We start from the raw sequence: 57671 nt of genomic DNA, 5'->3' as shown, positions 1-57671 counted from the left end.
GACGCCATTGGTCGAGTGCCATCTGGTCCTGGACGTACAAACCGGTCTGGTAGGTCTTCTGGTTGTAGTCGTAAAACGCCGCCGAACGCGGCGGACGAACGATGGGTTGGCCATAGATCGGGTTGTTGACGTTGGTGGTCAGACCGTCGCCGAAGATCGAGGTGTAGTGGGTGTTGGTGCGCTGGTGATCGAGGCCGATCAACAGGGTGTGACGGATGTCGCCGGTCGCGAAGTCGCCCTGGAAATTGTTGTCCACGGCGAACTGGCTGATGTCCTCGTCGACACTGGTGCTCGAGCGGCCAACGTTGCCTTCGGCATCGACCTGGGTGAACGGGTAGGCGCCGGGGGTGAGGGCCTGGAAGGACAGGTCCGATTTGGTGTAGCGCAGGTTCTGCTTGAACTGCCAGACATCGTTCAAGCGATGTTCAAAGGCGTAGCCCAGTGCGTAGTAGGTGCGGTCGTAGAATTCCCAGTCCGGGTCGCCCAGGTTTTTGTGATGGGAAATCTTGCCGAGCGGTGAATGGATCTTGGTGCCCTGCACCGGCAGGAACTGGCTGGTGATGCCGGTATCGTCACGAGTGAACTGGGTGAGCAAGGTGAACTTGGTGTCTTCGTCGATGTTCCAGGTCAGGCTCGGCGCGATGTTGTAGCGCTTGTTGTCGACGTGGTCGATCTGCGTGCCGCTGTCGCGTACCACACCGCTCAAACCGTAGAGGAACTGGCCTTCGTCATCGATCTTGCCGGTGCTGGCGAAGTTGATCTGGCGATGGTTATCACTGCTGTATTGCACCTGGATTTCATTGCTCGACTCGGCGCTGGGGCGACGGCTGACCATGTCCAGCAAGCCGCCTGGCGGGGTCTGGCCGTAAACCGACGAGGCCGGGCCGCGCAGCAGGGCGAGGCGGTCGAGGTTCCAGGTTTCCTGTTTCGGGTTGGCGTACACGCCTTTTGGCAGTGGCAGGCCATCGAGGAATTGCGTCGGTTCGAAACCGCGCACACGCAACCAATCGGCTCGGGTGTCGCTGCCATAGCTGCTGGCGACGATGCCGGGCATGTAGCGCACCGCGTCATCGAGGCTATGCACATTGCGGTCGTCCATTTGCTCGCGGGTGGCGATCGAAATCGAGCGCGGTGCTTCGACCAGTGCGGTATCGGTCTTGGTGCCGGCGGCGGTGCGGGTCGCCAGGTAACCTTGCACTGGTCCCCAGGCACTTTCGGTGTTTTCCACGCCAATGACGGCGGTTTCCGGCAGGGCCATTACGCCTTCGGGCACGGCCACCAGGCTATAAGTGCCAGCGCTGCTTTGTTCCAGTTGCAAACCGGTGCCGCGCAAGGCTTCGCGCAGGGCGCCGGCTGCGTCGAACTGGCCTTTGACCGGCGCCGAGGTCTTGCCCGCCGCCAGTGACGGATTCAACGACAGCGCCAAGCCGGCCTGGCTGGCGATCTGGTTCAGGGTGCTGGCCAATGGCGCGGCCGGCAGGTTGTAGGCGCGAACGCTGGATGCCTGTTCAGCGGCGATCAGCTGACTGCTGGCCAGAGGGGCACAAAGGGCAATGGCAATCGCCAGCAAACTGGGGCGCAAAACGGTGTCTAGCGAACGGGACATACAGCGGCTCCTGAATGGAAATATTTCTCAACTGCCTAGGTGCCGAACGAGAATTCAAAAGTGATAGGGCTGATTGAAAATAATTTCGATTCAGTGATTACCCGCCTTTGTAGGGGGCGTGTAGGAGCTGTCGAGTGAAACGAGGCTGCGATCTTTTGACTTTGTTTTTTTAGGAGCAGATCAAAAGATCGCAGCCTCGTTTCACTCGACAGCTCCTACGGATTTGGCTTCAGCCTTCGCCACCGTCACCCACCACGGCGTGTGCTGTTCGATCTGCACCGGCAGGGTCGGCAGCAGGGCGCGCAGGGCCAGATCGGTGTCGTGCAGGGGGAAGCTGCCGGTGATTCGCAGGTTGGCGATTTCTGGCGCAACGCCAAGATGCCCGCGTCGATAACGACCGAGTTCATGGACCAGGTCTTCCAGCCGTGTGTTGTCCACCACCAGCATGCCGCGGGTCCAGGCATCGGCTCCGAGGTTGAGCGCGACGATCGGCCCCAGGCCATTGCTGCGCATCAGGACTTGTTGGCCTTCACGCAGAACCTGCTCTTCAGGACTCGACTCGGGATGGGCGGCCACCGCCGATTTCAGCACGCTCAGGCGCGTACCTTCTTCTTCACGCTTGACCAGGAACCTTGTCCCCAGTGCACGCATGCTGCCTTCGCGGGTTTCGACGATAAACGGCCGGGCATCGCCATGGCCGGTTTCGACGAGGATTTCCCCTTCCTGGAGGATGATCAGCCGTTGTTTTTCATCGAAACGCACATCCACGGCACTGTGGGTGTTGAGGTTGATCAGCGTGCCGTCGGTCAGGCGCAGGGTGCGTTGCTCACCGGTGGCAGTGCGCTGGTCGGCCAGCCAATAGTCAATCGGCAGATAACGATCACCGGCGAACAACGCCAACCCGATCACCGCGACGATACTGGCCACGCCGCTGCCGAGTTTGCGCACACGCCGGCGAATGTTTTCGCGCGATTGCAGTAAAGCAGTGCGAGCCGGGCCGCTGGCAACGCTGAAGCGCTGGTCGAGCATGCCCAGTTGGCGCCAGGCCCGCGCATGTTCTTCGTGGGCGGCGTGCCACTTGGCGAACTCTTCGCGCTCCACCGGGTTGCCGGAGTCCAGGGACAACTGCCAGGCAATCGCAGCATCCAGCACTTGCGCCGAGACGGGTTTGGAGCTGACCGGACTCATACCGGCTCACCGTACAGCGCGATGTAGCACTGACGAATGCCTTGGGCCAGGTACTGACGCACCCGCGGCACTGACACGCCCAGACGCTGGGCAATTTCGGCGTGGCCGAGGCCGTCCAGACGGTTATAGAGAAACGCCGCCCGGGCCTTGCTCGAGAGCTTGCCGAGCAGGCGGTCGATGGCTTTGAGGTCTTCGAGGATCAGTTGCTGTTCCTCCACCGACGGTTGTTCACCTGCGGGGATCAGCATCAGTTCGGTGAGATAGGCCTGCTCCAGCGCGGCGCGGCGGAAATAGTCGAACAGCAGACCCTTGGCAATCGCCACCAGAAACGCTCGCGGTTCGCGCGGCTCCTTCAGTTCTTCACGACCCAGCAAACGCACGAAAGTGTCCTGACTCAGGTCTTCGGCCCGTTGCGGACAGGCCACATTGCGTCGCAGCCAGGCCAATAGCCAACCGCGATGGTCGCGATACAACGCACCAACGAGCTCACTTTGAGGGCTTTGGACTGACGACACGCAGCATCACCGATTGGGAAGTATTAACTAACGAGAATTGTTCGCGATTGTGGCAGAGGCGGGGGAGGTAAGCAATTGGCGCTGGTCGGGTGGCCGCCAACGTCGGTGTGTTGGCGCAAAACCCTGTAGGAGCTGCCGAAGGCTGCGATCTTTTGACTTTGACTTTGGATTTTAAGATCAAAAGATCGCAGCCTTCGGCAGCTCCTACAAAGGATTGCGGTGGCTGTCAGAAAGAAGGCGCTCGCTGCCGCCGCTTCCACTGACTCAACCGCTGCTGCAAATTCAACGGGCTATGAATCTGCATTTGCCGCGCCCGGCTGAACAAAATCAACGCCAGCTCAGCGGTGGCCAACGCATCGGCACTGGCATTGTGGCGTTCGAACACTTCCAGTTTGAACCAGTCGATCCACTGATCCAGCCCGGCATCGCGAATGTGCGCCTGAGGGCAAAGCAGCGGCGCGATATCGGCCACATCCAGAAACGGATGCTGCAACTTGTAGCCCAGATGATCTTTCAAGGCGCGCCCGAGCATGTGCTGATCGAATGGCGCGTGAAACGCCAGCACCGGGCTGTCGCCGACGAACTCCATGAATTCGACCAAGGCCTGAGCAGGGTCGCTGCCCGCGGCAATTGCACTCGGCCCCAGGCCGTGGATCAACACGCTGGGCGCCAACTTCATGTCGGTGCATTGCAACGTGCGTTCGAACTGCTGGCTGAAATCGATCGCCCCGTCTTCGATTACTACCGCACCGATGGACAACACCCGATCCCTGTTCAGGTTCAATCCGGTGGTTTCCAGGTCGAGCACCACCCAGCGCTGTTCGCGCAGGCTGCATTCGCTGAGTTCTGCGGCCGAGGGCAAGCGTTGCAGACGTTGTTGAAGTTCGCCGGGAAGGCTCGGACCTGCCGGGCGCAGCCATGAAAACAGGCTCATAGCTGATACCGCAGGGCCAGGCTGCTTTGCAGGCGTTGTGCCTGGCGCAGGGATTCACGCAGGATCCGTCGATCCAGATGATTGAGGCTGTCTGGATCGACCCGGTTGGAGTAGGGCAAGTTCTCCCGAGTTTGTAGCTGATGTTGCTGCATGCGGGCTTGCTGGATGAAGTGATAGGCCTCTTCGTACGCGGCACCGTCCAGCCGTTCGATGACTTCTTTGTCCACCAATTGGCGAAAGCGCTCCAGCGTGTTGTTCGCCTCGACCCCATGGGCCAACGCGAGCAGTCGGGCACCGTCGACAAACGGCGTCAGCCCCTGGACCTTCAAATCCAGGGTAGCTTTCTCGCCATTCTTGCGAGCCAGTACGAACTCACGGAAACGTCCCACGGGCGGACGGTTGCGCAGGGCGTTCTCGGCCATCATCCGTTGGAACAGTCGGTTGTCATTCACCTGATCGAGAATGCCCTGACGCAGCTGCTCGCAGCCTTGCTCGTCGCCCCAGACCACCCGCAAGTCGAAATAAATGCTCGAACCCAACAGGTTCTCCGGCGTGGCCTCGCGGATAAACGCGGCAAAACGTCGTGACCACTCGGCCCGGGACAGACACAGCTCAGGGTTGCCGGCCATGATGTTGCCCTTGCACAGGGTGAAACCGCAGAGCGCCAGGCTCTGGTTGATCTGCTGGGCGATGGGCAGCAATTTGCCGCGAATCTCGGCGGCGTGGGCCGCGTCCCGGGCTTCGAACAGAATGCCGTTGTCCTGATCTGTGTGCAGCGTCTGCTCGCGACGGCCTTCGCTACCGAAGCACAGCCAACTGAACGGAATACCGGGGTCACCTTTCTCGGCGAGGGTCAGTTCGATCACCCGGCACACGGTGTGGTCGTTGAGCAGGGTGATGATGTGCGTGATCTGGGTTGAAGAAGCTCCGTGGGCCAGCATGCGCTCCACCAGTTGGCCGATCTCGCCGCGCATGGCGACTAGATTTTCCACCTTCTGGGCGCTGCGAATGGTCCGCGCCAGGTGCACCAGATCGACCCGCTGCAGGGAAAACAGGTCACGTTCCGAGACCACGCCGCACAGGCGATGATCCTTGACCAGGCAGACGTGGGCGATGTGCCGCTCGGTCATGGCAATCGCCGCATCGAAGGCGCTGTGGTCCGGCGACAGGAAAAACGGCGCCTGGGTCATGTGGCGCTCGATGGCTTCGTTGAAGTCGTTAGTGCCGTCGGCCACCACATGGCGCAGGTCGCGCAGGGTGAAAATCCCCAGCGGCGCTTTATGTTCGTCGACCACCACAATGCTGCCGACCTGCTGCTCATGCATCAGGGTCACGGCTTCACGCAGTGGCGTGGCCGGGATGCAGGTGACCGGGTGGCGCATGGCCAATTCGCCCAGTCGGGTATTGAGCGAGTACTGGGTGCCGAGGGTTTCCACGGCTTTTTGTTGGACTTGCTGGTTGACCTGATCCAGCAGGCTGCTCACGCCGCGTAGGGCAAAGTCGCGAAACGCGTTGGAAAGCGCGAACAGTTTGATGAACGCCAGCTTGTTCAGCTGTAGGCAAAAGGTGTCTTCGGCCGCGAGGTGTTCGGTGCGGGTTGCACGCTCCCCCAGCAGCGCGGCGAGGGGGAAACACTCGCCGGTGGTGATTTCGAAGGTGGTTTCGGTCCCACCCTTAGCCGTGTGGGGACGCTCACCCACGACCCGGCCTTGTTTGACGATGTAGAAATGTTCAACCGGGCCGTCGGCGGGCTTGATGATGCTCTCGCCGGGCGCATAAAAACGCAGCTGACACTGCTCGACCAGGTACGCCAGGTGGGCGTGTTCCATTTGATTGAAGGGCGGGAAGCGCTGAAGGAATTGCAAAGTGCCCTGGATGTTCTGCAACACCGCGGTTTTCCCTGCCTGTGTGAAGGCGTCCGCTTTACTCATAACCATTACCGCAGTCTTTTTTGAATTGTTGTTGTCGGATGACTCAGCCATGGTCGGCCCCTGCGCGCAGGGTGCCCATTGGACGTAAGTCTAGGTAGGCAGTGAAGCTGGCGGCATTTGGGAAATGTCTGACGCAACTGTGGGAAAAACCTCCTGCATTGGCTATAGGAAAACTTTCCGACGAAGTGCACATTGAAGGTCTGCTTAGCGATGTCTGACGGATGAGCTAGGGAATAGAAATGAAAACGTAGAGTAAGCCATGTCCGACCACGATATTTTGAGCGACGCCGAGCGCGAGGCGCTGAGTGCCGTCATGCAGGAACCTGACCTGCCGCCGCAGCGGGTGCTGATCGTCGACGACGATAAAGACGCGCGCGAGTTGCTGTCGGAGATTCTGGCGCTGGACGGGGTGCGCTGCATGACTGCCGCCAGTGGCGAAACTGCACTCAAGATGTTGGAGACGATGCCATCGATTGGCCTGGTGATTACCGATCTGCGGATGGGAAATGTTGATGGCCTGGACCTGATCCGCCAGGTTCGTGAGTCGGTTCGGGCGGCAATGCCGATTATCATCGTGTCCGGTGACGCTGACGTAAAAGATGCGATCGCCGCGATGCATTTGAGCGTAGTCGACTTCCTGCTCAAGCCTGTCGATACCGGCAAGCTGTTGGCGCTGGTCAAGCATGAGTTGGGAATGGATGTGTAAATTGTTAAAGGATCAAAAGATCGCAGCCTTCGGCAGCTCCATGGGATTGCGTACATCTGTAGGAGCTGCCGAAGGCTGCGATCTTTTGACTTTGCTTTAAACAGAAAGGCCCTGATCTTTCGATCAGGGCCTTTTTTTGTCCGGTGTCAGCGATTAGTTACAGGCCATTGGCAGCCTTGAACTCGCGGCGACGACGGTGCAGAACCGGCTCGGTGTAGCCGTTCGGCTGTTTGGTGCCTTCGACCACCAGTTCGACCGCTGCCTGAAAGGCGATGTTGCTGTCGAAGTTCGGTGCCAGTGGACGATACAGCGGGTCATTGGCGTTCTGACGGTCAACCACTGGCGCCATGCGCTTGAGGCTTTCCATGACCTGATCTTCGGTGACGATGCCGTGACGCAGCCAGTTGGCGATGTGCTGGCTGGAAATCCGCAGCGTCGCACGGTCTTCCATCAGGCCGACGTCGTTGATGTCCGGCACTTTCGAGCAACCGACGCCTTGGTCGATCCAGCGCACCACATAACCGAGAATGCCCTGGGCGTTGTTGTCCAGTTCGTTCTTGATTTGTTCTGCAGTCCAGTCTGGATTGACGGCCAGAGGGATGGTCAGGATGTCATCCACCGAAGCGCGTGCACGTTTGGCCAGTTCGGCCTGACGGGCGAACACATCGACCTTGTGGTAATGCAACGCATGCAGCGCAGCAGCGGTCGGCGATGGAACCCAGGCAGTATTGGCACCGGCCATCGGGTGAGCGATTTTCTGTTCGAGCATCGCTGCCATCAGGTCCGGCATGGCCCACATGCCTTTACCGATCTGGGCGCGACCTTGCAGGCCGGTGCTCAAACCGATATCGACGTTCCAGTTCTCGTAGGCGCCGATCCACTTCTCAGCCTTCATGTCCGCCTTGCGCACCATCGGGCCGGCTTCCATGGAGGTGTGGATTTCATCACCGGTACGGTCTAGGAAACCGGTGTTGATGAACACTACACGCTCGCTGGCAGCCTTGATGCAGGCCTTGAGGTTGACCGTGGTGCGGCGTTCCTCGTCCATGATCCCGACTTTCAGCGTGTTGCGCGGCAGACCGAGTACTTCTTCGATGCGACCGAACAGCTCGTTGGTGAACGCCGCTTCTTCCGGGCCGTGCATCTTCGGCTTCACGATGTAGACCGAGCCAGTGCGGCTGTTCTTGCGCGAGTTGTTGCCGTTGAGGCTGTGGATGGCCGCGAGGCTGGTGACCAGACCGTCGAGGATGCCTTCCGGCACTTCGTTACCCTCTTTATCGAGGATCGCGTCGATGGTCATCAGGTGACCGACGTTACGCACGAACAACAGCGAGCGACCGTGCAGGCTCAATTCGCTGCCATCGAGGGCGGTGTAGGTGCGGTCGGCGTTCATGGTGCGGGTAAAAGTCTGACCGCCCTTGGAGACTTCTTCCGACAGATTGCCCTTCATCAGGCCGAGCCAGTTGCGGTAGATCACCACTTTGTCATCAGCATCGACGGCGGCGACGGAGTCTTCGCAGTCCATGATGGTGGTCAGCGCGGCTTCCATCAGGATGTCTTTGAGGCCGGCAGCATCGGTCTGGCCGACCGGGGTGCTGGCATCGACCTGGATTTCGAAGTGCAGGCCGTTGTTTTTCAGCAGGATCGCGGTCGGTGCGGCTGCACCGCCGTGGAAACCGATCAACTGTGCATCATTGCGCAGGCCGGTATTGCTGCCGCCTTTAAGGGCGACTACCAGTTTGCCGTCAACGATCTTGTAGCCGGTGGAATCGACGTGAGTGCCGGCAGCCAATGGCGCCGCTTCGTCGAGTAAGGCACGGGCGAAGGCGATGACCTTGTCGCCGCGAACCTTGTTGTAGCCTTTGCCTTTTTCCGCGCCGCCAGCTTCGCTGATGGCGTCGGTGCCGTAGAGCGCGTCATACAGCGAACCCCAACGGGCGTTCGAGGCATTGAGCGCGAAACGGGCGTTCATCACCGGAACCACAAGCTGTGGACCGGCCATGCGGGCGATTTCGTCATCGACGTTTTGCGTCGTTGCCTGGAAATCGGCCGCTTCTGGCAGCAGATAACCGATGTCTTGCAAGAAGGCTTTATAAGCCACGGCGTCGTGTGGTTGACCGGCACGGGATTGGTGCCAGCCGTCGATACGAGCCTGGAAATCATCGCGTTTGGCGAGTAGGGCTTTGTTCTTCGGCGCCAGGTCATGAATGACCTTGTCGGCACCGGCCCAGAACTTATCGGCGGTGAGGCCGGTACCGGGAATGGCTTCGTTGTTCACGAAGTCGAACAGGACTTTGGCGACCTGCAGGCCACCGACTTGAACGTGTTCAGTCATTGCTTGCCTCACTCTGCTCAGCTATTTCGCTTTTCAGCTCTTCAATTTAACAATGAAGCCTCTGGCTATTTAAACCACAAACCCCTTCCACCAGTACATGCCATTTCGGGCGGCTGGGATGGAACCGATCAACGGCTTTGAGGCCTTGCTGATAGGGCTTTCAGGGCTGCGACTGTGCCTGTGGCAAACATCGATCCAACGTTATGTAGTGCGCGCTGCGGCATACTACATGATGAATTGCGCTTGTGAAAATTAGACTAATTACGTCGTACTGCGACCCCATGACGCATTGCGGTCACGTCGGGGAACGGGATGTTCTCAAAAAACTATTGGATTGTTCCAGTTAAATATAAAAACTTGTACACATAATCTTCATTGCGCTGCTATGGGGCTTTGGTTTTCTGAGACGCCGAGACGATTCCGGTCCCTTGCCTATACTTGGTCTTCTATAACAAAAGTCATGACAAGAGGGCTGCGCCATGGACCACCTCGTACTCACTGTTTTCGCTCCGGACAAGCCAGGGCAGGTCGAGCGCATTGCCCAATGCATCGCCGAGCATGGCGGCAACTGGCTGGAGAGCCGCATGTCACGCATGGCCGGGCAGTTCGCCGGGATTCTTCGTGTGGGCGTGCCGGCCGAGGCCTACGACGAATTGGTCGATGCCCTACAGGCGTTGTCCGCCCATGGCATTCGCGTGCTGATTGCCGAAAGCGGCATCGAGCAATCCTGCACCTGGAAACCGATAGCCATGGAATTGGTGGGCAATGACCGCCCGGGGATCGTACGCGACATCACGCGTCTGCTGAGTGAGCAGGGGGTGAACCTGGAGCGTCTGGTGACCGAAGTACGTCCGGCGCCGATGAGCAGCGAGCCTTTGTTTCACGCGGAAGCAATTCTGGCAGTGCCGCTGACGTTGTCCCTGGACGTGCTGCAATCGCGGCTGGAAACCCTGGCGGATGATTTGATGGTCGAATTGGTGCTGCGCAGTGAACCCTGAGCAGGTTATCCAAGTTATACGTGCACCTGCCTGTGGATAACCTGTAGAGACAGCCCGCCAGGCCACGTCGTTCGGGGTTCTTCAGGATTTGATCAAAAAATCAGCAGTTTCAGGGACTTGCGCACAAACGCCGGGGATCACGTTGTGGATAACCTTGGGAAGGATTGATGCAGGCCACGGTAGCCGTGGCCTGCAGAGGTTTGTGCGTTTTTTGATCAGCTGCGGCGACGCAGACTTATCCACGCGTCGATGCTGTAAACCGCCAGGCCCGCCCAGATAAAGATGAACGCTACCAGTGTGCTCGACGACAAATGTTCGCCAAACAGCAGAACGGCCTGCAACAGCACCAGCGTTGGCGCCAGGTACTGGAGGAATCCCAGCGTGGTGTAGGGCAAATGCCGCGCAGCGGCGTTGAAACACACCAGCGGCACCAGCGTCACCGGACCGGCGGCCACCAGCCACCAGGCTTCGGATGTGGTCCAGAACTCGGGCTGAGCGCTTGTGGCCGTCTGATTGAAAAGCAGCCAGGCAATGGCAATCGGCACCAGCATCCAGGTTTCCACCACCAGACCCGGCAGCGCCTTGACCGGTGCCTGCTTACGGATCAGTCCGTAGAAACCGAAGGTCAGCGCCAACACCAATGACACCCACGGCAGACTGCCGACTTGCCAGACCTGTTGCGCGACGCCGACCGCCGCCAGGCCAACCGCCAGCCATTGCATGCGCCGTAGCCGTTCGCCAAGGATCAGCATGCCCAACAGCACGTTCACCAGCGGGTTGATGTAGTAACCGAGACTGGCTTCGAGCATGCGCCCGTTGTTCACCGACCAAACGTAGGTCAGCCAGTTGGCTGCGATCAGCGTGCCGCTCAGGGCCAGGACCGCCAGGCGTTTCGGGTTATCACGCAACTCGCGCCACCAGCCCGGATGTTTCCACACCATCAGCAGCAAGGTGCCGAACAGCGCGGACCAGAGCACTCGGTGGATGATGATCTCCACGGCGGGCACGCTGGCGATGGCTTTGAAGTAGAGCGGGAAAAGTCCCCAGATGATGTAGGCACTCAGGCCCAGGATGTACCCGCGACGCGGGTTGGCGGCTTGCATGCAGAATCCTTGCTTAGGCAGCTAACAAAGAGGGGATTGTAAGGAGATTTGCAGGAATGGTCGCGGACCAATGTGGGAGCGGGCTTGCTCGCGAAGACGGTGCAACATTCAACATTGATGTCGACTGCCAGACCGCCTTCGCGAGCAAGCCCGCTCCCACAGGGGATCTGTGTTCGTCAGAAGAGCTTCAATGGCTCTTCGTTGAGCGCAGCCAACTGTTCACGCAACGCCAACACCTGATCGCCCCAATACCGCTCCGTACCGAACCACGGAAAACTGTGCGGGAACGCCGGGTCGTCCCAGCGGCGGGCGAGCCAGGCGCTGTAGTGCATCAGGCGCAAGGCGCGCAGCGGTTCGATCAACGCCAGTTCCCGCGGATCGAAGTCGTGGAACTCGCTGTAGCCGTCCATCAATTCCGACAACTGACCGAGACATTCCTGACGATCACCCGCCAGCATCATCCAGATGTCCTGCACCGCCGGGCCCATGCGGCAGTCGTCCAGGTCGACGATGTGGAACATCTCGTCGCGGCACATCATGTTGCCGGGATGGCAGTCGCCGTGCATGCGGATGTTCTTGTGCGGCGTAACGTTGTAGACCTCTTCCACACGCTTGAGCAGGTCGCGGGCCACGGACTCGTAGGCCGGCAGCAGGCTTTTGGGTACGAAATTGCCCTCGAGCAATGTCGTCAGCGAGTCATGACCGAAGTTCTTCACGCCCAGCGCTTCACGGTGTTCGAACGGTTTTGTAGTGCCGACGGCGTGCAGGCGACCGAGCAGTTGCCCCAGGCGATACAGCTGATCGAGATTGCCCGGCTCCGGCGCACGGCCGCCACGGCGGGGGAACAAGGTGAATCGGAAACCGTTGTGTTCGTGCAGGCTGGCACCGTTGTGAATCATCGGCGCGACCACCGGCACGTCGCACTCGGCGAGTTCGAAGGTGAATTGGTGCTCTTCGAGAATTGCTTCGTTGGTCCAGCGCTGCGGACGGTAGAACTTGGCGATCAGCGGTTCGGAGTCTTCGATACCGACCTGATAGACACGGTTCTCGTAGCTGTTGAGCGCCAGAATGCGCGCGTCGCTGAGAAAGCCGATGCTTTCGACGGCATCGAGCACGAGGTCTGGGGTGAGGGTTGCAAACGGGTGGGCCATGCTGACTCCTGCGCGCGGCAGGCTGCCGCGTCCGGCCAAGCATGGTAGCGCAGACGGGGAGGCTTTAGTGGCTGGACTTGAGATGAGTGTTGTCTGGGCTGACGCCTTCGCGAGCAAGCCCGCTCCCACATTTAACCGAGTTCTCCCAGAAGAATACGGTCGAATGTGGGAGCGGGCTTGCTCGCGAAGAGGCCCGATCAGGCGCCGACGACCCCGCCATCTTCACGGGAAATTGCCATCACCGAAGACCGCGGTTTGCCATTCGGCAGATGCTCAGGGAACGTCGACCCGCCGTTCTCCCCCGGATGCTGAATCCCGACAAACAAGGTCTTCTGATCCGGCGAGAAGCTGATCCCCGTCACCTCGCAGCCCACTGGCCCGACCATGAAACGACGAATCTCTCCGGTTACCGGGTCGGCACACAGCATCTGATTGTTGCCCATACCCGCGAAATCACCGGCATTGCTCGAATCGCCATCGGTGAGAATCCACAACCGCCCAGCCTTGTCGAAACCCAAGCCGTCCGGGCTGTTGAACATGTTCTGCGGTGTGATGTTCGACGAACCGCCCTTCGGCGTGCCTGCGTGGACGCCCGGGTTGCCGGCGACCACAAACAGGTCCCAGGCAAAGTTTTTCGAGCCGTGATCGTCCCGGTCAGTGCGCCAGCGCAGAATCTGCCCGTAGACGTTTTTCTCGCGCGGGTTCGGTCCGCCCACCGGCTGGCCATCCTCGCCACGCTTGGCGTTGTTGGTCAGCGTGCAATAGACCTGGCCATCCTTGGGGCTGACGACGATCCATTCCGGGCGGTCCATGCGCGTGGCCTTCACCACACTTGCGGCGAGGCGGGCGTGAATCAACACTTCGGCCTGATCGGCGAAACCGCTGCTGGCGTCGATGCCGTTTTTACCGTGGGTCAGTTCGATCCATTCGCCTTGGCCTTTCGGATGATCGGCATTGCCGTCGCCCGCGTCGAAGCGCGCCACGTACAAGGTGCCGTGGTCCAGCAGGTCGCGGTTGGCCTTGGGGTTCTTGTGGTTGATCTTGTCGCGACTGACGAATTTGTAGATGAACTCGCCGCGCTCATCATCGCCCATGTACACCACGGCGTGACCATCACTGGTTTCGGCCAGGGCGGCGTTTTCATGTTTGAAGCGGCCCAACGCGGTGCGTTTGACTGGCGTCGATTGCGGGTCGAACGGGTCGATTTCCACGACCCAACCGTGACGGTTGAGTTCGTTGGGGTTTTTCGCCAGGTCGAAGCGCTCGTCGTGTGGGTGCCAGTTGATCTCTTTGCTGGCCGCCACTGCGCCGTAGCGTTTCTGCGCGGCGTCGAATTTTTGCTCGGCATTGCTACTGCCGAAGCAGTCAGTGAAGTTTTCTTCGCAGGTCAGATACGTGCCCCACGGCGTCTTGCCGTTGGCGCAGTTCTGGAAAGTGCCAAGGACGTTCTTGCCGTGTGGGTCGGCACTGGTTTTCAGCAGTGCGTGGCCGGCGGCCGGACCGCTCAGGTTGATCGGCGCGTTGCCGTGAATGCGCCGGTTGTAGCGCGAGCCCTGGACGAAATGCCACTGGCCGTTCTTGCGCTGCACTTCGATCACCGACACGCCTTCACAGGCCAATGCCTTGCGCACGTCAGCAGCCGATAGCGGCATGCCGCCGTGGGCGTAGAGGTAGCGATAGTTGGTGTATTCGTTGTTGATCGCCATCAGCGCCCGGTTGTTGTCACCGGGAAACTCGAACAGGCTCATGCCGTCGTTGTTGTCGCCGAACTGGAGTTCTTGATGCTCGGCCGTGCCGTTGCCACTCGGGTCGAACACCGGGCCGTTCTTCTGCAGGGGTTGGCCCCAACTGATCAATACCGAAGATTTATAGCCTGGCGGTAGAGTAATGGCGTCGCTGGTGGCGGCGGGAATACTGTCAAAACCCAACAGTTTGCTGGAGCCGGCGTTGACGCTGGCGGCCAGCACGCTGCGGCTCAGCAGGTTGCCGCCCATGAACATCGCTGCACCGCAAAGGGCGCCAGCGCTGATGAAGCCACGACGGCTGAGGCCGACCATGTTCTCGAGGTCGGTGGATTGGTTGTCTTCTAATAGGCTCACATCAGGCTCCCTGCGGGTTTTTGCAGTCACCTTAATGAGCGTTAATGACACTTGTGTTTCAAAGCGGTGTACCGAGTAAAACGTTGGATGGCGCGAACTGCACCAGCACCGGTTTGTCCGTCGTCAAACCGAGGGTTCTCAAGTGCAGCGGTTCGGCCAGCGCGCAGAGTGTCTGGCCGTTGGGCAGGCCGATTCGAACTTCACTGGGGCCGTCCTCGGCGTCGAGAATTTCTTCGATGATGCCCTTCAGGCAATTATTGCCGGGTGTTGCCACTTGATCGATGCCCAGCAACTCCAGCCAACCGGCCTTGATCAGTGCGACCACTTCGGTGCCGGTTTCGAGGTCCAGACGCAGGGTGCTGTCGTGAGTGATCTGCGCATCGATGCTCAAGCCTTCGGCCAGCTCGAGACGAATTCGGTCGTTGTGCCCTTGGGTATCAATCGCCACAACCTTGCCATGCAGTTGATTGCGCGCGCTGGTTCTGAGCATCAGTCGGCCGAGCAGGTCGAGATCGCTGGCATCTTCGGCGGCTTCCAGCACCTGAGCCTGCAAGGCTTGCAGCTTTTGATACAGGCGCAATACACGCTCGCCTTCGCTGGAGAGTTTGGCGCCACCGCCGCCCTTGCCGCCGACACTGCGCTCCACCAACGGTTTTTGCGCAAGGTTGTTCAGCTCGTCGATGGCGTCCCAGGCCGCTTTGTAACTCAGCCCCGCGCTTTTCGCGGCGCGGGTAATCGAGCCTTGTTCGGCGATGTGTTGCAGCAACGCGATGCGCTGCGGACGACGGACAATGTGCTGGGACAACAACGTAGGCAAGGACATGGCAAGACGCTTTGGGCTGTGGCGATGGGAAAGACGTTGGCGGCTTGGGGCTCGGGAGTCAAGTCAGGTGTAACACTGTCCAGTGTGGGAGCGGGCTTGCTCGCGAAGGTGCCAGTTCAGTCGACATCTCTGTTGAATGTCAGTCCGTCTTCGTCGGAACGCCGCCCGGAGCAAGCCCGCTCCCACAGGTTTTGTTCCCTGGGGTTAAACCGCATCGCCGGGCTTGGGTGTGCGAGCCAGACAATAGACGTCCACCCGCGCGGCGCCGGCGTCCATCAACAGACGAGCCAAGGCTTGCGCCGTGGCGCCGGTGGTCAACACATCGTCCACCAATGCTAAATGACGACCCTTGATGCACGCATCGGGCGTCAGGGCGAAGGCGTTGCGCAGGTTCTTTTTGCGGGCCTCGGCATTCAGGTTCTGTTGGGCGCTGGTGTCCTGAATCCTCAGCAACAGCGTTTCATCGCACGGAATGTCGAGGCTGGTGCTGAGCCAGCGGGCGAGCATCGCGGCCTGGTTGAAACCCCGTTTACGCAGTCGTTTGGAGGCCAGCGGAACCGGGATTAGCGCGTCGGGTCGATTCAGGTCTTCATCGAAGCGATGTTGCAGAAACTGAGCGAGAAGTTCGGCGAGCAGGCGACCAAACGGCCACTTCGCAGAGTGTTTGAAGCGTGTGATCAACGTGTCCACCGGAAAGCTGTAAGTCCAGGGCGTAGCGACCCGTTCAAAGGCTGGCGGTTGTTTCAGGCATTGGCCGCAGGTCAGGCCAGCGGTGGGCAACGGCAGGGCGCAGGTTTGGCATTGATCGCCAAGCCAGGGCAACTCTGTTTCACAGGCCATGCAGATGGGTGTGCATTCATCGGCGGGTTCTGAACAGAGCAAACAGAATTGGTCGTTTGTTAACCAGATGTAAACCGGTCCTTCGTATCGTGGTTGACAGCGCATGAGTCTTCCTTAAATATGCCGAACATCCGTGTCGCGTCTGTGGGTATTCCATTCCCCAGTCGCTTGCCAAGCATAAAACAAAGGAAACGCCCATGAGCGCCAGCACCACTGCAACCCTGCGTCATGACTGGTCTTTGGCCGAAGTCAAAGCACTCTTCGTTCAGCCATTCAATGACCTGTTGTTCCAGGCGCAGACGGTGCACCGCGCGCATTTCGACGCCAATCGGGTCCAGGTGTCGACGCTGCTGTCGATCAAAACCGGTGCCTGCCCGGAAGATTGCAAATATTGTCCGCAGTCCGGTCACTACAACACCGGCCTGGAAAAAGAAAAGCTGATGGAAGTGCAGAAGGTCCTCGAAGAGGCCGCTCGCGCCAAGGCCATCGGTTCGACCCGTTTCTGCATGGGCGCGGCGTGGAAACATCCGTCGGCCAAAGACATGCCTTACGTGCTGGAAATGGTCAAAGGCGTGAAAGCCATGGGCCTGGAAACCTGCATGACCCTCGGTCGCCTTGATCAGGACCAGACCGTCGCTCTGGCTGACGCCGGCCTCGACTACTACAACCACAACCTGGATACCTCGCCTGAGTTCTACGGCAGCATCATCACCACCCGCACTTACAGCGAGCGCCTGCAAACGCTGGCCTACGTGCGTGAGTCCGGGATGAAGATCTGCTCCGGCGGCATTCTCGGCATGGGCGAGTCGCTTGATGATCGCGCCAATCTGCTGATCCAGCTGGCTAACCTGCCGGAGCACCCGGAGTCGGTGCCGATCAACATGCTGGTGAAAGTCGCCGGAACGCCGCTGGAAAATGCCGACGATATCGACCCGTTCGACTTCATCCGCATGCTGGCTGTCGCACGTATCCTGATGCCGCAATCCCACGTGCGCCTGTCCGCCGGCCGCGAAGCGATGAACGAGCAGATGCAGGCCCTGGCGTTCTTCGCCGGCGCCAACTCGATTTTCTACGGCGATAAGCTGCTGACCACCGCCAACCCGCAGGCCGACAAGGACATGCAACTGTTCGGGCGCTTAGGCATCCTGCCGGAAGCGCGTGAAGAGCACGCGGACGAAGTCCACCAGGCAGCGATCGAACAAGCGCTGGTTGAGCAGAAGAGCAGCGAGCAGTTCTATAACGCTGCTGTTTAATCGCCCTATCGATTCCCTGTAGGAGCTGCCGCAGGCTGCGATCTTTTGATCTTGTTTTTAAGGGCAAAATCAAAAGATCGCAGCCTGCGGCAGCTCCTACAGAGGCTCGTGCCAATTTCCCACTCGCGAGGCCTGCATGTCTTTCGATCTCGCCGCACGCCTTGCTGCCCGTCGTGCCGAAAATCTCTACCGCCAACGCCCATTGCTCGAAAGCCCCCAAGGCCCGGAAGTGGTGGTCGATGGTCAGCCGTTGCTGGCGTTCTGTAACAACGACTACCTGGGCCTGGCCAATCACCCGAAAGTGATCGAAGCCTGGCGCGCCGGTGCGACCCGTTGGGGCGTCGGCGGCGGGGCGTCGCATTTGGTCATTGGGCACAGCAGCCCGCATCATGCGCTGGAAGAGGCCCTGGCCGATTTCACCGGTCGCCCGCGCGCGCTGTTGTTCACCACCGGTTACATGGCCAACCTTGGCGCGGTCACTGCGCTGGTCGGGCAGGGCGATACGGTGCTGGAAGACCGGCTCAATCACGCGTCCCTGCTGGATGCGGGTCTGTTGTCCGGAGCGCGCTTCAATCGCTATCTGCACAACGACGCGGCGAGTCTGGCCAAGCGTCTTGAGAAGGCGACCGGCAATACCCTGGTGGTCACCGACGGTGTGTTCAGCATGGACGGCGATATCGCCGACCTGCCAGCGTTGGCTCGGGAAGCCAAGGCCAAAGGTGCATGGTTGATGGTCGATGACGCTCACGGCTTTGGCCCGCTGGGCGCCAATGGCGGCGGGATCGTCGAGCATTTCGGTCTGAGTCAGGAAGATGTGCCGGTTTTGGTCGGCACTCTCGGCAAGGCATTCGGTACGGCCGGGGCTTTTGTCGCCGGCAGCGAGGAGCTGATCGAGAGCCTGATCCAGTTCGCCCGTCCCTACATTTACACCACCAGCCAGCCGCCGGCGCTGGCCTGCGCGACGCTGAAAAGCCTCGAATTGCTGCGCACTGAACACTGGCGTCGTGAGCATCTGAAGACGCTCATTGCCCAATTCCGCCACGGTGCCGAACAGATCGGCCTGGAGTTGATGGACAGCTTCACGCCGATCCAGCCGATCATGATCGGCGATGCCGGGCGCGCGGTTCGACTGTCGCAGATGCTGCGTGAGCGCGGTCTGATGGTCACTGCGATCCGTCCACCGACCGTGCCCGCCGGCAGCGCCCGACTGCGTGTGACCCTGACTGCCGCGCACAGCGAGGCGCAGGTACAGCTATTGTTAAATGGACTGGCCGATTGTTTTCAACAACTGGGACCGGAGCCAAGCCATGCGTGATCGTCTGATTCTGCTGCCCGGCTGGGGCCTCGGTATTTCTCCCCTGGAGCCCTTGGCGGCGGCGTTACAAGGACTGGATGAACACTTGCGGGTCGAGATCGAGCCGTTGCCGGAACTGGAATCGAGCGATCTTGAAGAGTGGCTTGATGAGCTGGACTCGACGTTGCCTCAGGACGCCTGGCTCGGCGGCTGGTCGCTCGGCGGCATGCTCGCTTCAGAGTTGGCGGCCCGGCGCGGCGATCGCTGCTGCGGCTTGCTGACGCTGGCGAGCAATCCTTCTTTTGTCGCCCATGAGCAATGGCCAAGCGCGATGCCTGCCGAAACCTTCGATGCGTTTCTGGCCGGCTGCAAGGCTGATCCGCGCATGACGTTGAAACGTTTCTCGCTGCTCTGCGCTCAGGGTGCCGAAGACCCGCGCGGGTTGTCTCGGCTGTTGCTCGGTGGCGCGCCACACACTTCGGCAGAGGTGCTGATGAGCGGCCTGGAGTTGCTCGCACAACTGGATACCCGCCAGGCTTTGCAGGCGTTTCGCGGCCCGCAACTGCACTTGTTCGCCGGCCTCGATGGACTGGTTCCAGCCGAAGCGTCGGGCGACCTGCTGACATTGTTGCCGGATGTTGAAATTGGTCTGATCGAGCAGGCCAGTCACGCGTTTCTTCTGGAAGATCCCCACGGTGTGGCGGGGGCAATTCAGGCCTTTTTGCATGAGTCCGGTGATGACTGATTTATCCCTTCCCAACCTGCCCGGCGGTTTGCCCGACAAACGCCAGGTGGCGGCATCTTTTTCCCGTGCGGCGGCCAGCTACGACAGCGTGGCCGAATTTCAGCGCGATGTTGGCAGTGAATTGTCGAGTCGTTTGCCGGAGGACTTCGTTCCGGGTGTGTGGCTGGATCTGGGCTGCGGCACCGGGCATTTCAGCCGTGCATTGGGCGAGCGATTTCCTGCAAGTCACGGACTGGCACTGGACATCGCCGAAGGCATGCTCAATCACGCCCGGCCGTTGGGTGGTGCAACGCATTTCATCGCTGGCGATGCCGAGCGGTTGCCCTTGCAGGATTCGACCTGCGATCTGATCTTCTCCAGCCTGGCGGTGCAGTGGTGCGCGGACTTCGCTTCGGTGCTCAGTGAAGCCAATCGCGTATTAAAACCTGGCGGAATTTTCGCGTTTGCTAGTCTGTGCGTGGGCACACTGTTAGAGCTGCGTGACAGCTGGCGACAGGTGGATGGCATGGTGCACGTCAATCGCTTCCGCGAGTTCGGGGTTTATCAACAGCTTTGCGCGGACGGTGGGTTGAGCGTCGTGAGTCTGGAAGCCCGACCGCACGTGTTGCATTACCCGGATGTGCGCAGCCTGACCCATGAGCTGAAGGCGCTGGGTGCACACAACCTGAACCCCGGTCGGCCGGGTGGTTTGACCGGCAGGGCGCGGATCCTCGGATTGATCGAGGCTTATGAGCAGTTTCGTCAGGCCGAAGGATTGCCGGCGACTTATCAAGTGGTCTACGCCGTTTTGGAGAAACCCTTATGAGCGCAGCCTATTTCATCACCGGCACTGACACTGATGTCGGCAAGACCACCATTGCCGCAGGTTTACTGTATGCCGCGCGGTCGGCCGGTTTAAGCACGGCGGCGGGCAAGCCGGTCGCCTCCGGATGCGATGTGACGCCCAAGGGCTTGCGCAATGCCGATGCGTTGGCGTTGCTGGCGGAGTGCTCAGTGCCTTTGACTTATGCACAGGTCAACCCTGTGGCGTTCGAACCACCGATCGCACCGCATCTGGCAGCGCGGGAGGCCGGCGTGGCATTAACGGTGCAATCACTGTTGACGCCCATGCGGGAAATTCTCGAGATGCAGGCGGATTTCACCTTAATCGAAGGTGCTGGCGGCTGGCGGGTGCCTTTGGCAGGTCAGGACAATTTGTCGGACCTGGCGATGGCGCTGGATCTGCCGGTGATCCTGGTGGTGGGCGTGCGCCTGGGTTGCATCAACCATGCGCTGCTGACGGCCGAGGCGATTGCTCAGGACGGTTTGCTGTTGGCGGGGTGGGTGGCCAATATCATCGATCCGAAGACTTCGCGTCTGGAAGAAAACCTTGCGACACTCGCTGAGCGGATCCCGGCACCGTGTCTGGGGCGTGTGCCGAAACTCAAATTGGTGACGGCTGAAGCGGTGGCGGAGCATCTGCAACTGGATCTACTGGACTGAGTTTTCTGGCAGGGGTTTTAACTATGACAAGGCACTGTGCCATTAGTGTTTTTGTCGGGCCTTTTGACGGTGGGTCTGCTTCAATGGCCGCTGTTGATCCTTTGTAGGACGAGTTCTCCCATGGAAATCTCAGGAAACACCGCTTTTTATGCCGGTCTGAGCACTATTCAGACAGGGCAGAACCGTGTCGATCAGGCCTCTGGCCAGATCGCCAACACGACGATCGAGCGTTCGGTGACCAGCCAGTCTTCCGAGGCGCAGGTTGATCGTCTGCGCTCGGTAGATCGCAGTCAGCAGTCGGACCAGGCCAGCAATATGGTCGAGATGTCCCAGGGTAAATTTCAGGTTGAACTGGGTGTCAAAGTCGCCAAGGCATCCGACGAAGTGCTCGGTACGCTGATTGATACCTACGCTTGAACCCTCGCTGAACCCGCTCCCTCAACGCCGCGACTATTCGCGGCGTTTTTCTGCGTGAATCCTTCTCCCTCAACTAATCTTTCCTCCACCGCGCATTGCTCAGGCGACGGTGTTGGGCTGCTGTGGATCTGGTATTTGCGTCGCGTGATGACGAACGGCAAAAGATCGGCGCTTGACAAGATTTAGGCGTAAACGTATGTTTCAAACAACTGTTTGACCGCCACAACAAATCAACGCGGTCGTTCATTCCCGGTTACATCAGCAGAGGTTTATCGCTATGCCTGACTACAAGGCCCCCTTGCGTGATATTCGCTTCGTTCGTGACGAACTGCTCGGCTACGAAGCGCACTATCAGAGCCTTCCGGCTTGTGCAGACGCAACTCCAGACATGGTTGACGCCATTCTCGAAGAAGGCGCCAAGTTTTGTGAGCAGGTGCTGGCTCCGCTGAACCGCGTGGGTGACACCGAAGGCTGCACCTGGAGCGAGTCCGGCGTTAAAACCCCGACGGGCTTCAAAGAAGCCTACAAACAATTCGTCGAAGGCGGCTGGCCAAGCCTGGCTCACGACGTAGAGCACGGCGGCCAAGGCCTGCCGGAATCTCTGGGTCTGGCTGTCAGCGAAATGGTTGGCGAAGCCAACTGGTCGTGGGGCATGTACCCAGGTCTGTCCCATGGCGCGATGAACACCATTTCCGAGCACGGCACGCCTGAGCAGCAAGAGGCTTACCTGACCAAGCTGGTTTCCGGCGAATGGACCGGCACCATGTGCCTGACCGAACCGCACTGCGGCACCGACCTGGGCATGCTGCGCACCAAGGCTGAACCTCAGGCCGACGGTTCCTACAAAGTATCCGGCACCAAGATCTTCATCTCGGCCGGTGAACACGACATGGCCGACAACATCGTCCACATCGTGCTGGCACGTCTGCCGGATGCACCGGCTGGCACCAAAGGCATTTCGCTGTTCATCGTTCCCAAGTTCATGCCGAACGAAGACGGTTCGGTCGGCGCACGCAATGCTGTGACCTGTGGTTCCCTGGAACACAAGATGGGCATCCACGGCAACGCCACTTGCGTGATGAACTTCGACGCGGCCACCGGCTTCCTGATCGGCCCGGCGAACAAAGGCCTGAACTGCATGTTCACCTTTATGAACACCGCCCGTCTGGGTACTGCGCTGCAAGGTCTGGCTCACGCCGAAATCGGCTTCCAGGGCGGCCTGAAATACGCTCGCGATCGCCTGCAAATGCGCTCCCTGACTGGCCCGAAAGCGCCGGAAAAAGCCGCTGACCCGATCATCGTTCACCCTGACGTACGTCGCATGCTGTTGACCATGAAGGCCTTCGCCGAAGGCAACCGTGCGATGGTTTACTTCACTGCCAAGCAAGTCGATATCGTCAAGTACGGCGTGGACGAAGAAGAGAAGAAGAAGGCCGACGCACTGCTGGCGTTCATGACTCCAATTGCCAAAGCCTTCATGACTGAAGTCGGCTTCGAATCCGCCAACCACGGCGTGCAAATCTATGGCGGCCACGGCTTCATCGCCGAGTGGGGCATGGAGCAGAACGTTCGCGACAGCCGTATTTCGATGCTGTACGAAGGCACCACCGGTATCCAGGCACTCGATCTGCTGGGCCGTAAAGTGCTGATGACTCAAGGCGAAGCCCTGAAAGGCTTCACCAAGATCGTCCACAAGTTCTGCCAGACCAACGAAGGCAACGAAGGGGTCAAAGAGTTCGTCGAGCCATTGGCTGCGCTGAACAAAGAGTGGGGCGAGCTGACCATGAAGGTCGGTATGGCGGCCATGAAGGATCGCGAAGAAGTCGGCGCGGCGTCGGTGGATTACCTGATGTACTCCGGTTACGCCTGCCTGGCTTACTTCTGGGCTGACATGGCGCGTCTGGCTGCCGAGAAACTGGCTGCCGGCACCACCGAAGAGGCGTTCTACACCGCCAAGCTGCAGACTGCGCGCTTCTACTTCCAGCGCATCCTGCCGCGTACTCGCACTCATGTTGTCACCATGCTGTCGGGCGCCAACAACCTGATGGACATGAAAGAAGAGAACTTCGCGCTGGGCTACTAAGCCTTAACGCAGTCCTTCGAAAAAAACCGCCGCTCCTTCGGGAACGGCGGTTTTTTTTTGCTCCATCCTGACTCGTCAGACCTTACTCACCATGGGGTTGGGTCGAGAGGACCGACCCCAGTCGGGGTGCTCACGCCTTCTCCGTTACGCAGGAACGGCAGGTGCCAGAAATCGTTCGGCACGACTGGATCGCCGGGTTTGACGCCTTCCGGAAAGATGAACTCAAACACTGGCGCCACATACTGTCCCGCTATCAGACCATTGGCCACGGTTAGCCTGCTGGCGTTTTGAATGCAACTGTCCACGGCGGTCTGGGAAGCGGTCATCTGTGGAACGCAAAGTGATCGCGCAACAACACGCAACGTACGCGTCGGCTGGCTGAGAAGCCCAGTCGGTGCCTTGGTCGCGCGAACCCTCGCACGTTGTGGCTGAGGACCAGTGTTCTGGGTTGTGATGCCACCCGAGACACCAAGACAACTCGTTGCAAGGGACTGTGCAGGGTTGCATTCGCCCGTCATCTCATAGGGTGTAACCCAGCGATTGGTTTGTACGCCCGTCGAAGGATTGACATCTATCAAATAAATGTCGACCGGTGTCTTGACGTCGGTTGTCGATGCTTCAAGGAAAATCCGGTCTTGCGTCTCCTGCGCTACACCGTTGATGGCCGTTGCCGCCGGGTCGGCGGTGCCGATGCCAAATTCCCCGATAGCCAGGTAGCTGGGCTGCGACCCCGGCTGAGTGTAGATCCCGATGTTTGCCTCAATCGTGTGTGCAGAGATGTAGTCCGGGGTGCCCGCTGTTGTCGATTTGAACAGTGTGCCAGCGTAGCTGATGAAGTCGCCGACTTCGAACGGTGCCTGTTGCGTCGGGTCGGGGTCCGCTGCCGTGCGTGCAGCATCGCTGAATCTCTTCATGACGAACTGGCTGCAATAGACCTGACCCAGAGCCGGAGGGGAAAGCTCTCCGCTGGCCGGAGGTGTTACGCCGGCCTGGCTGAAGTTCCGGCAGTTGTTGGTGGTGGTTGGGGTCACCACTTTTGGCCGGTTTTTCTGTGGGCAGAGTGCATCGTCCCCGGATACCGTGCGTGGCACGCACATCGGGTAGCCGGTGGCGGCGTGAATAGTTGGGTTGGCGTCATCAACGGAGAAGCGAGGGTCGGGGCTTTGGGGGCGGCCAAAGCGTCCGCTTGGATCATTGATCTGAATGATCGTCGGTTGCAGGGCATTACCGCTGTCCACTTCGATGTTGCCGTTGGTGTAGTCGATCCGGGTGATGTAGCCGCTACCAGCATTGGCGGATTGCTGGGATACAAAGATCAGCCCGGCAATTTGCTTGTTGGAGACGGTATTGCCAACCACGTGGATCTCGAACGAGGGATATGAAGTCGGTCCTTTATTGAGCGCCAGTGTCCCGCCCCTGACAAAATCAGCCCAGGTCAGGGTATTGGCCGGCATCTGGAGAACCGTATTACAAGGGACTGTAATCGTCATGCCGTTCAGTTGGACTGTCCCCCCAAAGCGACTGGGGTCACTGGTGTTCGGGCAGCTTGCATTAGTAGGGTCCAGGGTCATGTTCTGGATAAAGCCTGTCACGTCGAAGCCATGAATCGCATCCGGGTTCGTGAATACCGGATTGGGCAGGGTGGGTGTCGTGAATGGCGAGGGTGCGCCCTTGACGGGCTTGGCAGTCCCGCCTTGGGCAAATGCATGACCCGCCACTCCAACGGCCAGTGCGCAGGCGACGGCACCGGCAAGCAGTGCGTGGCGACCGAAGACGCCGTTGAATCGCTTGAGGAGTGGCGGTGTGGCGAGCGTTTTCGCGTGTACGGATAAGCTCATGGTTTTCTCCAAAATCTTGCAGGACCAGTTGCCGGCCAATCGACTCTCATACCTGCTGATGCGCTGAATCCCGCGCAAAAGAGACGCAAAGGCGTGAGCGTCGAATTGGGGCTCGATCCGGAGGGAAAAGTGGCTGTGACGTTGTACGGTCGGTACAGGATCGACACTCACCCTTCAGATGCTTTCAACCTGCGTTGTGTTGGCCGGTTCTGGACACAATCGCGAGAGACATTTCCCGAGCCTGAAACGTCCAAAGCAGTTGTCGTGCCGGATTGGCACAGTCAGTCGCTAGCCCGCAGAAATGTGGGCTTCGCTGTCGTTGATGGCGCCGAACTCAACTCTGGCGAGTTTATATGCACCAATGTAGGGGGGATATATCCCCATATTTGTGAGTTTGGCAAAAAGTTGGAGACAGGGTAGTTGCCTAGTGTGCCACGACCTCAATAACGGCATGCGCAATACGGATCTTCAATTGTTAGAGAGGTGAAGGAGGGCCGGCGTGCGTCGAGGTTGTTAACCATTATTTTTGTCGCACCGATATTAACTAAAGGCAAAAGCTTGTGCAGGTGCGAGCTGCACACGAATTTAGTTTTTGCAATTAATGAGAGGTCATCAAGCTATCTATTCGGATTTATCAAGCGGAATTTAAAATACCTGCTGCCACTGTATGCCATGAACTAGCAATTACTCTGCCAGCCTTTTTATTGCCTATGTAAAAGATAATGAATCCCTTTAAATACAGGCGTGTGGTGGTTTTTTTATGAGCGGTGTGCAGACCTTGTTGGGGAATGACACCCAGTAGTGGGGGGAAGTGCACCGAAGTTGAGGATTGCGTGTAGTTGCTACTGCTCATGTCTGAGCACGATAAAAAATATTGTATTTTGGCTGTTGAAATTTTTTGTTACAGCTAGAGTTGAGTTAAGCGCCCCCCCACAGCGCGACAAAATAGCGTTTGATAAAGCCTGAGCCAAGAGAGTACTTTGCCAGTTCGGCTTCGCCGCGTCGTACCCAACTTCGAGTTGGTGTAATGGCTCGTGCGAGCAGCACGATTCATGGCCGTTAGTTCATCTCGTAACAGGAAAATTCCGGAGCCCGGCTACTCCGTACTGAATCGAGAATGTCATCATGGTAAAACCCTTGAGCATCCTTCGTACTTCCCGCTTGGCCTGCGTGATCGCAGTCAGTGTGGCTTGCAACAGCGCTTTTGCCGCTACCGCGCCAGAGATTGTCGCGCCCGCGCCGGATGTGCCCAGCCTGCAGTCGCTGCATGGGATGACACCGCCTGACCCCTCGGGAACAGAGGGCGGGCGCAAAGTCGACCTGATGTCCGATTATGTGCTCAATCGCTCGGCGGCGATTCTATTGGGCAAGGCGCTTTTCTGGGACATGGAGATCGGTAGCGATGGCTCGACGGCGTGTGCGTCTTGCCACTTTCACGCAGGGGTCGATCACCGGATCACCAACCAGATCAACCCGGGCCAGGCTAGCACCCATGCAAACGTTGCGTCGATCTTCAACAAGCCGTTCGTAGCCGCCGATATTCCAGGCGACATCTCTTCCTACGCGACCCTGTCCGCAGGCAAGGGCGGGCCGAACTACACGCTCAAGAAAACCGACTTCCCGACCCATGTGCTGGCCGATCCGCTGGATCGCAATTCGCCGATTGTCTACTCGACCGACGATGTGATTGGCTCGCAAGGGGTGTTCGACGCCAACTTCGTCAAACCCAGACAAGCGCGTTTCGACAAGTGCATTCAGCAACCGGACGGTATCTTCCAGGTGGGTGGCATCAACGTGCGGCGCAGCACGGGACGCAATGCTCCGACGGTGATAAACGCCGCGTTTAACGTTCGCAACTTCTGGGACGGTCGGGCCAATAACGTGTTCAACGGCTTCTCGCCGTTCGGTAATCGCGACCCTGACGCCGGGATTTTCGTCACCAGCGACCGCAGCGGGGTGGCGACCAAGGTTCGGTTGGCGCTCAACGATTCGTCTGCCGCCTCGCAGGCTGTGGGCCCACCCGGCAGCCCGGTTGAAATGTCCTGCGGCGGTCGCACCTTCGCGGACATTGGACGGCGCATGCTCGATACGCTGATGCTTAAACAGCAGAGGATTTCATCCACCGATTCGGTGCTCGGCCCCGTTTCCGGTGCCCGCCGGCCCACCTACAGGGAATTGATCAAGGCGGCTTTTTATCCTCGACTTTGGAACGCCACCAAGCAGGTTTCACTCGGCGACGCTCCTTATACCCAGATGGAAGCCAACTTCCCGCTGTTCTTCGGGCTGGCGATTCAGATGTACGAAGCCACCCTGATTTCCGACCAGGCACCGCTGGATGCCTACCTGCAGGGTAATCAACAGGCAATGAATGCCCAGCAAGTCCAGGGGATGAATCTGTTCCTTGGCAAAGGCAAGTGCATCAGTTGTCACGGCGGCGCGGAACTGACCAACGCCGCCAGCCGGTTGCTGTTCCATCCCCGTGAGCGGATCGAACGTATGGTGATGGCTGACAACCTGATCGCGCTGTACGACAACGGCTTCTACAACACCGGTGTGCGCCCGACGTCAGAGGACCTGGCACTCGGCGGATCGGACGCGTGGGGCAACCCGCTGTCGTTCACTCGTGAATACAACACCCAACTGCAGGGCAAGAGTGTGCCGGATCCGCTGGACGTTGATGTCTGCACCTTTGAAGCGCTGCTGAGTGCGGGAATCCCCTGCGACCCGACGCTCAAGCCCAATGTGGGCTTCCACGATGCGGTTGATGGTGCATTCAAAACCCCGACGTTGCGCAATATCGCGTTGACCGGGCCTTATTTCCACAATGGCAGCCGCGCGACGCTCAAGCAGGTCATGGAGTTCTACAACCGGGGCGGCGACCGGCGTGGCTCGGAGGCGAACAACACCAGCGGCTTCGATCATCCGAGTGTGAACCAGCACAACACATCGAACCTCGATCCGGACATGACCGCGCTGAACCTGACTCCCGATGAAGTGGATGCGCTGGTCAAGTTCATGGAGGTCGGGTTGACCGATCCGCGAGTCGCCTGGGAGCGGGCGCCATTCGATCATCCATCGCTGGTCATTCCACAAGGCGAGGTGGGTGACGAAAACTCCGTGACGATACGGCCAGTCAGTCCGAAGATAACCACCCGACAGGCGATGGATGAGCTAATAAAGCTCAAACCCGTAGGTGCAGAAGGTCGCAAAGTTGAAGAGGGGCCATTGCAGCCGTTCTACAACGACCTTTGATGGGATGACTCTACCTGCGTTACTGGCCGCTCTGCTTGTGGCCAGTAACGCACCTTCTAAAAAAGCTTGGCAAATCACTCAGTAAGTCAACGGTTCTGCCGTTACAGTAGGTGGGCACAATGCCATCTATTGATATGACGGGTCGGAGCTTTACCCTTGCCGCGTTCTTCCGCTGTACGTTTCAGTCATTTCCTGCCGTCATTACTGCTATTGCTTGCGGGGCTTGCAGCTGCCTACGTCAAGGATCTCAACGTCTTCTTCACCTCGTTGTTCAACGTACTGCCAACCCTGGTGTTGTTGCTCGGCGGTGCTTACTGCGCGGTTTACCGACGTCAGCGTGAGCTGTTTCTGATGGTCACGGTGTACATCGCCTACTTCCTGCTCGACACCCAGACCGACTATTACCGCGACAACGGCAAAGTCCGTGAAGACGCGGCGGTGGTTTTTCATCTGTGTTGTCTGTTGCTGCCACTGATGTTCGGCGTGTTCGCTGCCTGGCAGGAACGCACTCACCTGTTTCAGGACATGGTGGCGCGCTTCGCAGTCTTGCTGGCCGTTGGCAGTGTGGCGTTGGGGGTGGAGCAAAGTTACCCGCAGGCACTGTTGATGTGGCTGTCAGAAATCCGCTGGCCGGCGCTGCATGGCGCGTGGATGAGCCTGATCCAGCTGTCGTATCCGGTGTTCATCGCTTCGTTCTTGCTGCTGAGCTGGCAATACTGGCGTAACCCCAGACCCTTGCACGCAGCCCAACTGGTGGGTTTGCTCGGGTTGTTCTGGGCACTGCCGAAAACTTTCATCCTGCCGTTCACCCTGAACATCATGTGCAGTCAGGTGATGTTGATGATTGCCGCAGCGGTCGCCCATGAGGCCTACCAAATGGCCTTCCGTGATGAACTCACCGGGCTGCCGGGCCGCCGCGCCTTGAACGAGCGGATGCAACGGTTGGGGCGCAATTACGTGCTGGCGATGAGCGACGTCGATCACTTCAAGAAATTCAATGACACCCACGGTCACGATGTCGGCGACCAGGTGCTGCGACTGGTCGCCAGTAAGCTGTCGAAAATCGGTGGTGGCGGTAGGGCGTATCGCTACGGTGGTGAAGAATTCGCCCTGGTGTTCGCAGGCAAGACCCTCGAAGAGTGCATGCCGCACCTGGAAGTCATCCGCGAATCCATCGCCACCTACAACATTCAGCTGCGCAATCAAGACAGCCGTCCTCAGGACGACCAGCAAGGTCGTCAACGTCGCGCAGGCTCGGGCGCCTCAAGTGTGTCGGTCACCGTCAGCATCGGCGTCGCCGAACGCCTGGAGCAGCGCACCCCCGAAAAAGTGCTCAAGTCCGCGGACGAGGCGCTCTACAATGCCAAAGGTGCCGGTCGAAACTGTGTCGTGGCTTTCGGTCAAAACCGTCGTGGCGCGGTGCGCATGGACGCCGCTACTGATTGAGTGATGATGGCGCATTCAGCGTCTGGACTGTGATTGTGAGGCCGGGTGTGCGGCAGTAGGTTTGGGGAATCTGCTGCCGGAGAAATGACCATGCCTGAGTACAAAGCACCCTTGCGCGACATGCGCTTTCTGATCGACCACGTCTTCGATTTTCACAGCAACTACGCCGCGCTGGGCGCCACCGATGCCAGCCCGGACATGGTCAATGCGATCCTCGAAGAAGGTGCGAAATTCTGTGAGAACGTTCTCGCACCGCTGAACCGCAGCGGTGATGAAGAAGGCTGCCATTTCGACAATGGTGTGGTGACTACGCCTACAGGCTTCAAGCAGGCCTTCGCACAATACGTTGAAGGTGGCTGGCACGGTCTGGCGGCTGATCCGGTTTACGGTGGCCAGGGTTTGCCGAGTTCGCTGGGGCTGGTCATCAGCGAAATGGTCGGCTCCAGCAACACCTCCTGGGGCATGTATCCCGGTCTGACTCACGGCGCGATGTCGGCAATCCACGCCCATGGCACAGAAGAACAGAAACAGACTTACCTGAGCAAACTCACCGCCGGCCAATGGACCGGCACCATGTGCCTGACCGAAGCCCATTGCGGCACCGACCTGGGCATCATCAAAACCCGCGCCGTGCCTGCGCCCGACGGCAGCTACGCGATCTCCGGCAGCAAGATCTTCATCTCTGCCGGCGAGCACGACATGAGTGAAAACATCATTCACCTGGTGCTTGCCAAACTGCCGGACGCTCCGGCAGGCACCAAGGGCATTTCGCTGTTTATCGTGCCTAAATTCCTACCCAATGAAGAAGGTGAGGCGGGCGAGCGCAATGGCGTTTCCTGCGGCTCGATCGAACACAAAATGGGCATCAAGGCCTCGGCTACCTGCGTGCTGAACTTCGACGACGCCAAGGGCTTCTTGATCGGTGAGCCGAACAAGGGCCTGAACTGCATGTTCACCATGATGAACCACGCACGGCTGGGCACCGGCATGCAGGGTTTGTGTCTCGGCGAGGCGAGCTTTCAGGGTGCGATCAAGTACGCCAACGACCGTCTGCAGATGCGTGCGCTGACCGGCCCGAAAGCACCGGAAAAAGCCGCCGATCCGATCATTGTTCATCCTGATGTGCGCAGGATGTTACTGACCATGAAGGCCTTCAACGAAGGCAATCGGGCGCTGACTTATTTCACTGCTCAGTTGCTGGACGTGGCGCATCTGAGTCCGGATGAAACAGCGCGTCAGGATGCCGAAGACCTGCTGGCGTTCCTCACGCCGATCTGCAAAGCCTTCATGACCGATACCGGACTGGAAGTGACCAACCACGGCATGCAGGTGTTCGGTGGTCACGGTTTTATCCGCGAGTGGGGCATGGAGCAGCTGGTACGCGACTGCCGGATCGCACCGATCTACGAAGGCACCAACGGCATTCAGGCGCTGGACTTGCTTGGACGAAAAGTCCTCGGCAGTCAGGGGAAATTGCTGCGCGGGTTCACCAAAATCGTTCACAAGTTCTGTGCGGCAAACGCTGGACATCCGCAACTCGCCAGCTACGTGGCGCAGCTCAACGACCTGAATCAGCAGTGGGGAGAGGTGACCACCAAGGTCGGGATGGCGGCGATGAAAAATCCGGATGAAGTCGGCGCGGCTTCGGTGGATTACCTGATGTACAGCGGTTACATCATCCTCGGCTATCTGTGGCTGCGTATGGCGTTGGTCGCTCAGGCGCAGCTCGATTCGGGCAGTGGCGATGCCGCTTACTGCCAGGCAAAACTGGCGACCAGCGAGTTTTACTTCAAGCGATTGTTGCCGCGCACCGCCGCTCATCGGGCGGCCATCGAGGCCGGGAGCGATTGTCTGATGAAGCTGCCGGCGGAGTTATTTGCGCTTTAATCTTTTAAACCAGTAACAAAGGAGCCCGCCTTGTTGCGGGCTTTTTTATGACTGGCAAGTCGGTGACTAAAAATTACAAAACGGTCATTGTATGACCCTATGTGTCGCAAAAGTTGTTGGGTTACACTCGTACCCAACGAAAAAACCATTCCTACGAATCACCAGTTTAGATCTTGCGAGGTTTGCCATGGCTGACTACAAAGCGCCCCTGCGCGATATGCGCTTCGTCCTCAACGAAGTTTTCGAGGTCGCCAAACTGTGGGCCGAACTACCTGCGCTGGCCGAGACTGTCGATGCTGAAACGGTCGAAGCCATTCTTGAAGAAGCCGGCAAGGTCACCAGCAAAAGCATCGCGCCCCTGAGCCGTGCGGCTGACGAAGAAGGTTGCCATTGGGCGGACGGTGCCGTCACCACGCCGGCAGGTTTCCCACAGGCTTATCAGACTTATGCTGAAGGCGGTTGGGTCGGTGTCGGCGGTGATCCGACCTACGGCGGCATGGGCATGCCCAAGGCTGTTTCGGCGCAGGTCGAAGAAATGGTCAACTCCGCCAGCCTGTCGTTCGGTCTGTACCCGATGCTGACCGCAGGCGCCTGCCTGTCGATCAACGCCCACGCCAGCGAAGCGCTGAAAGCTGCGTACCTGCCGAACATGTACGCCGGCGTCTGGGCCGGTTCCATGTGCCTGACCGAGCCGCATGCCGGTACAGACCTTGGGATCATCCGCACCAAGGCGGAACCTCAGGCTGACGGTTCCTACAAAGTCAGCGGCACCAAGATCTTCATCACCGGCGGTGAGCATGACCTGACCGAGAACATCATCCATCTGGTGCTGGCCAAGTTGCCGGACGCGCCGGCTGGGCCCAAGGGCATTTCGTTGTTCCTTGTGCCCAAGTTCATGGTCAACGCCGATGGCAGCCTGGGCGCACGCAACCCGGCGACCTGCGGTTCGATCGAACACAAGATGGGCATCCAGGCGTCCGCGACCTGTGTGATGAACTTTGATGAGGCCTTGGGTTATCTGGTCGGTGAGCCGAACAAAGGCCTGGCCGCGATGTTCACCATGATGAACTACGAACGTCTGGGTGTTGGTATTCAGGGCCTGGCCAGCGGCGAGCGCTCGTACCAGAACGCCGTCGAATACGCCCGCGACCGCCTGCAAAGCCGTTCGCCGACCGGCGCGCAAAACAAGGACAAGGCCGCTGACCCGATCATCGTCCACCCGGACGTGCGTCGCATGTTGCTGACCATGAAAGCCTCGAACGAAGGTGGTCGTGCCTTCTCGACGTACGTGGCCATGCAACTGGACACCGCCAAGTTCAGCGAAGACGCCACGACCCGCAAGCGCGCGGAAGACTTGGTGGCCTTGCTGACCCCAGTGGCCAAGGCGTTCCTCACTGACCTCGGGTTGGAAACCACCATTCACGGCCAGCAGGTTTTCGGTGGCCACGGTTACATCCGTGAGTGGGGCCAGGAGCAATTGGTCCGCGACGTGCGCATCACCCAGATCTACGAAGGCACCAACGGCATTCAGGCGCTGGACCTGGTAGGACGCAAGATCGTCGGTACCGGCGGGGCGTTCTACAATCTGTTCGCTGACGAGATCCGTCATTTCACCGCGACTGCCAGTGCTGATCTGGCCGAGTTCACCAAGCCGCTGAACGATGCCGTGACCACCCTCGACGAACTGACCGCATGGCTGCTCGACCGGGCGAAAAGCAACCCGAACGAAATCGGTGCTGCCTCGGTCGAGTATCTGCAAGCATTCGGTTACGTGTCGTATGCGTACATGTGGGCACTGATGGCCAAGGCCGCTTTTGGCAAAGAAGCGCAGGACGATTTCTACGCGAGCAAGATGGGCACGGCGCGCTTCTATTTCGCACGTCTGCTGCCGCGTATTCACTCGTTGAGCGCGTCGGTGAAGGCCGGAAGCGAGTCGTTGTTCCTGCTGGACGCAGGACAGTTCTGACAATGTAGCGTCATGTAAGCATTCTCTTACATGACGTGCTGCTCTTCTCCCATAGATGAAGATTGGATCCACAGCTAATCTACTTCACATGGACGTCGCGCAGGAAGCGCAAAGCAACAACACGGACACGTAGGATTCTGCCAGGACGGCGGAGTGAAATGGATGTCAGGGAAACAGTCTGCAAAGCCCCGCTTCGGCGGGGTTTTCTTTTGCCTGCAGAAAAGTGCTCAGCTCATTTCATCCAGTGTTGCCGGGCTGCTCAAACGCCCATCCGAGTCATTCATCACTTCTTCCAGCAACGTACGCAGTAAGGCCAGCGAGGCCTGTTGCCGCTGCACATCCCGACACACTAATCCAACTTTCAGCGGCACCCTCGGCTCGCTCAATGGTTTCCACAACAGTTCCTTATTGCCGTGTGCCTGTTGCGAGCGTCCGGGCAGCACCGTCGCCAGTCGCGTGTGCGGCAGGCTGTCGAGAATCCCCGCCATGTTGTTCAGTTCTGCCTGTACCTGCGGACGTCGTCCCAGATTCGCCAGTTGCGCCTGCCAGATCTGCCGTACTTGAAACTCTTCACCCAGCAGCAACATTGGCAATTCGGCGGCCTGACTCATGGACACTTTCTTGAATTCGCGCAACGGGTGATCCGCCGGGATGACCAGGGTCAGTTCGTCTTCGTACAGCATCACGCCGTGTAACCCCGGCTGACGAGGCGGCAGATAGCTGATGCCGATGTCCAGTGAACCGTTGAGCAAGCGCCGCTCGATTTCCAGCCCCGTCAGTTCATAGATCTGCACCACCAAATGCGGCTGCGCCTTGCGCACGCGTTCGAGCATCTGCGGCACCAGGCTCGTATGGACGGTCTGCAATACACCGATGGCCAACGTGCGCAATGCTTGGCCCTTGAAGTTGCCCAAGGCTTCCCGTGCCCGCTGCAATCCATCCAGCAAGGGCAGGGCATGGTTGTACAAAGTATGAGCAGCCAGGGTTGGCAGCAGACGTTTGCTGCTGCGTTCGAACAGGCTCACATCGAGGTTTTGTTCGAGGTGGCGGATCTGCTGGGACAGCGCCGGTTGGGAGATTGAAAGCCGCTCGGCAGCCCGGCCCACATGGCCTTCTTCGTAGACCGCGACGAAATAACGCAGTTGCTTGAAATCCATAAGGTGTGCTTATCGAAAATGCTGGGAAATCGAAATGGCTCAAGGCCTTGGCTGGGCCTAGTCTAACCGCATTCACAAGGCTTACAGGGCCACAGAACGCGATGAATACCGTTTGCTTCGATGGTGTTTACATAGGTAAGGCAAAAAACCTCGCACGAGGTTTGATCAGATGAACCTGTTTAATTTGCGGCGCAATCCTCCGAGTCTTGATGACCTGGCGGTGGGCACCTTCTTGCCGTCCAAAGGCGACAATTTTTCCAGCGAGTGCCTGATGCCCAGTGTCGAGCGACCGAAACAGATATTCCTGCGCGGCCAGGGCTCATGGTTGTGGGACAGCGATGACCGCGCTTATCTGGATTTCTCACAGGGTGGCGGGGCCAATAGCCTCGGACACAGCCCTTCGGTGCTGGTCAACGCCATCGCGGCGCAGGCTCAGTCGTTGATTAACCCCGGCTTCGGCCTACATAACCGCGGCATGCTCAATCTTGCTGAGCGACTGTGTTCCAGCACCGGGAGTGATCAGGCGTACCTGCTCAACAGTGGCAGCGAAGCCTGTGAAGCGGCGATCAAACTGGCGCGTAAATGGGGTCAACGGCATCGTGGCGGGGCTTCGCGGATCATCGTTGCCAACAACGGTTGCCATGGTCGTAGTCTGGGGACGATTTCGGCGTCGGACAGTTCGAATCTGACTAACCGATTCGAGCCGCTGCTTCCGGGCTTCAGTCACGTGCCGTTCAATGACCTTCCGGCCTTGCATGCGGCCGTCGATGCCCAGACCGTGGCGATCATGCTCGAACCGATCCAGAGCGAAGCCGGGGTGATACCGGCCACCGAGCATTACCTCAAAGGGGTCGAGCGCCTGTGCCGTGAGCTGGGCATTCTGCTGATCTTCGACGAAGTGCAAACTGGCATCGGTCGTTGCGGTACTTTGCTCGCCGAACAATCCTACGGCGTGCGAGCAGATATCGTCGTTCTCGGCAAAGGACTGGGCGGTGGCGTGCCATTGGCGGCGTTGCTGGCGCGGGGCAAGGCCTGCTGTTTCGACATCGGTGAAGTGACAGGCACTCATCATGGCAATGCACTTTTGACGACGGCCAGTCTGGCGGTGCTCGACAGCGTTCAGGACAAGGGGTTTCTCGATCATGTCGGGGAAACCGGTCAGCACCTGAGCGAAGGTTTGCAGCGTTTATCCCATCGCTATGGTCACGGCGAGTTGCGCGGAAAAGGACTGTTCTGGGGTCTTACCTTGTCCGACGAATCGGCTGACGCCGTCGTTAAAGCTGCGTTGTACGAAGGCTTGCTGCTTAAAGCTCCGCAGTCCGATTGCCTGCGCTTTACCCCGGCCCTGACCGTCAGCAAAGCCAATGTCGACGAAATGCTCCTGCGCCTGGCCCGCGCCTTCTCCCGTGTGCGCACTGCGCAACTGCAGTGCCGCAAAGGGATTGCCGTCTGATCAGACCTGCCCTACACGAATTCCCGAACCGTCTCGCGGTATAACGCATCGCCCCATGCCTGATTCTTTTGGCGCGGGGCGTTTTTTTGTCTGTGGATTTCGCCGGAAAGGTTTCACTCTCGGACGTGATGGCACTGAACCCTGACGAACGGCAAAGGTCGATTAGCTGTAGGCTCGCACGAGCCAACTTTAATCAGGAGCTGACCCCATGGACTTTGTTCGCATCATCATCGCCATTCTGTTGCCACCACTGGGCGTGTTTCTGCAAGTCGGTTTCGCTGGGGCGTTCTGGCTGAATATTCTGCTGACGCTGTGCGGTTACATCCCCGGGATCGTGCATGCGGTGTACATCATCGCCAAGCGTTGAGTTTTGTGGCGTCTGGTAGATCGCTTTCGCGAGCAAGTCGAATCGTCGCACCGCCGCTCCCACATTTGATCTTTGTCGTACACAAATGCTGTGTTCAGTGAAGATCTAATGTGGGAGCGGCGGTGCGACGATTCGACTTGCTCGCGAAAGGGGCGCCGCAATTTTTGCACTAAGCGCCGACTTCAGCCCGCCAATTCCATCACCCGCCGATAAAACAACCACTCCTGCTCCAGCGCATGGGCCTGATTGCCGGCCTTGCGAAAGCCATGGCGTTCGTCAGCGTAGTAATGCGCTTCAACCAGAATGCCGTTGTCCTGCAACGCCGTGACCATGTCGCGGGTCTGTTGCGGAATCACCACAGCGTCCAGTTCACCCTGAAAGAAAATCACCGGAACACTAATATTGCCCGCATGCAGCAACGGCGTTCGTGCAGCGTAGCGTTCGGCATCCTGCACCGGGTCGCCGATCAGCCAATCCAGATAATCGCCTTCGAACTTGTGAGTCGTCCTGCCCAGCGCCACCGGATCACTGACGCCATACAGGCTGGCGCCGGCGCGGAAGACGTTGTGGTAGGCCAATGCGCAAAGGGTGGTGTAACCACCGGCACTGCCACCGCGAATAAACGCCTGGTTGCCGTCGATCAGTCCGCGATCGGCAAGATGAGCGACGACGGCGCAGGCGTCCTCCACATCCACTTCGCCCCAGCTCAAATGCAGCGCTTGTCGATAAGCCCGGCCATAGCCACTGCTGCCGCGGTAGTTGAGGTCAGCCACGGCGAAGCCGCGTTGCGCCCAGTACTGGATTCGCGGATCGAGCATGGGGTAGCAGGCCGAAGTCGGGCCGCCGTGGATGAACACCACCAGAGGCGGTTTCGCGTCACTGGTCATTGCAGGATAGAAGAAGCCGTGTGCCTCGCCCGAACCACTCGGGTAGCGCAGGGTTTGCGGGACGCTGATTTGCTCGGCAGGCAACGGTGCAATGCCGCCAGCCAGTGTTTTGACCTGTCGGGTCTGGCGGTCGATGGCAATGACTGACGACGAACTGACTGGGGATGCGGCGATGCAGTAAATGAACTGCTCATCCAGTGCGAGAGAGCGGAAGCGGCTGTAATCGCCCGTGAAATCTTCACAGGCGTCACCACAAAGACCCAGTTTGCCAAACCCGTCTTCAGTCCAGCTCGCCAGATAGCTGCCTTCGCTCAGCGGCAACCAGGTGCTGCCACCCAGCTGCCACGGCGCTGGCCCATGATCAGCTGCGGCACTCGGTAGTGGACTCAAACCGTCTGCCGATTCCACCCAAGGCTGCCAGTAGCCACCGCGATCTGTCAGGCAAAACAGACGGCCGCTTGTATCGAACCTCGGTTGTTGCAGCGATTCCTCAGCGTCTTCGCCCGCCACGCAATGCGGCGGAGCAAAACGGCCATCGCTCTGGCGTTCGGCAACCATCAGGCGAGTCGAGGTCCATGGCTGATGCGGACGGCTCCACTCGATCCACGCCAGTCGTTGCGCGTCGGGACTCAACGTCGGTGCGGCATAGAAGTCGGCGCCTTCGGCCAGCAGATGACGTACCCCGTCAGCCACATCGATAGCCACCAGGCAGTGTCGGTCGCGGTTCTCTTCAACCGCCAATACCTGCCCGTTAGCGAACTGCAGATCGCCGTATCGGCATTCGCCTGAGCTCAGTAACTCGGGTGTCTCGCCGGCCAGCGACTGCCGATACAGCTGTTGGTCCGCCTCGTTGACGAACACTATCCCGTCATCGGTCAGACAGAACGCGCCGCCGCCATATTCGTACACCCGACTGCGCACACTGAAGCCCGCAGGCGTCAGGCAGTGCGCCTGGCCGTCACGCCAATGCCAGATTCGGCAGGCGGCGTCCTCGGGCCGGTACTCGTTCCAGAACAAGCCACGTGGGCCGACCTGCAACTCGGCGAAATCGATGCCGGCCGCAACAGCCCTGGCAGCGCTGAAGGGTTCAGCTTTTAGCGATGAGTCGTGAATTTCGTTCATTGCGAAAGGCCAGTTGTTCGATGGTCTGGGTCGCGTGCTCGGCTTCTTCGCGAGCCTTGAGGATCACGCCGTGATGTTCCGACTTGCTGCACACCGGGTCGGCGTTGCTCGCGTCCCCCGTGAGCATGAATGCCTGGCAGCGACAGCCGCCGAAGTCTTTTTCTTTCTCGTCGCAGGAACGGCACGGCTCGGGCATCCAGTCGTAACCGCGGAAGCGGTTGAAGCCGAACGAGTCGTACCAGATGTGCTGCATGGTGTGGTCGCGTACGTTGGGAAATTGCACCGGCATCTGTCGGGCACCGTGACAGGGCAGGGCGGTTCCGTCCGGCGTGACCGTCAGAAAGATGCTGCCCCAGCCGTTCATGCAGGCTTTCGGGCGCTCTTCGTAATAGTCAGGGGTGACGAAAATCAGCTTGCACGGATGCCCTTCGGCTTCCAGTTTGGCGCGGTATTCGTTGGTGATGCGTTCGGCGCGGACCAGTTGTTCCTTGGTCGGCAACAGACCGACCCGGTTGAGCTGCGCCCAACCGTAGAACTGGCACGTGGCGAGTTCCACAAAGTCCGCCTCAAGGGCAATGCACAGCTCGATGATCCGGTCGATCTTGTCGATGTTGTGCCGATGGGTCACGAAGTTCAGCACCATCGGATAGCCGTGGGCTTTCACCGCGCGGGCCATTTCCAGCTTCTGGGCGAAGGCCTTTTTCGAGCCGGCCAGCAAGTTGTTCACCTGCTCGTCGCTGGCCTGAAAGCTAATCTGAATGTGATCCAGACCGGCCTTCTTGAAGTCGCTGATTTTCTGCTCGGTCAGGCCGATGCCGGAGGTGATCAGGTTGGTGTAGAAACCCAGCTTGCGCGCCTCGGCGATCAGCTCGGCGAGGTCCTGGCGCACCAGCGGTTCACCGCCGGAAAAGCCCAACTGCGCCGCGCCCATCTCCCGCGCTTCGCGGAACACTTTGATCCACTGTTCGGTACTCAGCTCTTTGCCTTGCTCGGCGAAGTCCAGCGGATTGGAACAGTACGGGCATTGCAGCGGGCAGCGATACGTCAGCTCGGCCAGCAGCCACAGCGGTAGGCCGATTTCGGGCTTGGGCGGTAACTTGTCTGACGCGCAATCAGGCAAGTTCGATCCAGTGCTGAGCACGGGCGACCTCCATGAATTGCTCGATGTCATCACCGAGCTCGGGCACGCCGGGGAACTGCGCGTCTAGTTCGACGATGATCGCCGCGACGTCACGCTCGCCGTCGATCAAACCGCCGATCAGTGCGGCGCTTTCGTTGAGTTTGATCATGCCTTCCGGGTAGAGCAGCACATGACCTTTCTGCGCCGGTTCGTACTGGAAGCGGTAGCCGATACGCCAGGTCGGGGTCTTGCTGCGATCAAAACTCATAAGGTGATTCCTTTATGCCAGACCCGTTGCTCGGTCACGCTGTGATATGGCGGGCGTTTCAGTTCGTAGGCCATGCTCATGGCATCGAGCATGCTCCAAAGAATGTCCAGTTTGAACTGGAGAATTTCCAGCATGCGCTCTTGGCCGGCCCGCGTCGTGTAGTGCTGCAAAGTGATCGCCAAGCCGTGTTCCACGTCGCGACGTGCCTGACCCAGACGCGTGCGGAAATACTCGTAACCGGCCGGGTCGATCCACGGGTAATGCTGCGGCCAGCTGTCCAGGCGCGACTGGTGGATCTGCGGCGCAAAGAGTTCGGTCAGCGAGCTGCTGGCGGCTTCCTGCCAACTGGCACGGCGGGCGAAGTTGACGTAGGCATCGACGGCAAATCGCACGCCGGGCAGTACCAATTCCTGCGAGCGTAGCTGATCCGGGTCGAGGCCGACGGCCTGGCCCAGGCGCAGCCAGGCTTCGATGCCGCCGTCTTCGCCGGGGGCGCCGTCATGGTCGAGCAAACGCTGAATCCACTCACGACGAATCTCGCGGTCCGGGCAGTTGGCGAGGATCGCGGCATCCTTGAGCGGGATATTCACCTGATAATAGAAACGGTTGGCGACCCAGCCCTGGATCTGCTCGCGCGTTGCCCGGCCTTCGTACATCGCCACGTGATACGGGTGATAGATGTGGTAATAGGCGCCCTTGGCGCGCAGGGCTGCTTCGAACTCGGCGGGGGACATTGCTGTGTTCATTTCGGTTCTCCGGGCACAACCGTAGGTGTGTAGTGCTTGTGCCGGCCTCATCGCGAGCAAGCTCACTCCCACACTGGATTGGGTTACCACGCGGAACCCTGTGGGGGCGAGCTTGCTCGCGATAGACCGCGCAGCGGTCTCGGCTCTTAAAGCACAATACTCATGCCGTCGTAAGCCACTTCAACATTGCGCCGAACCAGTTCTGCACGCTCCGGCGAATCCTCATCGAGAATCGGGTTGGTATTGTTGATGTGGATAAGCACTTTGCGCTGCTTTGGCAATTGTTCCAGCACTTCCAGCATGCCGCCGGGGCCGTTCTGCGCCAGGTGGCCCATCTCCCGACCGGTGCGGGTGCCGACGCCACGGCGCTGCATTTCGTCGTCATCCCACATCGTGCCGTCCACCAGCAGGCAATCGCTGCCGGCCATGATCTCCAGCAGCGGTGCGTCGACCTTGCCCAGGCCCGGTGCGTAGAACAGTTTGCCGCCGGTGTTGAGGTCTTCAACGATCAGGCCGATGTTGTCTCCCGGGTGCGGGTCGAAACGGTGCGGCGAATACGGCGGTGCGGCGCTGCGCAGCGGCAACGGGGTGAAGCGCAGACTCGGGCAGGCCGGGATGGTGAAGCTGCGGTCGAACTCGATCTGGTTCCAGGTCAGCCCGCCGTTCCAGTGGGTCAGCATGGTGAACAGCGGAAAACCGGTGCTCAGGTCTTCATGGACCATGTCGGTGCACCAGACCTGGTGCGGGCAACCTTCGCGCAGGCTGAGCAGGCCGGTGGTGTGGTCGATCTGGCTGTCCATCAGGATGATCGCGTTGATGCCGGTATCGCGCAGGGCGCGGCCCGGTTGCATCGGGGCAAAGCTCTGGAGCTGGGCGCGGATGTCCGGCGATGCGTTGCACAACACCCAGTTCATACCGTTATCGGAAATCGCGATGGACGACTGGGTCCGCGCTTTGGCGTTCAGGCTGCCATCGCGAAAACCGGCGCAGTTCACGCAGTTGCAGTTCCACTGGGGGAAACCACCGCCGGCGGCGGAACCTAGAATCTGGACAAACATGGCCGCTCCATCATTCGAATACTGAAAATAAAAACGCCTCGGCGAGCCGAGGCGTTGCACTGCGCTAGAAAAAGATTAGCGGCTTGCGAAGTACATGGTGACTTCAAAGCCGATACGCAGGTCGGTGTAAGCAGGTTTGGACCAGGACATAGGAGCGCTCCTTCAGGTGATGGGACAGTTGAGATCTATACATATAGTCCACCTCCAGCCGGAGATGTTCAGATAGTTAGGTGGCTATGTTACTCAAAATTACAGGGCGATTGGCCGGGAATCTTTGAGAAAGCTAATTGCAGCACCGGTAATGATCATTTTGCCGCTTGCCAGGGCGAGCCTGGGCACAGGCCGCTGGCCAGGCAGAGCCAACCGCCTTCGGCCTGATTCAGTCGTTGTGCCGCGGCCAGTAACGTTTCGCGGTCGATCTTCAGAATTGCCTGAGGCAGTTGAGTCAGATATTCCGACGAGCGGCCGGCCAGTTTGCCCTGCCAGAGCAGTTCGGCGGCCTGCGCATTGGGTAGCGCCGCGCTATTGAATTGATCGGCCAGTGCCTGGCGCTGGTCGATGAAGGTCTCGTCATTGATGTCTTCGATCATCCCGGCCAATCCGCTCAGGAAGTGTTCGATGTGTTCCAGCAGATCCAGAGGGGCGACGCTGGGTGATTGCACGCCGAACAGCAGCCCGGTCTGCCCATGGATCTGCCGCAGGGCGCTGAACACCGCATAGCCGAGCTGCAGTTCTACCCGCAGGCGTTGGTAAAACGGCGTCAGGCAGACGTGAGCCAGCAAGCGCCAGGCGGCTTCATCAGCGATGTTTGCAGTTGCGGTCGGACAGAAGAGTAGCAGCGCGTGTTCGCTGGATCCGGTGTCGACCGCGCTCCAGAAATGCTGCGCGTTTATCGGGGAGGGCGGCGTCAGTTGATTGTCCGTAGTGCCGGGTACACGACTCAAGGCAAGGCCCATCGCCGCTTGTGTCTGGGCGGACAGGCCGGTCGCCAGACCGTCCCAGCGTGCGCTCGACCAAAGCTGCATCAAATCGTCCGAGTCGGCGCTGCGCTCAAGGCAGTGATCAGGCAGCGCTTTAAGCAACTGTCGAATCGGCATCAATGCAACGCTCGGCAGCTCTTCTTGCGAGAAACTGGTATCAGGTGTTGTCAGTTCTTTCAGCGCATGTTCGAGGACGGTCGGCATCGGCTCCTGTAGCCCGGTCATTTTCAGCAGCCATTCATTGCCCGATGAGCTGAAGGAAAAATCGACACCTGCCTGACGTGCGTCTTCACGCAACGGCTGAAGGCGGTTTTCCAGGTTCGTCTGAACGTTGCTGCGAGGTGCCGAGTCCAGACGCCAGCGCAGGTAAACGGCGCCTTCGGCACTGCTATCGGGCAACGCCTGACTGAACTGCATGGGCGACCGTTCACGACGACCGCGTGAGCGATCCTGGGCAAAGGTCCGCAAGCCTCGGTGTTTGCTGGTCTGGCCGCGGATCAGTCCGGCACTCGGAACCGGAGCCTCGGCGCGTAAAAACGGATTAGGTGTGGGCAGTTGCCATTGGCCGGTGAAGTTATCCACAGCGCAGATTTGTTTCAGGATTTCGTTGAGGGCTGCAATGCCCGATTCGGATAACCCTGTTTCACGCTGTTCGCTGTCCAGTCGGGCCAGTTCCAGGGCGCCGCTGACTTGCTGCTGACGTTGCAGCAGGGCAGCGTATTCTTCGCGCAACCCGGTCCAGGGTTGCTGTGAGGCAAAGAATCCAAGCCAATCCAGTAGCCGCTCGCGGATCCCGTTGGGCGTCGCGTTGGCAGGTAGCGTGAGTTCGATGTGCAACAAAGCCTGGCCGGCGAACTGATACAACGGCGCAGCTTTCAGGCTGTCAGCCAGTCCGCGCTCGCGCAATTGCGTCAGCAGGCCACCGGGTTTCGCGGCGTTCAGCCAATGACACAGGAACGCCAGCGCCTCGGGCGATGAATCGGGCAACGCTTCGAAGGCAAACAGCAGATCCAGTCGACGCGCTCCAGCCTGTTGATAACTTTTGTCCGAAGAATCCATCAGCGATGTAGGCGCTTGTTGCGGGACTTTTTCCCCTACGGGAATCGCAGCGCTAAAGCGCTGAGCCATCGCCCTCAACTCATCGAGACTCTGCGGCCCTGCCAGGCTCAAGGTCATTTGCCCGGTCTGATAAAAACGCTGATAGAAACCCTGCAAGGCTTGCTGAAACTCAGGTTGCGGCACCGGCAGGCTGTAGCGGTTGCCGGCATGAAACGCCCGCAGTGGATGCGCCGCTGAAAGGCCGTCGAACAGCGCGAATTGCTGCTGAGCGGTCGTATCCCGAGACCATGCAACAAATTCTGCGTGCAGCACTTCCCGTTCCCGCCGCTGATCGTCCGGATTCATACGTGGATGAGCGAGCATGTCCGACAGGCGCTGCAGTCCCCCGGTAAACGCCTGAGGCGGTAACTCGAAAAAGTAGTCCGTGGTGCGTTCGCTGGTCCGCGCATTCACCTGACCACCATGACCCTGGACGTAGGCCATCAACCCTTGGTTTGCGGGAAAGCGCTCCGTACCGAGAAACAGCAGGTGTTCAAGAAAGTGCGCCAGCCCGGGCCAGGCCGCCGGCACGTCATGGCTGCCCGCCGCGACGCGCAACGCCGCAGCACTGCGCTTCAAATCGGGAACATGACGCAGCGTCACCCGCAGACCGTTGGCCAGGGTTTCAGTGTGAAGGTGGGGGTGGTTCAGCGCAGGCATGAGCACTTCCAGAACAGAGAAGTGCCAATGCTAGCGGATAACGATGGATCAGCGCTTGTTAAGCTCGCTGTAAAGCTCGGGGCGGCGATCAAGGAAGTAGCGATTGGCGGCGCGGGAATCGACCATCAACTGACGATCCAGCTCGCCGACAATCAGTGCTTCATCAAGGCCGGCTTGGGCGATGCGATTGCCATCCGGCGCGGCGATGCTGCTCTGGCCGCAATACTGGATCTCGCCTTCGTTGCCGCAATAGTTGGCGTAAGCCACATAGCACTGGTTTTCGAAGGCCCGGGCGCGGACGGTGACGTCGGCGATGAAGTCGTAAGGAATCATGTTCGCCGTCGGCACCAGAATCAGCTCGGCGCCGGCCAAGGCCAGGCGTCGGGCGTTTTCCGGGAATTCCAGGTCGTAGCAGATCAGGAAGCCGAGCTTCCAGCCATTGAGTTCAACCAGCGGAAACTCATCCGGTCCGGCGCTGAACATCGAGTGATCGAGGTCGCCGAACAGGTGAGTCTTGCGGTAGTTGCACAGGCGTTCGCCATTGGCGTCGATCAACTGCACGGCGTTGTAGATCTGCCCATCCTCGGTGCGCTCGGGGTAGCCATACAAAATGGCGATCCCGGCCGTCTTGGCGATGCGCGCGATCTGCTGCGCCGACTCACCGTTGTGCACTTCCGCCAGCACGCTGACGGCATCGAGGCCGATGTTGTAGCCGGTCAAAAACATCTCCGGCAGCACCAGCAAATCTGCGCCCTTGGCCTCCAGCGCCAATTGATGCAGACGTTGCAGGTTGCCTGCGACATCCAGGGGCAGCGGTGGACATTGGTAAAGGGCTACGCGCATTTCGGATTCCTCTTACTCGGGCAGGGCGATCGGACCGATCTCGTTGAACACATCTCCTGGACCCGGGTTCTCGGCGTGAGTTTCACCGCCGAAGTGTTTCATGATGCCCCACACCGCATTGAGCGAGGTCTGCACCGCGCCTTCGACCCACGCAGGCGTCCACGAAACATCGTCGCCGGCGATGAAAATCCCGCGCTGTTCGGCCGGCATGTCAGCCTGCATGAAGTGCGCGTACATGCGCTGGTTGTAGCGATAGTGGCCGGGCAGGGCGCCTTTGAAAGCGCCGAGGAAATGCGGGTCGGCTTCCCAGGACACGGTGATCGGATCGCCGATGATCCGCGCCGCGATGTCGATTTTCGGGTAGATTTTCTTCAAGGCATCCAGCGCCAGTTTCACGCGTTTTTCCACGGGTTGCGGGAGCATTTTCAGTGCGTCGCTCATCCACGAGTACGACAGGCAAATCACGCCCGGCTTGTCGTCGCCGTTGTCGAACAGATAGGTGCCGCGGGTCAGGCGATCGGTGAGGGTCATGCTCATCAAGTCGCGGCCGGTTTCCGGATCCTTGTCTTTCCAGAATGGCCGATCGACCATCACGAAAGTTTTCGACGATTGCATGTAGCGGGTGCGGTCGAGGGCCATCCACATCTTTTGCGAGAACAGGGTTTCGTCGCATTCGATCTGGGTGGTCAGCAGCCAGCTCTGGCACGTGGTCAGCACCGCTGCGTATTCGCGGGTGTCGCCCCAGTTATCGGTGACGGCAAAGCGCCCGTTTGCCGCGTGGGCAATTTTTTTCACGCCGGTACGCGGTGCGCCGTTGTGCAGGGAGCTGAGACTGGTGCCTTCCGGCCAGTGCACGCAACGTTCCGGCACATGACGCCAGATCCCCAACGGCACTTGTTCCACGCCGCCGACCACCAAGTGCTGGTGGTCGTCGCAGTTGGTCATGACCACACGGAAGATTTCCAGCATCGAGTTCGGGAAGTCCGAGTCCCAGCCGCCGGTACCGAAACCGACCTGACCAAACACTTCGCGGTGATGGAACGAGAGTTTGGCGAAGGCTTTGGAGGTGGCAACGAAGTCGTAGAAGGTGCGGTCGTCCCACAGCGGAACGAGGGTGTTCCACAGCTCTTTGAGGCGCGGCACATCCCGGTCGCGGATCGCTTGCTGGATGTCAGAGAACTGCGAACCGGCTTCCAGCGCGTCGGCCCAGGCGTCGGCGACTTCCTGGAACAATGCAGGAAGATCCGCCAGTTTCTGTGCGTAATGGGTCTGGCCTTCGAGGTCGATCACCGTGCTGCCCGAGGCAGGTGTCAGTGGGTTCGGGAAAGGTTTGGTTTGCAGCCCAAGCTTGTCGACGTAGTGATAAAAGGCGGTGGACGACACGGGGAAACGCATGCCGCCGAGCTCGGCGATGATGCCTTCGGCGCCATTGAACGCCTGCGAGCGCAGACGGCCGCCCATTTTCGAGGCTTCGTAGACGACGGGTTTGAGGCCCAGTTTCATTAATTCGTACGCGGCCACCAGACCCGCGATGCCGGCACCGACGATCGCTACCTCGGCGCCATGGTTGTGCGCAGGGATGCTGCCCAGGCCGGCCGGGTGCTCGATCCAGTCGTCGAAGGCGAAGGGAAAGTCCGGACCGAAAATGGTGACTGGTTTTTTACCGTCTGCAGGATGGCGATTGTTCTTGTTCATGGCTGACCTTGCTGGCGACCGGACGCGGCATGCGCGTCTGAGTATAGGAAAAGATGGCAGCCATTCTAGAGAGCGTAGAACACGTTAATAAGATGCAATGTGTCGTCGTTTTGCTAATTGTTTGATCAGAGTGACGATGGAATGCTACACACCGTCAATGTGGGAGCCGAGCTTGCTCGCGATTAGGCCCTCCCAGACACCAAGGAACTATCGGCAAAAACTCAAACCGGCTGCCCCCTATCAATCTTGCTACTCAAGATAATCGACGTAGTTGTCTTCTCCACGCCATCCACGCTGCCAATTTGGTCGAGCAACTGATCCAACTGCTCAGGTGAATCGGTGCGCAGCCACGCCACGTAATCAAATTCACCACTGACCGCGCACAACTGCTGCACTTGAGCCATCGCGCTGAGACGTCGCAACACTTCCTTGCCCGAGCGCGGTTGCACCGTGATTCCGACGTACGCCTGCAAGCCGCCATCCACGACACGCTGACCCAAACGCACGCCGTAACCGGTGATCACCTTGGCTTTTTCCAGCCGGGCCAGCCGCGAAGTCACGGTGGTGCGGGCGATGCCCAATTGTCGCGCGAGCATGGCCACGCTTTCGCGGGCATTGATCTGCAGGGCTGCAATCAATTGGCGATCGATTTCGTCCAGAACGGGCGGGCGAGTGTCAGGCAAGGGTCGTCTCCAGCGGCACAGATCAATGGGTTGGTATGTTACAGGCACATGTCGCACAGCGGATGGTTGATCTAGCCTCAGTACCGTTCATACCGTTCATACCGTTCATACCGTTCATACCGTTCATACCGTTCATACCGTTTTCTACATCTCGGGTTTTTCTTGGGCTTGAGCAAGGCGCGATCGACAGGATGGACACCAACAGTCAGTCGTAGTCGAATGCGAAATCGAGGGATGCGAGGCCATGGCAATGACAAACAAGATGCCTCCCGCAATGCGGGACCATGCATTGCAGATTGCACATCACGAAATGGGGCACTACGTCGTAGCCCGCGCCTTGGGTTTTGCAACAGGCGGCGTGAGTCTGACAGTGACCATGGACTTGAGGCATCAAGGGGGAGCTTCCATCACCTTGGCGCGCTCCATTTCTTCGATGGACGCGATGAAGGCGTATTTGGAAGCCCGGATGGTGGTGCTCTTGGCTGGCGCTATGGGCCAGACATTAGCTTCAAAACATTCGCCAAAAAAAACCGTCGATAAGTCGAAAGCGGCAGCCATCCTGAAAGGAGCGCTGGGGGCGGAACAGGATTACGCAAAGATAAGGGAGTTACGGCACTTGCTGCGCAACATCGCCTACCCCGATACGGATCCCGCGTCGTCGGACGGCATAACGGCTGAGCTTAAAGCGATCACTGATCGTGTATGGGGGCGGAGTCAAAAAATCGTGGAGGAATTGGCCGATACGATTTCCGAATTAGCGGGGGCGCTGGTCGACGGCATGGTCATCGTGGAGCAGTGGGGTAGGGCGGCGGATACGTATGAGGTCGTGTTGACGGGTGAAATGCTTGAACGCCTGCGGCCCGTGCAGGCCATTCCGGCGTTAACTGTTGCTTCTGAAAGTTGAGGGCGATCTGCGTGTATGCCGAAAGCAGCAGCGCCCCCAGCATCAGGGACCCTGGTCGAGTCGCCGTGGCCCAAATCAGTGGGGTACGCGCGACTTCAGCGATCCGCACGCACGCCAAAGATTGCCGCCATTAACAGCGATGGTGGATGTGATGGAGGTGGTTCGCAATCAGTGCGATTTGTTCCGGTCGCAGCAGCTCTTCATGACTAACGAATTAGCGTCGACGCATCATACGGTCACTATTACTCGTCATAATGACCAATAATTCGTCAAATTAATGCACTTTGCGTCTTATCGTCGCACTCGCTTGCTTCTAGACTCCTTTCCCCGCGAGCTCTGCCTCCTCGTTCACCAGGAGCGCGAGCTGTTGGGTGTTACTTCTTCCAAAGTGACATACGAGTTCCATAACAGCACTCATGTGTCACAAGCGCTCATGTTGGTCTTTAGGAATAAAAACAATGAAAAAAACATTTCTGACCCTTTCCGCATTAGCTCTCTGCATGGCTGCCGGCTCCGCGCTGGCCAAGGAATACAAGGAATTGCGCTTTGGCGTCGATCCGTCCTACGCGCCGTTTGAGTCCAAAGCCGCCGATGGCAGCCTGGTGGGCTTCGATATTGACCTGGGCAACGCGATTTGCGCTGAGCTGAAAGTCAAGTGCAAGTGGGTCGAAAGCGATTTCGACGGCATGATTCCCGGCCTCAAGGCCAACAAGTTCGACGGCGTGATCTCTTCCATGACCGCCACACCAGCCCGCGAAAAAGTCATCGACTTCTCCAGCGAGTTGTTCTCTGGCCCAACCGGGCTGGTATTCAAAAAAGGCGCCGCCATCGACGCCGATCCGGCCACGCTAAAGGGCAAGAAAGTCGGCTACGAGCAAGGCACCATCCAGGAAGCCTACGCCAAGGCCGTGCTGGACAAGGCCGGAGTAGAGACACAGGCCTACGCCAATCAGGACCAGGTTTACGCGGACCTGATCTCCGGTCGCCTCGATGCTTCGATCCAGGACATGCTGCAAGCCGAACTGGGCTTCCTGAAGTCGCCACAAGGCGCCAACTTTGAAGTCAGCAAGCCGGTCGAGAGCGAGCTGCTTCCATCGAAAACGGCGGTGGGCATCACCAAGGGCAACACTGAACTCAAGGCCCTTCTGGACAAAGGCATCAAGGCTCTGCACGACAATGGCACCTATGCCGCCGTCCAGCAGAAGCACTTCGCTGACCTGAACCTTTACAGCGGCAAGTAACGACCCTGCGCCCATCCCCGGATGGGCGCTTTCTTGATTGCCAAAGGGGTGCTCAATGTTCGAATACCTATTGCAGATTCTGGGGCTTTCCGGCTTCAGCCTTAAGGGCTTTGGCCCGCTGTTGCTGCAAGGCTCGTGGATGACTGTCAAATTATCCTTTCTGTCGCTGCTGGTGAGCGTGGTCCTCGGCCTGATCGGCGCCAGTGCCAAGCTTTCCAAGTCAGCTATGCTGCGCGTCCCGGCGCAGGCCTACACCACGCTGATTCGTGGCGTGCCGGACCTGGTGTTGATGCTGCTGATTTTCTACAGCCTGCAAACCTGGCTGACCAACCTGACCGAAGCGCTGGGCTGGGACTATATCGAGATCAACCCGTTCAGTGCCGGGGTCATTACCCTGGGCTTCATCTACGGTGCGTATTTCACCGAGACCTTTCGCGGCGCGATCCTCGCCGTACCCCGCGGCCAGATGGAGGCGGCTACCGCCTACGGACTGACACGCGCCCAGCGCTTTCGCTTCGTGGTGTTCCCGCAAATGATGCGCTTCGCCCTGCCAGGCATCGGCAATAACTGGATGGTGATCCTCAAGGCCACCGCGTTGGTCTCGATCATCGGTCTGGCCGATCTGGTCAAGGTGGCCCAGGATGCGGGCAAAAGCTCCTATCAGTTGTTCTTCTTCCTTGTGCTGGCGGCCTTGATCTATCTGGTGATTACCACCGCTTCGAATTACGTCTTGCACCGGCTGGATGTCTTCTACGCAGCAGGCACCCGGGAGGCCGTACGATGATCGAACTACTGCAGGAATACTGGCGACCCTTCCTTTACCAGGACGGCAGTCACATCACCGGGCTGGCCATGACCCTCTGGTTGCTCAGTGCCTCGATTTTCTTCGGCTTCGTGGCGTCGGTGCCGTTGTCGATTGCCCGGGTGTCGTCCAGTGTCTGGGTGCGCTGGCCGGTGCAGTTCTACACCTACCTGTTTCGCGGTACGCCGCTGTATATCCAGTTGCTGATTTGCTACACCGGCATCTACAGCTTCGCTGCGGTACGCGCCCAGCCGGTACTTGATGCGTTCTTCCGCGACGCCTTGAATTGCACCATTCTGGCCTTTGCCCTGAACACCTGCGCCTACACTACGGAAATCTTCGCGGGGGCGATCCGCAGCATGAACCACGGCGAAGTCGAGGCGGCCAAGGCCTATGGCCTGCGTGGCTGGAAGCTCTATGCCTACATCATCATGCCATCGGCCCTGCGCCGCTCGTTGCCGTACTACAGCAACGAAGTGATCCTGATGCTGCACTCGACCACCGTGGCTTTTACCGCCACCGTGCCGGACATTCTCAAGGTCGCCAGAGACGCCAACTCGGCAACCTTCCTGACCTTCCAGTCGTTCGGTATCGCCGCAGTCATCTACCTGGCCGTCACGTTCATTCTGGTCGGCTTGTTCCGCCTGGCCGAACGCCGCTGGCTATCTTTCCTTGCCCCGGTTCACTGATTCCGTAGAGGACGTTTGCGCACATGTACAAACTGACCGTTGAAAACCTGCATAAAAGCTACGGCAACCACGAAGTGCTCAAGGGTGTCTCGCTGAACGCTAAAACCGGCGATGTGATCAGCCTGATCGGCGCTAGTGGTTCGGGCAAGAGCACCTTCCTGCGTTGCATCAACTTCCTGGAAACGCCCAATGACGGCGCAATGACCCTGGATAACCAGCCGATTCGCATGGTCCATGACCGCCACGGCATGCGCGTGGCCGACGCCGATGAACTGCAACGCCTGCGCACGCGCCTGGCGATGGTGTTCCAGCATTTCAACCTGTGGAGCCACATGACCGTGCTCGACAACATCACCATGGCCCCGCGCCGGGTGCTGGGTGTCAGCAAGAAGGATGCCGAGGAGCGCGCCCGACGCTATCTCGACAAGGTGGGGCTGGCGTCGCGCGTCGCCGATCAATACCCGGCGTTCCTCTCCGGTGGTCAGCAGCAACGCGTCGCCATCGCCCGGGCCCTGACCATGGAACCGGAGATCATGCTGTTCGACGAGCCGACCTCGGCCCTGGACCCGGAGCTGGTGGGCGAAGTGCTCAAGGTGATTCAGGGGCTGGCCGAAGAAGGCCGCACCATGATCATGGTTACCCACGAAATGAGCTTTGCCCGCAAAGTGTCGAACCAAGTGCTGTTCCTGCACCAGGGGCGGGTGGAAGAGCAGGGTGTGCCCGAAGAAGTACTGGGCAACCCGCAAAGCGAACGTCTGCAGCAGTTTCTCAGCGGCAACCTGAAGTAAGCCGCCATACCATGCACCTTTGAGAGACTAGTAGGTCGATCAAAGGAGCATGGATACTGGGCGTCCAGCAAACAGGACGGGTCCAGAAAGGTGCAGTGTGTTCGCTTCGAGCGATCACGCAGGCATCAGTATTTATACTTGGCTGTCGTCCAGGCAGTCAGGCCGCTTGTCCACACCGGTGTAACCGGCATCGCCGCAGACGTACGTTTCCTCGCCATGCAAAATTCCGCCGGCTAGTTCATGTTTTTCCAGCAAGCGACGAAAATTGAGGATCGTGGTCTCGTCGGGAATCCGATCCAGATGCAGTCCCGAAAACTGGCGAAGAATCGTGGTCTCCTAAAGTGATTCTTCCATCGCCGGATCGCTGTAGCCGAACCAATTCTGCATCCGATGAACCTGCAACATCGCCAGCAACGGATAGGCAGCACGACCACCTTCGCCCTTCGGATAATGCGGCTCAATCAAGGCAACCAGTCCCTTCAAGGGCACCACCTGATCCATCTCGATCAGAAAACGCTCGCGGCGAGTCTGCTGCTTACGTTTACCGGCATATTCGGCATCGGCGAAGGACATCTGTTTCGTCGGAGCTCAACCGTTCAGTTCGTGTGAAGCGTGTGCTTCACCAAATTTGGAAATCTTTTTCAGAGTTTCCTTAGGGATACGTTAATTCTCCGTGCAGGCCCCAACAAGCGGTCTGAAGAGCTTGGCCGTACGAAATTGGGAACACGTCTGGAGGTTAAGGCAGAGCGCGGATCCTGGATTCACGTATCGGTCGAACTGAACGGTGATGAGCTTGAGGGATGGGTTTACGCGCAATACACGCTGAAACTGTGATCTGGCGTGGCGGGAGGGTGGATACTTTTTGGACACTTTCCGTATTCATACAGAAGAAGCGGCTTCGAAAATCCAAGCCTCAAACACGAAAAAGCCGCGCATTGCGCGGCTTTCTTGTTTGGTGGGCCCACACGGACTTGAACCGTGGACCAAAGGATTATGAGTCCTCTGCTCTAACCAACTGAGCTATAGGCCCTCAGTAGGCCGCGGATTATAGCGACGGTTTCTCGGCTGTGCTATCCGAAAAGTCTGAAATGGCTATACGAAGAAACGTCGCGGCAAATTCTTCCGGGGGCAAGGGCAGGCTGACGATGTAGCCCTGGATCTGTTCACAGCCTTCGGCAGCGAGGAATTGCTGCTGTGCGAGGGTTTCCACGCCCTCGGCAATGATGGTGAATTGCATGCTGCGGCCCAGAGCGATAATGGCGCGAACGATGGCTGCGTCGTGGGGGTCATCCGGCAGGCCGCGGACGAATGACTGGTCGATCTTGAGAATGTCCAGCGGCAGACGTTTGAGGTAACTCAGGGACGAGTAACCGGTGCCGAAGTCGTCGATCGCCAGTTGCACGCCCAGGTGCTTGAGTTGATGCAGCACTGCCAGCGCTTCTTCAGCCTGGCTCATGATGAAGTTTTCAGTAATTTCCAGTTGCAGGAAACCGGGTTTGAGACGGTTGTCCTTGAGCAATTGTTCGATCCGACCGAGCAGGTTCGGCTGGCGCAATTGAGCGCCCGCGAGGTTGACCGACAGCGGGCCGACGGGTTCGTAAATCTGATTCCACTCGAACATCTGCCGGCAGGCGGTTTCGAGAACCCAATCGCCGATTTGCAGGATCATGCCGTTTTCTTCGGCCAGCGGAATGAAATGCTCCGGCGGCACATCGCCGAAGGTCGGGTGGCGCCAGCGAATGAGCGCTTCTGCGCCGACCAGGCGATGGTCGACCAAGCTGATCTTCGGCTGATAATGGAGGTGCAGTTCGTTGCGCTCGATAGCGCGTCGCAGCTCATGTTCCAGTGCGACACGCTCGCTGGCTTGAGCAGTGAGGTCGCGGGTGTAGCTTTCGACCCGGTTGCGACCCTTGGCCTTTGAGCGGTACATCGCCGCATCGGCGTTCTTGACCAGCGTGGCGACGTCGCAGCCATCCTTGGGATACAGGCTGGTGCCTATACTGGCGCTGATAAAAAACTCATGTTCACCAGCCTGGAACGGTGCGCCGAAGCAATTGAGCAATTTGGTCGCGATATTGTCGGCGTCACTGGATTGCTGCAGCCCGGGCAGCAGGATGATGAATTCGTCGCCGCCCAGGCGCGCCACGGTGTCGATGTCGCGCAACTGCTCCTTGAGGCGCACGGCAATGCCCTTGAGCAGCAGGTCACCGACCGGGTGACCCAGGCTGTCGTTGATGTGTTTGAAACGGTCCAGGTCCAGGAACAGCACCGCGCCCTGGCCGCCGTTTTCCTGTTGGTTGTTGAGCGCAGTCAGCAATCGGCTCTCGAACAGCGTGCGATTTGGCAGCCCGGTCAGCGGGTCGTGGTGTGCCTGGTAATCGAGCTTGGCCTGGGCGTGTTTGAGGCTGGAAATGTCCGCGAACACCGCGACAAAATGGGTGACGAATCTGTCTCGGTTGCGCACCGCACTGATGGTCAGCCAGCTCGGATAGAGCTCGCCATTCTTGCGCCGGTTGGAAATTTCGCCCTGCCAATGACCTTCGGCGGTCAGTTGATGCCACATGGCGGCATAAAACGCGCTGTCGTGCAGGCCCGAGGCGAGCAGGCGAGGGGTGTGGCCCAATGCTTCGCTCTCGCTGTAGCCGGTGATTTCGGTAAACGCACGGTTGACCGCGCTGATGTGCTGTTGAGTGTCGGTGATCAATACACCTTCGGCGGTGCTCTCGAATACCGTGGCAGCCTGTTGCAGTTTCTCCTGCATCAGGTGTCGCTCGGTGATGTCCCGGGCGATGGTCAGCATGCAATCTTCATCGCCGATCGGTAGCGGACGGCTGGACACCTCGCAGAGGCGAATCTGTCCGTCGCTGCGGCGTATATGGCAACTGAAGTCGCGGACGAATCCGTCCCGATGCAGCAGATCGAGCATCTGTTTGCGTTCGTTGAGATTGACCCAGATTCCCAGTTCGAGGACAGAGCGATCCACGGACATCGCGCTGTTGAAACCGGTAATGCGACTGAAACCTTCGTTGACCTCAATCAGTAAACCGTCGCTCTGCCGTGACAATAGCAAGCCGTCGGGTGAGGCATGGAAGGCCTTGGCGAATTTCTCTTCGGAGGTTTGCAGCTGTTGCTGGGTTTCCTTGAGCTGGCTGATGTCCCGCACGACCACTACCAGCGCCGGGGTTGTATCGAGGTCGAACGGTTCAGCGGAGATCAGGCCGGTAAACACTTGGCCATTGTTGCGGCGAAAGGGCATCTCCAGGTTACGGATGCTGCCGGCCTGCAACCGTTGCAACAAGCCTGGCCCGACGCCGGGTATGCCCCAGATGTTCAGGTCGGTGGCCGTCTGGCCGATGACGTCTTCGGCCTTGAGGCCGATCTGTTCTTCGAACGCTTCGTTGACCTCCAGCAGGCAGCCGTCGGAGAGTCGTGCGATGACCAGAATGTCCGGGCATTGCTGGAACACCGAGGCGAACTTCTGTTCCGACAGGCGCAACGCCTCTTCGGTGCGCTTGGCTTCGCTGATGTCGATCATCAGCCCGCGCATCACCGGTTCATGGCCGTGCTCGATCAGGCTGACGATATCGCGCACCCAAATGCAGCGGCCATCGGCGGTGATGACCCGGTAATCGAGGCTGTGATCGCGCCCGGCCAATACTTCGTGATCGCAGAAGGTCTGGGCGCGGGTCAGGTCGGCCGGGTGGATAATGTTGCGCCAGAAGCCCGGAATCAGCCAATGAGACAAGGGGTAGCCGAGCAGATCCTCGGCATGGGGCGACACATAGCTATAGGTGAAATCGCTGATCCGCGCTTCCCAGGCGATGGCCGAAAGGCTCTCCACCAGCCCGCGGTAATGGTATTCGCTGCTGCGCAGTTCTTGCTCCAGGTCGACCCGGCGGGAAATTTCTGAACTCAGCCGGCGGTTGATCCGGATAACCATCGCCAGCACGATGATCAGCAGCAGCAACCCCGGCAGACCGTACATCAGCAGATCGTTCCAGAATGTTCGATGATCGAGGACGTTGCCGACCCAGTGCTCCTGAATCTCATTGATTTCGTCCGGGGTCATGTCCGCCAGGACTTTATCCAGAATGCCGACCAGTATCTTGTTGTCCCGGGGCACGCCCATCGCCAATTGATAGCGATAGGGGGTTTCACCGCTGACGTAGAGCCCGTCGAGCTTGAGCTGACGCAGGCTCCAGACGCTGGAGGCGAGATCACCGACCACCGCATCTACTTCATCGGTAGCCAGCGCCTGCAGCGCTGAGCTGACGTTAGGCATCGCCACCAGATTGAGGTCGGGATTGTGGGTGCGCAACAGCTCATGGGGGGCGTAGTTTTCCACCACGGCGACTTTCAGCCCGTACAGGTCTTCGAGTTTGCGTGGCTGGGGACCTCCGGCATGGGCAAGGATGACAATCGGAAAGTCCAGATAGGGGCGGGTGAATGACAGGTAAGTCTGGCGCTCCGGGGTCGACATGATGCCGGGCAACAGGTCCAGCTTGGCTTGTTTGGCCTGCTCCAGGACGACGGTCCAGCTGACGGGCTCGATGGGCGTGAGCTTGATGGCCAGGCGTTGACGGATCCGGTCGATATAGTCCGCCGCAAGGCCCTGATAGCGGCCCTGATCGTCGCGAAACTCGAAGGGTGGCCATGACGCATCGACTCCCAGGCGCAAGTTCGGGTGAGCCGCCAGCCAGCTACGTTCTTCGTCGCTCAGAGTCAGCGCGCCAGCCGTTGCGGTCCAGGTCAATAGCGACAGCAAAAAAAGCACGGTCGGCAGTCTGGGCATAACGGTCTCGTTATGGCTCGGGGAATGTTTCGAGTGTAGACGGGCAATTCGGAGGGAGGGAGGCGCGGGGGATTTAATCTGCAAAATGCAAAACCCCCGGCCTGGGCCGGGGGTTTTGTTGTTACTCGTCGAGGAAGGAGCGCAAATGCTCGCTTCTCGTCGGGTGGCGTAGCTTGCGCAGCGCCTTGGCTTCGATCTGACGAATCCGTTCACGGGTCACGTCGAACTGCTTACCAACCTCCTCGAGGGTGTGGTCGGTATTCATGTCGATACCGAAGCGCATGCGTAGAACCTTGGCTTCACGGGCAGTGAGGCCGGACAGAACTTCGCGAGTCGCTTCTTTAAGGCTCTCGACGGTAGCGACATCGATTGGCGACTGCATAGTCGAGTCTTCGATGAAGTCACCCAGGTGAGAGTCTTCGTCAT

46 protein-coding genes, 1 tRNA gene and 1 pseudogene (2 of these 48 cut by a window edge) are annotated in these 57671 nt (G+C 59.1%); 21 read left to right on the top strand and 27 right to left on the bottom strand.

What is annotated here, in order from left to right; translation table 11 throughout:
- The 5 genes from E3W21_RS14260 to E3W21_RS14235 form a co-directional block, all read right to left on the bottom strand.
- Positions 1-1606, bottom strand: the 5' portion of a protein-coding gene (locus E3W21_RS14260; RefSeq protein ID WP_134420518.1) for a TonB-dependent siderophore receptor. 824 nt of this gene lie to the left of the window's left edge; the window shows 1606 of its 2430 coding nt (coding positions 1-1606); its start codon is at positions 1604-1606; its stop codon lies beyond the left edge, outside the window.
- A gap of 201 nt (positions 1607-1807) precedes the next feature.
- Complete coding sequence (locus tag E3W21_RS14255) at positions 1808-2794, bottom strand: FecR domain-containing protein (RefSeq protein ID WP_134420516.1); 987 nt, start codon at positions 2792-2794, stop codon at positions 1808-1810.
- Positions 2791-3309 carry an RNA polymerase sigma factor gene (locus E3W21_RS14250; RefSeq protein WP_033053398.1) on the bottom strand — a complete coding sequence of 173 codons (519 nt, stop codon included), beginning with the start codon at positions 3307-3309 and terminating at the stop codon, positions 2791-2793. Before E3W21_RS14250 ends, E3W21_RS14255 begins: the two co-directional genes overlap by 4 nt.
- Positions 3310-3535: 226 nt before the next feature.
- Positions 3536-4243: a PolC-type DNA polymerase III gene (locus E3W21_RS14240; RefSeq protein WP_134420514.1), complete on the bottom strand. Its 708-nt coding sequence runs from the start codon at positions 4241-4243 to the stop codon at positions 3536-3538.
- Positions 4240-6180: a putative nucleotidyltransferase substrate binding domain-containing protein gene (locus E3W21_RS14235; protein WP_134420512.1), complete on the bottom strand. Its 1941-nt coding sequence runs from the start codon at positions 6178-6180 to the stop codon at positions 4240-4242. The genes E3W21_RS14240 and E3W21_RS14235 overlap by 4 nt, the downstream gene beginning before the upstream one ends.
- A gap of 253 nt (positions 6181-6433) precedes the next feature.
- Here E3W21_RS14235 and E3W21_RS14230 point away from each other — a divergent pair, with 253 nt between their 5' ends.
- Positions 6434-6880: a response regulator gene (locus E3W21_RS14230; protein ID WP_134420510.1), complete on the top strand. Its 447-nt coding sequence runs from the start codon at positions 6434-6436 to the stop codon at positions 6878-6880.
- A gap of 157 nt (positions 6881-7037) precedes the next feature.
- Here the strand turns inward: E3W21_RS14230 and E3W21_RS14225 are convergent, their stop codons facing one another.
- Complete coding sequence (locus tag E3W21_RS14225) at positions 7038-9215, bottom strand: malate synthase G (RefSeq protein ID WP_134420508.1); 2178 nt, start codon at positions 9213-9215, stop codon at positions 7038-7040.
- Positions 9216-9694: 479 nt separating this feature from the next.
- Between E3W21_RS14225 and E3W21_RS14220 the strand changes: the two genes are divergently transcribed.
- Positions 9695-10213 (top strand): glycine cleavage system protein R, encoded by a 519-nt coding sequence (locus E3W21_RS14220; RefSeq protein ID WP_007947710.1) that lies wholly within the window; start codon positions 9695-9697, stop codon positions 10211-10213.
- Between the two features lie 215 nt (positions 10214-10428).
- Here the strand turns inward: E3W21_RS14220 and rarD are convergent, their stop codons facing one another.
- The 5 genes from rarD to E3W21_RS14195 form a co-directional block, all read right to left on the bottom strand.
- Positions 10429-11316, bottom strand: a complete 888-nt coding sequence (rarD, locus tag E3W21_RS14215) for an EamA family transporter RarD (protein ID WP_134420506.1) — start codon at positions 11314-11316, stop codon at positions 10429-10431.
- A 176-nt stretch (positions 11317-11492) separates the two neighbouring features.
- Positions 11493-12467: a serine/threonine protein kinase gene (locus tag E3W21_RS14210; RefSeq protein ID WP_129440587.1), complete on the bottom strand. Its 975-nt coding sequence runs from the start codon at positions 12465-12467 to the stop codon at positions 11493-11495.
- A gap of 197 nt (positions 12468-12664) precedes the next feature.
- On the bottom strand, positions 12665-14566 hold the full coding sequence (locus tag E3W21_RS14205; RefSeq protein ID WP_134420504.1) for a PhoX family phosphatase: 1902 nt from the start codon (positions 14564-14566) through the stop codon (positions 12665-12667).
- Positions 14567-14624: 58 nt separating this feature from the next.
- Positions 14625-15389, bottom strand: coding sequence for a TOBE domain-containing protein (locus E3W21_RS14200; protein ID WP_134420502.1), 765 nt, complete (start codon positions 15387-15389; stop codon positions 14625-14627).
- A gap of 204 nt (positions 15390-15593) precedes the next feature.
- Positions 15594-16334 (bottom strand): ComF family protein, encoded by a 741-nt coding sequence (locus E3W21_RS14195; RefSeq protein WP_134420500.1) that lies wholly within the window; start codon positions 16332-16334, stop codon positions 15594-15596.
- A 92-nt stretch (positions 16335-16426) separates the two neighbouring features.
- Here E3W21_RS14195 and bioB point away from each other — a divergent pair, with 92 nt between their 5' ends.
- The 7 genes from bioB to E3W21_RS14160 all read left to right on the top strand — a co-directional run bounded on the left by bioB (position 16427) and on the right by E3W21_RS14160 (position 23503).
- The gene (bioB, locus tag E3W21_RS14190; protein WP_129440595.1) at positions 16427-17482 is read left to right on the top strand and encodes a biotin synthase BioB; all 1056 of its coding nucleotides are present in this window, start codon (positions 16427-16429) and stop codon (positions 17480-17482) included.
- Between the two features lie 136 nt (positions 17483-17618).
- Complete coding sequence (gene bioF / locus E3W21_RS14185; protein WP_134420498.1) at positions 17619-18797, top strand: 8-amino-7-oxononanoate synthase; 1179 nt, start codon at positions 17619-17621, stop codon at positions 18795-18797.
- A complete protein-coding gene (locus tag E3W21_RS14180) occupies positions 18790-19521 on the top strand; it encodes an alpha/beta fold hydrolase (protein WP_134420496.1) in 732 nt (243 codons plus the stop codon). Before bioF ends, E3W21_RS14180 begins: the two co-directional genes overlap by 8 nt.
- Positions 19514-20326 (top strand): malonyl-ACP O-methyltransferase BioC, encoded by an 813-nt coding sequence (gene bioC / locus E3W21_RS14175; RefSeq protein WP_134420494.1) that lies wholly within the window; start codon positions 19514-19516, stop codon positions 20324-20326. The genes E3W21_RS14180 and bioC overlap by 8 nt, the downstream gene beginning before the upstream one ends.
- The gene (bioD, locus tag E3W21_RS14170; RefSeq protein ID WP_129440601.1) at positions 20323-21003 is read left to right on the top strand and encodes a dethiobiotin synthase; all 681 of its coding nucleotides are present in this window, start codon (positions 20323-20325) and stop codon (positions 21001-21003) included. Before bioC ends, bioD begins: the two co-directional genes overlap by 4 nt.
- A 120-nt stretch (positions 21004-21123) precedes the next feature.
- The gene (locus E3W21_RS14165) at positions 21124-21420 is read left to right on the top strand and encodes a pyrroloquinoline quinone biosynthesis protein PqqE (protein WP_134420492.1); all 297 of its coding nucleotides are present in this window, start codon (positions 21124-21126) and stop codon (positions 21418-21420) included.
- A 277-nt stretch (positions 21421-21697) separates the two neighbouring features.
- A complete protein-coding gene (locus tag E3W21_RS14160) occupies positions 21698-23503 on the top strand; it encodes a phenylacyl-CoA dehydrogenase (RefSeq protein ID WP_134420490.1) in 1806 nt (601 codons plus the stop codon).
- Between the two features lie 86 nt (positions 23504-23589).
- Here the strand turns inward: E3W21_RS14160 and E3W21_RS14155 are convergent, their stop codons facing one another.
- A complete protein-coding gene (locus E3W21_RS14155; RefSeq protein WP_134420488.1) occupies positions 23590-25341 on the bottom strand; it encodes a hypothetical protein in 1752 nt (583 codons plus the stop codon).
- A gap of 1185 nt (positions 25342-26526) precedes the next feature.
- Here E3W21_RS14155 and E3W21_RS14150 point away from each other — a divergent pair.
- The 4 genes from E3W21_RS14150 (at position 26527) to E3W21_RS14135 (ending at position 33892) form a co-directional block, all read left to right on the top strand.
- Positions 26527-28593, top strand: coding sequence for a cytochrome-c peroxidase (locus E3W21_RS14150; RefSeq protein ID WP_371927103.1), 2067 nt, complete (start codon positions 26527-26529; stop codon positions 28591-28593).
- A 156-nt stretch (positions 28594-28749) separates the two neighbouring features.
- A complete protein-coding gene (locus E3W21_RS14145; protein WP_134420486.1) occupies positions 28750-30039 on the top strand; it encodes a GGDEF domain-containing protein in 1290 nt (429 codons plus the stop codon).
- A 90-nt stretch (positions 30040-30129) separates the two neighbouring features.
- Positions 30130-31926 (top strand): acyl-CoA dehydrogenase C-terminal domain-containing protein, encoded by a 1797-nt coding sequence (locus tag E3W21_RS14140; protein WP_134420484.1) that lies wholly within the window; start codon positions 30130-30132, stop codon positions 31924-31926.
- A 187-nt stretch (positions 31927-32113) separates the two neighbouring features.
- Entirely contained in the window at positions 32114-33892 is a 1779-nt protein-coding gene (locus tag E3W21_RS14135; RefSeq protein ID WP_134420482.1) for an acyl-CoA dehydrogenase C-terminal domain-containing protein, read from the top strand.
- Between the two features lie 227 nt (positions 33893-34119).
- Here the strand turns inward: E3W21_RS14135 and E3W21_RS14130 are convergent, their stop codons facing one another.
- The gene (locus E3W21_RS14130; protein WP_134420480.1) at positions 34120-35049 is read right to left on the bottom strand and encodes a LysR family transcriptional regulator; all 930 of its coding nucleotides are present in this window, start codon (positions 35047-35049) and stop codon (positions 34120-34122) included.
- Between the two features lie 169 nt (positions 35050-35218).
- On the opposite strand from E3W21_RS14130, the gene E3W21_RS14125 reads away from it, so the two are divergent.
- Complete coding sequence (locus tag E3W21_RS14125) at positions 35219-36502, top strand: aspartate aminotransferase family protein (RefSeq protein WP_134420478.1); 1284 nt, start codon at positions 35219-35221, stop codon at positions 36500-36502.
- A gap of 208 nt (positions 36503-36710) precedes the next feature.
- Positions 36711-36869, top strand: a complete 159-nt coding sequence (locus E3W21_RS14120; protein ID WP_129440621.1) for a YqaE/Pmp3 family membrane protein — start codon at positions 36711-36713, stop codon at positions 36867-36869.
- Between the two features lie 182 nt (positions 36870-37051).
- Here the strand turns inward: E3W21_RS14120 and E3W21_RS14115 are convergent, their stop codons facing one another.
- The 10 genes from E3W21_RS14115 to E3W21_RS14070 all read right to left on the bottom strand — a co-directional run bounded on the left by E3W21_RS14115 (position 37052) and on the right by E3W21_RS14070 (position 48029).
- Entirely contained in the window at positions 37052-38878 is a 1827-nt protein-coding gene (locus E3W21_RS14115) for a S9 family peptidase (protein WP_134420476.1), read from the bottom strand.
- Positions 38844-40019, bottom strand: a complete 1176-nt coding sequence (gene pqqE / locus E3W21_RS14110) for a pyrroloquinoline quinone biosynthesis protein PqqE (protein WP_134420474.1) — start codon at positions 40017-40019, stop codon at positions 38844-38846. Before pqqE ends, E3W21_RS14115 begins: the two co-directional genes overlap by 35 nt.
- Positions 39991-40266, bottom strand: coding sequence for a pyrroloquinoline quinone biosynthesis peptide chaperone PqqD (pqqD, locus tag E3W21_RS14105; RefSeq protein ID WP_134420472.1), 276 nt, complete (start codon positions 40264-40266; stop codon positions 39991-39993). Before pqqD ends, pqqE begins: the two co-directional genes overlap by 29 nt.
- Positions 40263-41012 (bottom strand): pyrroloquinoline-quinone synthase PqqC, encoded by a 750-nt coding sequence (gene pqqC / locus E3W21_RS14100; protein WP_134420470.1) that lies wholly within the window; start codon positions 41010-41012, stop codon positions 40263-40265. Before pqqC ends, pqqD begins: the two co-directional genes overlap by 4 nt.
- A 146-nt stretch (positions 41013-41158) precedes the next feature.
- Positions 41159-42070, bottom strand: a complete 912-nt coding sequence (gene pqqB / locus E3W21_RS14095) for a pyrroloquinoline quinone biosynthesis protein PqqB (RefSeq protein ID WP_134420468.1) — start codon at positions 42068-42070, stop codon at positions 41159-41161.
- Positions 42071-42145: 75 nt separating this feature from the next.
- On the bottom strand, positions 42146-42220 hold the full coding sequence (gene pqqA, locus E3W21_RS14090) for a pyrroloquinoline quinone precursor peptide PqqA (protein WP_009045898.1): 75 nt from the start codon (positions 42218-42220) through the stop codon (positions 42146-42148).
- Positions 42221-42375: 155 nt separating this feature from the next.
- Positions 42376-44808, bottom strand: coding sequence for a pyrroloquinoline quinone biosynthesis protein PqqF (pqqF, locus tag E3W21_RS14085; RefSeq protein WP_134420466.1), 2433 nt, complete (start codon positions 44806-44808; stop codon positions 42376-42378).
- Positions 44809-44856: 48 nt separating this feature from the next.
- A complete protein-coding gene (locus E3W21_RS14080) occupies positions 44857-45651 on the bottom strand; it encodes a carbon-nitrogen hydrolase family protein (RefSeq protein WP_056741292.1) in 795 nt (264 codons plus the stop codon).
- Positions 45652-45663: 12 nt separating this feature from the next.
- On the bottom strand, positions 45664-47346 hold the full coding sequence (locus tag E3W21_RS14075) for an NAD(P)/FAD-dependent oxidoreductase (protein WP_134420464.1): 1683 nt from the start codon (positions 47344-47346) through the stop codon (positions 45664-45666).
- A 221-nt stretch (positions 47347-47567) separates the two neighbouring features.
- Positions 47568-48029: an Lrp/AsnC family transcriptional regulator gene (locus tag E3W21_RS14070; RefSeq protein ID WP_007980298.1), complete on the bottom strand. Its 462-nt coding sequence runs from the start codon at positions 48027-48029 to the stop codon at positions 47568-47570.
- A 250-nt stretch (positions 48030-48279) separates the two neighbouring features.
- Between E3W21_RS14070 and E3W21_RS14065 the strand changes: the two genes are divergently transcribed.
- The 5 genes from E3W21_RS14065 to E3W21_RS14045 all read left to right on the top strand — a co-directional run bounded on the left by E3W21_RS14065 (position 48280) and on the right by E3W21_RS14045 (position 52453).
- Complete coding sequence (locus E3W21_RS14065; RefSeq protein WP_134421228.1) at positions 48280-48933, top strand: peptidase M41; 654 nt, start codon at positions 48280-48282, stop codon at positions 48931-48933.
- Positions 48934-49391: 458 nt separating this feature from the next.
- Positions 49392-50174 carry a transporter substrate-binding domain-containing protein gene (locus E3W21_RS14060; RefSeq protein ID WP_134420462.1) on the top strand — a complete coding sequence of 261 codons (783 nt, stop codon included), beginning with the start codon at positions 49392-49394 and terminating at the stop codon, positions 50172-50174.
- 55 nt (positions 50175-50229) lie between these two features.
- Positions 50230-50958 carry an ABC transporter permease gene (locus E3W21_RS14055; protein ID WP_129440638.1) on the top strand — a complete coding sequence of 243 codons (729 nt, stop codon included), beginning with the start codon at positions 50230-50232 and terminating at the stop codon, positions 50956-50958.
- Positions 50955-51665 carry an ABC transporter permease gene (locus E3W21_RS14050; RefSeq protein WP_134420460.1) on the top strand — a complete coding sequence of 237 codons (711 nt, stop codon included), beginning with the start codon at positions 50955-50957 and terminating at the stop codon, positions 51663-51665. Before E3W21_RS14055 ends, E3W21_RS14050 begins: the two co-directional genes overlap by 4 nt.
- A 23-nt stretch (positions 51666-51688) precedes the next feature.
- Positions 51689-52453 carry an ABC transporter ATP-binding protein gene (locus E3W21_RS14045; RefSeq protein ID WP_129440642.1) on the top strand — a complete coding sequence of 255 codons (765 nt, stop codon included), beginning with the start codon at positions 51689-51691 and terminating at the stop codon, positions 52451-52453.
- Positions 52454-52636: 183 nt separating this feature from the next.
- Here E3W21_RS14045 and E3W21_RS14040 read toward each other — a convergent pair.
- Positions 52637-53026: pseudogene (locus tag E3W21_RS14040) on the bottom strand (transposase); the annotation flags it as partial.
- A gap of 39 nt (positions 53027-53065) precedes the next feature.
- Here E3W21_RS14040 and E3W21_RS32365 point away from each other — a divergent pair.
- Positions 53066-53287, top strand: coding sequence for an SH3 domain-containing protein (locus tag E3W21_RS32365; protein WP_134420458.1), 222 nt, complete (start codon positions 53066-53068; stop codon positions 53285-53287).
- Positions 53288-53406: 119 nt separating this feature from the next.
- On the opposite strand, the gene E3W21_RS14030 is transcribed toward E3W21_RS32365, so the two are convergent.
- The 3 genes from E3W21_RS14030 to rpoD all read right to left on the bottom strand — a co-directional run.
- Positions 53407-53483, bottom strand: a tRNA-Ile gene (locus E3W21_RS14030).
- Positions 53484-53498: 15 nt separating this feature from the next.
- Positions 53499-57245, bottom strand: coding sequence for an EAL domain-containing protein (locus E3W21_RS14025; RefSeq protein ID WP_134420456.1), 3747 nt, complete (start codon positions 57243-57245; stop codon positions 53499-53501).
- Positions 57246-57366: 121 nt separating this feature from the next.
- A protein-coding gene (gene rpoD, locus E3W21_RS14020; RefSeq protein WP_129440687.1) for an RNA polymerase sigma factor RpoD crosses the window boundary here: on the bottom strand, positions 57367-57671 show its 3' portion. 1546 nt of this gene lie beyond the right edge of the window; 305 of the gene's 1851 nt are visible here — the last part of the coding sequence; the start codon falls outside the window, past its right edge; the stop codon is at positions 57367-57369.

The sequence above is a fragment of the Pseudomonas sp. F01002 genome (assembly GCF_004402115.1).
Taxonomy (GTDB): domain Bacteria; phylum Pseudomonadota; class Gammaproteobacteria; order Pseudomonadales; family Pseudomonadaceae; genus Aquipseudomonas; species Aquipseudomonas frigoris.
The sequence above is the reverse complement of the archived record's forward strand: the minus strand, read 5'-3'. Positions and strand labels throughout refer to the sequence as shown.

Excerpts from the sequence above, each read along its gene's own strand:
- bioC (WP_134420494.1), top strand. The coding sequence starts at position 19,514 with ATGACTGATTTATCCCTTCCCAACCTGCCCGGCGGTTTGCCCGACAAA.
- rarD (WP_134420506.1), bottom strand. The coding sequence starts at position 11,316 with ATGCAAGCCGCCAACCCGCGTCGCGGGTACATCCTGGGCCTGAGTGCC.
- E3W21_RS14050 (WP_134420460.1), top strand. The coding sequence starts at position 50,955 with ATGATCGAACTACTGCAGGAATACTGGCGACCCTTCCTTTACCAGGAC.
- E3W21_RS14220 (WP_007947710.1), top strand. The coding sequence starts at position 9,695 with ATGGACCACCTCGTACTCACTGTTTTCGCTCCGGACAAGCCAGGGCAG.
- E3W21_RS14195 (WP_134420500.1), bottom strand. The coding sequence starts at position 16,334 with ATGCGCTGTCAACCACGATACGAAGGACCGGTTTACATCTGGTTAACA.
- pqqF (WP_134420466.1), bottom strand. The coding sequence starts at position 44,808 with ATGCCTGCGCTGAACCACCCCCACCTTCACACTGAAACCCTGGCCAAC.
- bioB (WP_129440595.1), top strand. The coding sequence starts at position 16,427 with ATGAGCGCCAGCACCACTGCAACCCTGCGTCATGACTGGTCTTTGGCC.
- E3W21_RS14240 (WP_134420514.1), bottom strand. The coding sequence starts at position 4,243 with ATGAGCCTGTTTTCATGGCTGCGCCCGGCAGGTCCGAGCCTTCCCGGC.
- E3W21_RS14135 (WP_134420482.1), top strand. The coding sequence starts at position 32,114 with ATGGCTGACTACAAAGCGCCCCTGCGCGATATGCGCTTCGTCCTCAAC.
- E3W21_RS14160 (WP_134420490.1), top strand. The coding sequence starts at position 21,698 with ATGCCTGACTACAAGGCCCCCTTGCGTGATATTCGCTTCGTTCGTGAC.
- pqqC (WP_134420470.1), bottom strand. The coding sequence starts at position 41,012 with ATGAACACAGCAATGTCCCCCGCCGAGTTCGAAGCAGCCCTGCGCGCC.
- E3W21_RS14045 (WP_129440642.1), top strand. The coding sequence starts at position 51,689 with ATGTACAAACTGACCGTTGAAAACCTGCATAAAAGCTACGGCAACCAC.
- E3W21_RS14130 (WP_134420480.1), bottom strand. The coding sequence starts at position 35,049 with ATGGATTTCAAGCAACTGCGTTATTTCGTCGCGGTCTACGAAGAAGGC.
- E3W21_RS14235 (WP_134420512.1), bottom strand. The coding sequence starts at position 6,180 with ATGGTTATGAGTAAAGCGGACGCCTTCACACAGGCAGGGAAAACCGCG.
- E3W21_RS14075 (WP_134420464.1), bottom strand. The coding sequence starts at position 47,346 with ATGAACAAGAACAATCGCCATCCTGCAGACGGTAAAAAACCAGTCACC.
- E3W21_RS14120 (WP_129440621.1), top strand. The coding sequence starts at position 36,711 with ATGGACTTTGTTCGCATCATCATCGCCATTCTGTTGCCACCACTGGGC.
- E3W21_RS14200 (WP_134420502.1), bottom strand. The coding sequence starts at position 15,389 with ATGTCCTTGCCTACGTTGTTGTCCCAGCACATTGTCCGTCGTCCGCAG.
- E3W21_RS14225 (WP_134420508.1), bottom strand. The coding sequence starts at position 9,215 with ATGACTGAACACGTTCAAGTCGGTGGCCTGCAGGTCGCCAAAGTCCTG.
- E3W21_RS14125 (WP_134420478.1), top strand. The coding sequence starts at position 35,219 with ATGAACCTGTTTAATTTGCGGCGCAATCCTCCGAGTCTTGATGACCTG.
- pqqD (WP_134420472.1), bottom strand. The coding sequence starts at position 40,266 with ATGAGTTTTGATCGCAGCAAGACCCCGACCTGGCGTATCGGCTACCGC.
- E3W21_RS14065 (WP_134421228.1), top strand. The coding sequence starts at position 48,280 with ATGACAAACAAGATGCCTCCCGCAATGCGGGACCATGCATTGCAGATT.
- E3W21_RS14140 (WP_134420484.1), top strand. The coding sequence starts at position 30,130 with ATGCCTGAGTACAAAGCACCCTTGCGCGACATGCGCTTTCTGATCGAC.
- E3W21_RS14060 (WP_134420462.1), top strand. The coding sequence starts at position 49,392 with ATGAAAAAAACATTTCTGACCCTTTCCGCATTAGCTCTCTGCATGGCT.
- E3W21_RS14165 (WP_134420492.1), top strand. The coding sequence starts at position 21,124 with ATGGAAATCTCAGGAAACACCGCTTTTTATGCCGGTCTGAGCACTATT.
- E3W21_RS14055 (WP_129440638.1), top strand. The coding sequence starts at position 50,230 with ATGTTCGAATACCTATTGCAGATTCTGGGGCTTTCCGGCTTCAGCCTT.
- E3W21_RS14210 (WP_129440587.1), bottom strand. The coding sequence starts at position 12,467 with ATGGCCCACCCGTTTGCAACCCTCACCCCAGACCTCGTGCTCGATGCC.
- pqqB (WP_134420468.1), bottom strand. The coding sequence starts at position 42,070 with ATGTTTGTCCAGATTCTAGGTTCCGCCGCCGGCGGTGGTTTCCCCCAG.
- bioF (WP_134420498.1), top strand. The coding sequence starts at position 17,619 with ATGTCTTTCGATCTCGCCGCACGCCTTGCTGCCCGTCGTGCCGAAAAT.
- E3W21_RS14230 (WP_134420510.1), top strand. The coding sequence starts at position 6,434 with ATGTCCGACCACGATATTTTGAGCGACGCCGAGCGCGAGGCGCTGAGT.
- E3W21_RS14255 (WP_134420516.1), bottom strand. The coding sequence starts at position 2,794 with ATGAGTCCGGTCAGCTCCAAACCCGTCTCGGCGCAAGTGCTGGATGCT.
- E3W21_RS14025 (WP_134420456.1), bottom strand. The coding sequence starts at position 57,245 with ATGCCCAGACTGCCGACCGTGCTTTTTTTGCTGTCGCTATTGACCTGG.
- E3W21_RS14180 (WP_134420496.1), top strand. The coding sequence starts at position 18,790 with ATGCGTGATCGTCTGATTCTGCTGCCCGGCTGGGGCCTCGGTATTTCT.
- E3W21_RS14080 (WP_056741292.1), bottom strand. The coding sequence starts at position 45,651 with ATGCGCGTAGCCCTTTACCAATGTCCACCGCTGCCCCTGGATGTCGCA.
- bioD (WP_129440601.1), top strand. The coding sequence starts at position 20,323 with ATGAGCGCAGCCTATTTCATCACCGGCACTGACACTGATGTCGGCAAG.
- E3W21_RS14115 (WP_134420476.1), bottom strand. The coding sequence starts at position 38,878 with ATGAACGAAATTCACGACTCATCGCTAAAAGCTGAACCCTTCAGCGCT.
- E3W21_RS14155 (WP_134420488.1), bottom strand. The coding sequence starts at position 25,341 with ATGAGCTTATCCGTACACGCGAAAACGCTCGCCACACCGCCACTCCTC.